The sequence below is a fragment of the Limnohabitans sp. 2KL-17 genome, from assembly GCF_003063415.1.
Taxonomy (GTDB): domain Bacteria; phylum Pseudomonadota; class Gammaproteobacteria; order Burkholderiales; family Burkholderiaceae_C; genus Limnohabitans_A.
Window position 1 is genome coordinate 1 of record NZ_NESK01000024.1, and the last position, 57,224, is coordinate 57,224.

Here is a 57,224-nt window from a genome sequence, read left to right on the forward strand (position 1 = left end):
CACCGACCTGACCACCACCGGGCCAACGCACATCTTCAACCTGGGCCACGGCATCAGCCAGTTCACGCCGCCAGAGCACGTGACAGCGCTGGTGGAGGCGGTGCACAGCCATTCGCGTGCACTGCGCCAAAAATGAGCACGCCTTCCCGCAAACTTGCAGCGTTAGCACAATAAAAACAGCGTTTCAAGCTCTTTTTTGAAAAATAAATGGCCTGGGACGCTTGACTTATGCACAAAACTGAAATCTTCGTCTTGCATGCCCAGCTTGTTGGCTAGCCATAAAATCGGTGTATTTACGATCACGCAAGCCATTGATTTCATTGAACTTTTTATCTGCCCATTGGATGTGCAATTTGTTGAAATGCTTGATTTTCAAGGCTTCCAGGGCATCGAAGCCAAGTTTTCAACAAAGTTATCCACAGATTTTCTGGGTCAACCCCAAAATCCTGAAAAATCAACGACTTACACCCCGTTCCAAGAATTCAGCTAACTTTTTGCACTGACCATTTTGCTCAAAAGTACCGAGAACAACGTGAGCACCCACCACTGGATTGACGTCGCCGTCCAGACCCCTGCCCACAGCCAGGTGGGCGGTTTGCTGAGCTACCGCAGCCCCTTTTTGGTGCGGCCGGGTCAACTGGTGCGCGTGCCTTTGGGGCGGCGCGAAGTGCTTGGTGTGGTCTGGGCCGTGCTGGATGACGCGCCAACCGGCATGCCCACATCGGCCGTGCGCGATGTTTTGGGCGTGCTGAGCGATCTGGCGCCTCTGAACGCCGACTGGCGGCAGTTGGTGCAGTTCTCGGCCCAGTATTACCAGCGATCACTGGGTGAGGTCGCCCTGTCGGCCCTGCCCCCACAATTGCGTGACCTGACCCCCGAGCAATTGGCGCGCCGTCTCAAAAAGCAGACCACCGATCGCCAAATTCAAACTGTGCCAGGCCCCGCCTTGTCAGAAGAGCAAAGCAGTGTCCTCGCCAAGATGGCTGAAGGCCTTGGCCCGTTTTTGCTGTTTGGCAGCACCGGCAGCGGCAAGACCGAGGTGTATTTGCAAGCGGTCGAGCGCATGCTGGCCAGCGACCCGCAAGCCCAGGCCCTGCTGATGGTGCCCGAGATCAACCTGACGCCTCAGCTCGAAGAACGGGTACAGGCCCGCTTCGGAACCGAGGCGGTGGTGTCCATGCACAGCGGCATGACACCGGCGCAGCGCCTGAAAGCCTGGCTGGCCGCCCACGCAGGCCAGGCCCGCATCGTGCTGGGCACCCGCATGGCCATTTTTGCGTCTATGCCGCACCTGAAACTGATCGTGGTCGACGAAGAACACGACCCCAGCTACAAACAGCAAGAAGGGGCCCGTTATTCGGCCCGCGACCTGGCGGTCTACCGGGGGCGCCTGCACCAGGCCCCGGTGCTGCTGGCTTCGGCCACGCCCTCGCTCGAAAGCTGGCACCTGAGCCGTCCGGCCGACGAGGACGGGCAGCACGGTGGGCGCTACATTCGACTGCACATGCCCTCGCGAATCGGTGCAGGTGGTGGCACTGGCCTGTTGCCCAAGGTGCGCCGGGTGGACATGAACAAGCAGCCACGCCGCACCGTGCTGTCGGCGCCGCTGGTGGCCGCCTTGCAAGAACGGGTAGAGCGGGGCGAGCAATGCATGCTGCTGCTGAACCGGCGCGGCTATGCCCCGGTGCTGCACTGCGCCGACTGCGGATGGAAGAGCGCGTGCAAGCACTGCAGTGCGTTCAGAGTTTTCCACAAAATTGACCGCACCCTGCGTTGCCACCACTGCGGCCTGACCGAGCGCGTGCCCCGGGGCTGCCCGGACTGCGGCAACGCCGACATCGCCCCGATTGGCCGCGGCACCGAACAATTGGAAGAGCACCTGGCGGAACTGCTGGCCCACGTCAAACGCCCCGATGGCTCACCGATACGCATTGCCCGGATTGATGCCGACACCACCCGCCTGAAAGGCGCACTGGAAAGCCAGCTGGCCTCGGTCCACGCGGGCGAGGTAGACATCCTGGTGGGCACCCAGATGATCGCCAAGGGGCACGACTTTCGGCGCATCACCCTGGTGGCGGCGGTCAACCCGGACACGGCGCTGTTTTCAAGCGACTTTCGGGCGCCCGAGCGGCTGTTTGCCTTGCTCATGCAGGCGGCCGGTCGCGCCGGACGAGATGCCGCCCAAAGCGCTACCAGTGAAATGTGGGTGCAAACCTTTCACCCGCAACACACCCTGTTTGAAGCGCTCAAAAAACACGACTACCCCGCCTTTGCCGCCAGCGAACTGGCCGAACGCACCGCCGCAGACCTGCCCCCCATCAGCCATCAGGCCCTGTTGCGTGCCGATGCCCGCAGCCAGGAAGCGGCTCAGGCCTTGCTGAACGCCGCACGCGAAGCGCTGGAGGTGCAACTCAGCGCGGACCCGGCCACTGCCGATCTGGTGCAGCAAGTCAGCGTGTACCCGGCCGTGCCCATGAGCATGCAACGCGTGGCCGATGTGGAACGCGCCCAAATGCTGCTGGAAAGCCCCTCTCGCATGGCGCTGCAAAAAGCGTTGTGGCATCTGCATGGCGTGCTGCACCAGCTGCGCAGCCAGCCCGAGCACAAAGGCGTGATCCGCTGGCTGGTGGATGTGGACCCGCAGGCGATTTGAACGCGCTGAACGCGCCACCTGCATGAAGCGTCATGCTGCATGCGTCAGGCGTCATGGGCCATGCGTGATGCGTAAGGCAGGTACTGGCGGGGCCAGGCCGCCCAGCACCGTCGACCTCAGGCCTTGAAAAAAGCCACCGCGCCAGAGAACGTCAAAAAAGCCACCGCCGTGGTCATCAAAATGACCCGGGCAATGCGGCCGTTGTCAGCCCCCAGGCGCTCGGCCAAAAGTGACACGTTGCTGGCACTGGGCAAGGCTGCGACCAACACCATCACCTGCAGGGCAAACGGGTCAATCCGGACGCCCCACTGAATGGCGGTCAACCCCACCAGCAAGACCAGCACCGGGTGCAGCACCAATTTAATCAATGAAATCGGCAGGTAATCGGCCATGCGCAAAGGGCCCTCAGGGCGTTCGTGGGCCAGCATTTGCGAACGGGCCAGCACCGCGCCAATAGTGAACAAGGCCACGGGCGAGGCCGCGTCGGCCAGCAAGCCCACCGTTTTGGCCACCGGTCCAATCAGCACCAGGTCCCAGAAAGAAAACGCCGCGCCCAAAGAAATGGCCCACGGCATCGGGTTGCGCAGCACCCCCGCCAAGGCCTTGCGGGCAGCCACCGCGGCACCGTGCTCCCCGGCCGCATCCATGCGCGACAAAGCCACGCACAAGGATGAGGTGAACACCAGATCGACCACGATGGTGACGATGGCCGGGCCCACCGCCTGCGGGCCGAGCAACGCCACCAGCAAGGGCACCCCCATGAAGCCGGTGTTGGGAAATGCCGCCACCAGCGCCCCCAAAGACGCATCGTTCCAACGAATGCGCCGGTTCAGGCTGATGGCGATGCTGAACCCCACGATCACCGCAGCGCAAAACAAATAGGTGAAAAACACCCCCGCATCCAGCAACTGCGCAATGGGCGTGTCCGACCCAAAGCGGAACAGCATGCACGGCAAGGCAAAAAACAGCACGAAGCCGTTCAGGCCCGGAATGGCCTCCAAAGGCAAAAACTTCAAGCGGGCCGCCAGGTAACCACACAAGACCAGGGCAAAAAACGGAAAAGTGACGCGCAGTATTTCAAGCATGGCCTGATTGTCGGGTAAACCAGTAGCCCCCAAAGACAAGGACAGTCGCAGCGCTGACACGCACTTCTGGATGTCGGTTGTTTCAACCAGTGCACAAGACATTCGGGATACACCCCAAACCATCGGCAGGTCGTCACCCCAAAAGACGAAAGGCCGCATGTAGCGGCCTTTCCATTTGGTGCATCTTTCTGCTTGTTAGCGTCCAGAGCGCATTTCCCAATCGACGAAATGTGGGTTAAATATAGCACAATGGTATTCAACAAAATCTGCAATAGATTGGAATACTGTGCAAAAAATGCGTTACCGACTGGCCCTGGACCTGGGCTCCACATCTTTGGGCTGGGCCATGGTGCGACTCAATGCCCAAAACGAAACCTGCGCCGTCATCAAAGCGGGCGTGCGCATTTTCAGCGATGGCCGCAACCCCAAAGACGGCTCTTCACTGGCCGTTAGTCGCCGGGAGGCCCGCGCGATGCGCCGCCGCCGTGACCGCCTGCTCAAGCGCAAAAACCGAATGATGACCAACTTGCTGCACCATGGCTTTTTTCCGCAAGACGAAACAGACCGCAAAGCACTGGAGACCAAAGACCCGTTTGCACTGCGTGCCAAGGGCCTGGACCAAACCTTGCTGCCCGAAGAGTTTGCACGAGCCCTTTTTCACATCAATCAACGCAGGGGCTTCAAAAGTAACCGGAAAACCGACAAAACAGAAAACGACAGCGGCGCACTCAAGAAAGCCATCGGTCAATTGCGTGAAGCCATGCAGGCTACGGGCTGTCGTACTGTTGGGGAATGGCTCAATGCCCGCCATCAAAGCGGCCTGTCGGTGCGGGCCCGTTACCGTGAAAACCGCATCACCAAAGACGACGGCAAAACCAAAATCGAGAAAAGCTACGACCTCTATATCGATCGGGCCATGATCGAAGCCGAGTTTGATGCGCTGTGGGCCAAGCAAAGCGAACTCAATCCGGCCCTGTTTCACGAAACCGCCCGCGCCGAACTGAAAGACTGCCTGCTGCACCAGCGCCCGCTCAAACCTGTCAAGCCCGGGCGCTGCACACTTTTGCCCGACGAAGAGCGCGCCCCGCTGGCCTTGCCCAGCCAGCAGCGCTTTCGCATTTACCAAGAGGTGAACAACCTGCGCTTGCTGCGCGAGGGTCTGAACGACGAGCCTCTGACCTTGTCCCAACGAGACCTGCTGATTCAAGCACTTGACGCCAACAGCAAACGCAGCTTTACCCAGATTCAAAAGCTGATCGGCTTTTCTGGAAAATTCAACCTACAAGACGAAAAGCGCACCGAGCTTAAAGGCAACAGCACCAGCGCTTTGCTGGGGAGGAAAGAGTTTTTTGGACCGCGCTGGTCCACATGGAGCGAACGACAACAAGATGCCATCGTGAAACAACTTGTATCGCAAGAATATGAAGATCGACTAATTAAGCGTCTTCAAAAATATTGTGGCGTTGACGAAGCCACGGCCGAAACCATCGCCAACGCCCCCTTGCCCGAAGGCTACGGCAGTCTGAGTGTCAAGGCCCTTGAAAAAATCCTGCCCGCCCTGCGAGCTGAGGTCATCACCTACGACAAAGCCGTGCTGGCTGCTGGCTTTGACCACCACAGCCACATCAGCCATGCCGCTACGGGCGAAATCTTGCCCGAGCTGCCCTATTACGGCCAGTACCTGCAGCGACACGTTGGCTTTGGCTCCGGCAAGCCTGAGGACACTGCCGAAAAACGCTACGGCAAGATCGCCAACCCCACCGTGCACATTGGCCTAAACCAGGTTCGCACGGTGGTCAACGCGTTGATCAAACGCTACGGCCACCCCAGCGAGGTGATTGTGGAGTTGGCACGCGATCTCAAGCAAAGCCAAGAACAACGCCAAGAGGAACAAAAACGCCAAGCCGACAACCAGCGTCGCAACGAACGCATGCGCCAAAACATTGCCGACTTGCTGAACACCAGCACGGAACGTGTCAGAGCGGCTGATCTGCAAAAAATGATCTTGTGGGAAGAACTAAGCTTCAATACGGCTGACCGCCGCTGCCCCTACAGCGGCGTACAGATCAGCGCCCAAATGCTGTTCAGTGACCAGGTCGAGATCGAGCACATCCTGCCTTTTTCACAAACGCTGGACGACAGCCTGAACAACAAAACCGTGGCAATGCGCCAAGCCAACCGCGTGAAAGGCAACCGCACCCCCGCCGACGCTGCAGCGGACTTTGCCTCTCAAGGCTGGCCCACGGAAGACCTGCTGCACCGTGCCAGCCTCATGCCCAAAGGCAAGCGCTACCGCTTTGCACAAGACGGCATGGCGCAATGGCTGCGCGAGGACAAAGGCTTTTTGGCCCGCGCATTGAATGACACCCGGCACCTGAGCCGCGTGGCACGTGAGTACCTGAGCCTGATCTGCCCTCAAGGCACACGCGTCATCCCTGGACGCATGACCGCCATGCTGCGCGCCAAGTTCGGCTTGAACGACATCTTGGGGCTGAATGGCGAGAAAAACCGCAACGACCACCGCCACCACGCGGTGGATGCCTGCGTGATCGCCGTGACCGACCAGCGCTTGTTGCAAAAATTTGCCACGGCCAGCGCAAGCACCCGCGAAAAACAACTCAACAAACTGGTTGAGACCATGCCCTTGCCCTGGGATAACTACCGCGACCATGTGCAACGTGCCGTTGACAACATTTGGGTGAGCCATAAGCCTGACCATGGGCACGAAGGGGCGATGCACAACGACACCGCTTACGGCCTGCTCGGGGGTGGTCATGTGCAAGTTCGTAAACGGGTCGAGGGCGTCCGCACCCGTGAAATATCCGCACTGAAAGTGATTGAGTTTTCCGACAGCCAGGCGCACCCACGACACGGCCTCTTGCCCAGTGGCGAACCCAGGCCCTACAAAGGCTACAAGGGCAACAGCAACTACTGCATGGAAATTGTTCGCAACGACAAGGGGAAATGGGAAGGCGAAGTCGTTTCGACTTTTGATGCCTACCAGCTGGTGCGCCAGCATGGTCTGGCTCGGTTGAGGCATCCCACATTGAGTGTCAGTGGCAGGCCGCTGGTGATGCGATTGATGATTGGAGACACTCTTGCGTTGACTACTGAAGACGACCCAAAGATGATTGCCCGAATTACGACGATCAGTGGAAATGGTCAAATTTTCATGGCGGCACACAATGAAGCCAACGTTGATTTCAGAAATCGTGACAAATCAGACCCATTCGCTTACGTTTCAAAAATGGCAGGTTCTTTACAAAAAGCCCAAGGCCGTCGCGTTGGCGTTTCACCAATCGGCGAATTGCGTGACCCAGGCGCGATGTTTTAAAACCGAGAAAACCATGACAAAACTGAAAGACTTTGAACCCGCGCGTTACATTGATAGCGAGGTGGCAGCACAAGCCTACCTTGAGTTGGCCAAACATTCTGGGGACGAAGCCTTACTGATCGCAGCGACAAATGACGTGAGCAACGCACGCAAGCGATGGCTCGATCACCGACCTGATGGTGTCAGCGTATCTGCACACAAGACTTCACCATCTCCATAAATTTATCCAAAGCTTTAGCCATGCTGGGCCGCATCGTCGAAGTCTCCAACGACAAGCGGCACTTGTCGGTTTACCGGGGTTTTATGCTGGTGCACAGCACAGGCGAAGACCGGCAAGAAGTGGGCAGGGTGCCGCTCGATGACATTGCCGCCCTGATCGCCAACGCCCACGGCCTGAGCTACACGAACAACCTGTTGGTGGCGCTGGCCGAACGGGGTGCACCCTTTGTGCTGTGTGCAGCCAACCACAACGTGGTGGGCATGCTCTGGCCCATGGATGGGCACCACCAGCAAGCCCACCGGTTCGAGGCTCAAATTGCCTGCAAAGCGCCCCTGCGCAAACAACTGTGGGCCACCATCGTCAAGGCCAAGTTGCTCAACCAAGCGGCGGTGTTGCAAGCCATGGGGGCGACGCCCGCACCCGTGCAGGCACTGGCCATGCAAGTGCGCAGCGGCGACCCCGACAACCTTGAAGCCCAAGGTGCGCGCAAATATTGGGGCTTGCTCATGGGTCCTTTGTTTCGCCGTGACCAGCAAGCCGACGGGGCCAACGCCTTGCTCAACTACGGCTACACCGTATTGCGTGCAGCCACCGCGCGTGCGGTGGTGGCCGCTGGCTTGCACCCCAGCTTGGGTTTGCACCACAGCCACGACAACAACGCCATGCGACTGGTGGACGACCTGATGGAGCCGTTTCGCCCGGTGATTGACCTGATGGTCTGGAAGATGCAGTTTCTCGGGCCTTGTGTCGTCAACGCCGACACCAAGCGCACTTTGGTGCAATGCCTTTACCAAGACCTGGCCAGCGATGCGGGCCGCACTCCGGTGTTGGTGGCGGTGCAAAAACTGGCCACATCGCTGGCGCAAGTCTTGTTGGGCGAGCGCAAAGCGCTCGACTTGCCTGTGCCGGGTGTGCCGCTGCCCAAGGCGATAGGCCCGGATGATTGACACCCCATGCTCAGCGGATACCGATTGATGTGGATGCTGGTGATGTTTGACTTGCCCGTGGTGGAGGCGTCCGAGCGTGCCGCCGCCACACGCTTCCGACTGAGTTTGCTGGACATGGGTTTTGCTCGTGCCCAATTGAGCGTTTACATGCGTTTTTGCACCAGCCATGCACAGGTGCAAACCTACTGCAAACAAGTGGAAGCGGCTCTACCCAAAGGGGGCCAAGTCAATGTCTTGCAACTGACCGACAAACAGTACGAACGGATCATCAGTTTTCAGGGCAGGCGCAAAGAGCCCGCTAAAAAAACACCCGATCAGTTCGATTTGTTTGGGTAGAAAGGCAATTTTGAAGAGACGAAAACCCAAAAAACCCTTGCAAAACAAGGGCTTATCCTGGGTCTAGTCTAGACGATTGGGAAATGCGCTCTGACCGGAACTTCGCAACCAGTACGCTGCGCATCCACAGGAGTCTAGACGATTGGGAAATGCGCTCTGACCGGAACGTGGATCGCCTCAAGCAAGAGGCCGAAGCCAGTCTAGACGATTGGGAAATGCGCTCTGACCGGAACTTGACTTTGGTGTGGGTGGTGTACATGCATAGTCTAGACGATTGGGAAATGCGCTCTGACCGGAACGGTGATGGGTTGCCAGCGACTGGAGCCACTAGTCTAGACGATTGGGAAATGCGCTCTGACCGGAACACAAACTGGAGGTCTCTGGCGATCCGGCCAAGTCTAGACGATTGGGAAATGCGCTCTGACCGGAACCGCACCAGCTCACCAGAATGTATAACGGCTAGTCTAGACGATTGGGAAATGCGCTCTGACCGGAACTCAAGCGCCGTGATGGTGTCGGAATACTTTAGTCTAGACGATTGGGAAATGCGCTCTGACCGGAACCCATGCTGGCCGCACAAGAGTCGGGTATGGAGTCTAGACGATTGGGAAATGCGCTCTGACCGGAACAGGGCTGCGCGCATGAAGATCGGCTTGCAAAGTCTAGACGATTGGGAAATGCGCTCTGACCGGAACTGCACTTTCATGGGTGCGCCGCCAATGTGTAGTCTAGACGATTGGGAAATGCGCTCTGACCGGAACATTTTGCATCTCTTTAGTTAACCACTTTGGAGTCTAGACGATTGGGAAATGCGCTCTGACCGGAACAATGGTACTCAGCTAGAACATATTGTATTGAGTCTAGACGATTGGGAAATGCGCTCTGACCGGAACTGTATTTGTAGGATTTACAGAACTGATAGCAGTCTAGACGATTGGGAAATGCGCTCTGACCGGAACTCAATCTGCTGTTCTTTGAGCTTGGCAATGAGTCTAGACGATTGGGAAATGCGCTCTGACCGGAACGTCGCCCGCCACCGGCCAGGCCTGGCGCTGAGTCTAGACGATTGGGAAATGCGCTCTGACCGGAACTTGCCGAATACAGTTAGATTCAGTACAACTAGTCTAGACGATTGGGAAATGCGCTCTGACCGGAACGGATGTTCCGTGGGCGACAATTGCGACTGAAGTCTAGACGATTGGGAAATGCGCTCTGACCGGAACTACTGGTCAAAAAGAGCAGATGAACAAGCAAGTCTAGACGATTGGGAAATGCGCTCTGACCGGAACTGCCGTAGCGGTGACCCGCTGATTGCCGAGAGTCTAGACGATTGGGAAATGCGCTCTGACCGGAACCTGAACAAGTTCGATATCCACCAAGATGTCAGTCTAGACGATTGGGAAATGCGCTCTGACCGGAACTATGAAGCTATCTTTGGAATACTGAATAAAAGTCTAGACGATTGGGAAATGCGCTCTGACTGGAGCTTGACCGAGACCAGACCGCTATGATTGCCCGCTTTGCCCTGATTCCTCGACTTCCAACGCCCCTCCATGTCTGCCGGACTGAACAACGCCCAACTCGAAGCCGTGAACTATGTGTCTGGCCCCTGCCTTGTGCTGGCCGGGGCGGGGTCGGGCAAGACGCGGGTGATCACGCACAAGATCGGGCGTCTGATCGAAGCCGGGCTGGAGCCCAAGCGCATCGCCGCCATCACCTTCACGAACAAGGCCGCTGCCGAAATGCGTGAGCGGGCCAAGCAGTTGATTGGCCGCCCCGCCAAGGATGTGTTGATCTGCACCTTTCATGCCCTGGGCGTTCGCATCATGCGCGAAGACGGTTCGTTGCTGGGCCTGAAACCCCAGTTCAGCATCATGGACGCCGACGACGTGGCCAGCATTCTGAAAGACTGCGGCGGCACCACCGATGCGGCCACGGCCAGGCAGTGGCAATGGACGATCAGCCTGTGGAAAAACATGGGCCTGAATGCCGAGCAGGCCGCAGCGCAAGCACCCGACGACAACGCCCGGGTGATCGCCCGCATCATGGCGCTTTACCAGGAGCGTTTGAGCGCCTACCAAAGCGTGGACTTTGACGACCTGATCGGTCTGCCCCTGAAGTTGCTGGCCGAATTTCCGGAAGTCCGCGAGCGCTGGCAGACCAAGATGGGCCATGTGCTGGTGGACGAATACCAGGACACCAACGCGACGCAATACGAGGTGCTGAAACACCTGGTGGGTGAACGCGCCCGCTTCACGGCGGTGGGCGACGACGACCAGTCCATTTACGGCTGGCGCGGCGCCACGCTGGACAACCTCAAGCGCTTGCCACTGGACTTTCCGCAGCTCAAGGTCATCAAGCTGGAGCAAAACTACCGCTCCACCAGCGCGATCTTGCGGGCGGCCAACAACGTGATCCAGCCCAACCCCAAATTGTTTCCAAAAACCCTGTTTTCAGAGCTGGGTGAAGGCGAGCCGGTGCGCGTGGTCAATGCCGTCAACGAAGAACACGAGGCCGAGCGCACCATCTCGCGCATCCAGTCGATCCGCAGCGGGCATTCGCTCGAATCCAAGCACCGCGAGTTCAAGGACTTCGCGGTTTTGTACCGCGCCAACCACATGGCGAGGCCCTTCGAGCAGGCCCTGCGCCGCGCCAACATCCCCTACAAGGTGTCAGGTGGGCAGAGCTTTTTTGACAAAGCCGAAATCAAGGATCTGTGCGCCTGGTTCCGTTTGTGGATCAACAACGACGATGACCCGGCTTTTTTGCGCGCGGTGACCAGCCCCAAACGCGGCATCGGCCACCAGACCCTGGGCCAGCTGGGCACCTTTGCCACCCAATACAAACTGAGCCTGTTTGAAGCCTTGTTTGCGGGCAGTCTGCCCAGCGCAGTCAATGCCCGCTCCGTGGCTGGCCTGCATGAGTTTGGCCGCTACATCAACGACCTGGAACACCGCGCTCGCCAAACCATGGGCAAAGAAGCGGCCCTGGCCTTTTTGCTGGAATGGCTGAAAGAAATCGGCTACGAGCAGCACCTGTACGACGGCGAAGACAACGAAAAAGTGGCCTCGGCCCGCTGGACCAACGTGCTGGAATTTTGCGACTGGATGGCCGGGCGCTGTGGCGGCGAAATCGAGGACGCCACCGGTGCCCAAGCCACCGAAATCAAAAGCCTGCTCGATGTGGCGCAAACCATTTCGCTGATCTCCACACTGAGCGAGCGCGAGAAAGACCAAAACGTGGTCACGCTCTCCACCCTGCACGCCTCCAAGGGGCTGGAGTGGCCGCATGTGATGCTGGTGGGCGTGAACGAGGGACTGTTGCCGTTCAAGCTGGGCGATGACGACACGCACTCGGGCAAAAGCGATGGCCCCATGAGCGAAGGCATTTTGCTGCGCCTGCAAGAAGAGCGCCGCCTGATGTACGTGGGCATCACCCGGGCCCAGCGCAGCCTGGCCGTGAGTTGGACCCAACGGCGCAAAAAAGGCCGTGACACCGTGGCCGCCCTGCCCAGCCGCTTCATTGCCGAAATGCGGCTCGATGAAAACACCACCCGTGAAGACCCACGCGAAAAGCTCAAAGCCTTGCGCGCCGAGTTTGCCCAGCGTGTTGCAGATGCCGCAGCACAGGCCAAACCATGACACGACAAACCAGCCGAACCACCTCAGGCCGCTGGCTTGGCGCCTCGATCGCCTTGCTGGCCCTCAGCGCCTGCAACCTGATGCCCACGCGCAGCGCTTGTCCGACTGCACAAAACTTGACGCCCGAGATGCTGTTCGGCCAATGGACCGTTCAAATCGCAGGCGAAATGCCTTGGGCATTGGCATTGGGTCCGCACCAGGAGCACACAGGCAGCCTGCGTGGCGAACTGACTCAAGGCAATCAGCGCCATGCGGTGGTGGCTGACCTGGACGATGGCGACTTCACGCTGGAAGAAACCCACGACGGCCAGCGCATTGCCGCGACCTGGCAAGGCAGCTTGCCCGCTGCAGGCTGTGGGCGTCAAATTCAAGGCCACAGGACACTGACAGGCCAAAACAGCCGCAGCTTCCTCATCACCCGCACACCTTGATGGCCCCGCATCTGCGGGTGTGTGACCTAACCGGGTAGATGGTGCTGGATTTCTCACGCAAAATACAAGGCTCCATATCCAGGGCATTTGATTGATGAACGCGTACACCGACCTCCAGGCACCCCCGAAGCGAAAGCTCATCGGTCTGGTGGGTGTGGTCGTTTTACATGCCTTGCTTTTTTGGGCCATCCAGGCCGGGCTGGCCCGCACAGTCATTCAAAAAATGCCGACGGTGGTGCAAGCGCTCTTGCTGGAAGAAAAGCGGCCCGAAACGCCGCCTTCGCCCCCCTTACCGCCAACGCCACCCTCACCGCCCGCACCCACGCCCCCCAAAACCACACCGCTGCCCCCAGCCTTTGTGGCGCCTGCCGATACACCGGCGCCAACTGCAGCCCCCAACGCCATCGCAGCGGTCACCGCCACGCCTTCCGCGGCAGCACCCGCAACGGCAACAGTGACCGCACCCACCGCACCACCTCGTCCGCCCGTGCGCACAGTGGCCAGCGTCAACATGGCTCAGTGTGAAAAGCCCGACTATCCCAGCGCGTCTAGGCGAATGGAAGAAGAAGGCACGGTGAGCTTGCGTTTTCTGGTGGGCGCCGATGGCAAAGTCATCCAGTCCGAGGTCGAGAAAAGCTCCGGCTACAAACGCCTGGATGAAGCGGCTCGGGCCGGCTTGTCAAAATGCCAATTTAAGCCGGCCATGGTCGATGGCAAACCAGAGCAAGCCTGGGCCAGCATCAAATTCACCTGGCGGCTGGAATGATGCCGCCTGCAACTTCCCACGGCCCAGCAACGTCACACGCCGCAGCCAATTCACATGATCCAAAGCAAAGGATGCTTACCGATGTTCACCTTTAAAAACACCCTGACTGGTGCCGCTTTGTGGGCCAGCCTTCTGATGGCGGGCCACAGCTTGGCAGCGCCCCCCCAAGAAGCAGGCGCAGCGCCAAAGGCAAGCAGCGCAGCGGCAACCCAAGTTGCAGCCCCAGTTGCAGCCACTTTGGCACCGGCCGCAAGCGCTGCGCCTGAAGACAACCCCTACGGCCTGGGCGCCTTGTGGGGGCAAGGTGATGCGGTGGCCAAAGGCACGCTGTTGATACTGGTGCTGATGAGCATGGGCAGCTGGTTCGTGATCTTCACCAAGTTCACAGAGCAATCCAGGATGCAGAAATTTGCCCAAGCCGCGCAAGCCAACTTCTGGGCATCCGGTTCTGTTCGGGAAGCCGCCGACGCGCTGGATGCAGCCAGCCCCTTTCGCTTCATGGCAGAGAAGGGCCTGGAGGGCGCCAGCAAACACGACGGATTGCTCGGCAACGTGGACTTCAACACCTGGGTCACGATGAGTATTCAGCGGGCCATGGGCACCGTGCAAAGCCGCATGCAGGATGGCTTGGCGGTGTTGGCTACCGTGGGCTCCACCGCACCTTTTGTCGGCTTGTTCGGTACTGTATGGGGCATCTACCACGCCTTGGTGAAGATCGGCATGTCGGGCCAGGCGAGCATCGACAAAGTCGCCGGCCCCGTGGGCGAGGCCTTGATCATGACCGCCATTGGCCTGGCGGTGGCCGTGCCAGCGGTGCTGGGCTACAACTGGCTGGTGCGCCGTAACAAGGCGGTGATGGAAGAAGTCAACGCCTTTGGCGCCGACCTTCATGCCGTCTTGCTGGCCTCGGCGAAAAAATAATGGCCATGAACCTCGGCCCCACGCTCGGGCCCCAGGACGAAGACGAGGTGATCGGTACCATCAACACCACCCCCCTGGTGGATGTGATGCTGGTGCTGCTGATCATCTTCCTGATCACCATTCCCGTGGTCACCACCTCCATCAAGCTGGATTTGCCCAAAGAGCAAAACGTGGTGCGCCAAGCCAAGCCTGAAACCCTGATCATCTCGGTCAACAAGGCAGGGCAAATTTACCTGTACGACACACCGGTGAAAAACACAACCGACCTGCTGGAGCGGCTGAAGAAGTTTTCGGCCATGAAGCCCCAGCCCGAGGTTCAAATCCGGGGCGATGCACAAAGCGAATTTGAATCGGTCGGGCGCGTCATGTACGCGGTGCAACGTGCCGGCATCACCCAAGTCGGCTTCATCACCGACCCGGCCCCCTGAACCTCCAAGGACACACACATGGCCATGAATTTGGGCACCGGCAGCAGCGATGAACCCGAGGTGATGATGGACATCAACACCACGCCCCTGATCGACGTGATGCTGGTGCTGATCATCATGCTGATCATCACCATACCCGCGCAGTTGCACTCGGTGAATCTGGACATGCCTGTGGCCACGAGCACGCCCCAGAAAGTCGACCCCGTGGTGGTCAAAATCGACATCGAGGCCGACGCCAGCTTGCGCTGGAACGGGCAGATCTTGCCCAACAGGCAAGCACTGGAAACCAAATTGTCGGAAGCCGCCGCCTTGCAGCCCCAACCCGAGCTGCACATCCGTTCACATGGCAAAGCCAAGTACGAGGCAGCAGCGATGGTGCTGGCCAGTGCGCAGCGCTCGGGCCTGACCAAGCTGGGCATTGTGGGCAGCGAAAGATTTGCCAACTGACTCGCTGCTCGCCCAAGAAAAAAGCCGCCACAAGAGCGGCTTTTTCATGGGGTAACCCAACGATCAGTCGGCGTATTTGCCTGCCGCATCGACAGCAGCCTTGATCTTGATCATTTCTGCCGCCACAAACTTCTTGTGCTCAGCCGGGTCGGAACGCTTGTCGGTCACCACCAAAGCGCCCAAGTCCTGATTCTTCTTCACAAACTCTGGGTCTTTCAAGGCCTTCTTCAGGGCATCGTTCAATGTTTTGGTGACCGCTGCAGGCGTGCCTTTGGGGGCGTACAAACCGTGCCAGATGGTCAGGTCAAAATTCTTCAACCCCATCTCCTGCAAGCTGGGGTAGTGCTTGAGCACGGCGTGCGTGCCCAGTGGCTTGGCGGTGGTCACCGCAAAAGCCTTGACACGGCCACCTTCAATTTGCGCCACGGTGTTGGTGGTCTGGTCACACATGACATCCACCTGGCCGCCAATCAGCGCGGTCATGGCCGGCGCCGTGCCGCCAAACGGGATGGTGGTCATCGCGTCTTTGGTCTGCAGGTTGGACTGCCACAGCAGGCCGCAAATGTGCGAAGCCGATCCCAGACCCGCATGGGCAATGTTCAACTTGCCAGCGTTGGCGCGGATGTAGTTCTCGAAGTCGCGGTAGGTGTTGGCCGGCAACTGGGGCTTGCCGATCAAGGTCATGGGCACATCGTTGACCATGCCCAAAAACTCAAAGTCTTCCAGCGGCTTGTAGGCGATCTTGCGGTAGAGCGCCGGTGTAGCGGCCATGCCGATGTGGAACAACAAGAGCGTGTGACCATCGGGGTTGGCTTTGGCCACCTTGGTGGCACCGATCGTGCCGCCAGCACCTGCGGCATTTTCGACCACAAAATTGCTGCCAGGAATCTGCTTTCGCATGGCCTCGGCCAAGTCGCGGGCCACACGGTCCGTTGGGCCACCTGCGGTGAACGGCACCACGATGGAAACAGGCTTGGAACCTGGAAAGGCCTGGGCTTGGGCGCCCACAGACACAGCAGCCAACGCGGCGAGGGCAATCCATTGCTTCATTCAAACACTCCTAAAAAATAACTTAACAGTTTAAAAGGATAACAAGTGTCATTAAATCGCGGAAAGTACTTAGCCACTTACCCTTGTTTGACCTTGGCTTTGCAATGGAATTAGCCCCTCTGGTTGCCCGCCTTACTGGTAGCTGCGGGCGTCTTCAATGACCTTGCCGTCATTGGCCAGACTGCCAGGGGCCACCAGATGGACGTCGCCACGCAATTTGGTCACATCGCGCACAGCCTCAGAGACCCTCTGCTTGAGAGCGTCGTCGGCCAAACGGTCGGTTTCCACGTGCAGCGCCATCTGGTCATTGGCCATTTCACCAGTCACCACCAAACGGGCCTTCGTGAGTTCGGGAAAGCGTTTAACGATTTCGGCCACCTGAGCCGGATGCACAAACATGCCCCGGATCTTGGTGGTCTGGTCGGCGCGACCCATCCAGCCCTTGATGCGCAAACCGGTGCGTCCCGTAGGGCAGGTGCCAGTCAATATGGCCGACAGGTCACCCGTGCCAAACCGCACCAAAGGGTAGTCGGGGTTGAGCGAGGTCACCACCAACTCACCCACTTCGCCTTCGGGCACTGGGTCGCCGGTGCCAGGGCGCACGATCTCAACGATCACGCCTTCGTCCAGCACCAAGCCTTCACGCGACGCCGTCTCGTAGGCGATCAGGCCCACATCGGCCGTGGCGTAGCACTGGTAGGCGTCCACGCCGTGCGCTGTGATCCAGTCGCGCAGGCTGGGCGGGAAAGCCTCGCCTGACACCAAGGCCTTGCGTAAGCTGGGCAAGGTCACGCCCATCTCGGCGGTTTTTTCGAGGATGATTTTCAGAAAGCTGGGCGTGCCGATGTAGCCCGCAGGCTGCAACTCGGCCATGGCGCCCACCTGTTGCTCGGTCTGACCCGTACCGCCCGCAAACACCGTGCAACCCAGCGCATGGGCACCCGTTTCCATCATCGAGCCTGCGGGGGTGAAGTGGTAACTGAAACAGTTGTGAATCAGGTCACCCGGGCGAAAGCCTGCCGCAAAAATGGCCCGCGCCATGCGCCAGTAATCGGCACGTGTGCCTTCGGGCTCATAAATGGTGCCGGGGCTGGCAAACACACGGGGCATGGTTTTGCCAAAACCAAGGGTACTGAAGCCGCCGAACACCGAACCCCCAGCGGCACGAGCCGATTTTTGGCGATCAAGCAATTCATGTTTGCGAATCACAGGCAATCGGGCCAGTGCAGCGCGGTTGTGCACGCTGGCAGCATCCACATCCTTGAGCAATTCGGCAAATGCCGGTGCGTGGGCCTTGGCATGGGCGACCTGCGCGGGCAAAACGGCCATCAAAGCGGCTTCTCGGTCTTGTGGCGTGCGTGTTTCCAACGCATCAAAGTGCTGAGGCATGGATGTCTTTCTGGGGTACTGCTGGAAGAAAGGAATAGGCCAAGGGTCAGCGCATCAAGCCAACCAGCGTTTACGGCGCTTGTAGCTCTTGACATCCTTGAAGCTCTTGCGCTCACCGCCGCCCATGCCCAGGTAAAACTCTTTCACGTCTTCGTTGGTGCGCAGGTCTTCAGCCACACCGTCCATCACCACGCGGCCCGACTCCATGATGTAGCCATAGTCGGCGAACTTCAGGGCCATGTTGGTGTTTTGTTCCGCGATCAGGAAAGTGACTTTTTCCTTCTCGTTCAGGTCCTTGACGATGTTGAAGACCTCTTCAACGATCTGCGGCGCCAAGCCCATGGAGGGCTCATCAAGCAGCACCATGTTGGGGTTGGACATCAAGGCGCGGCCAATCGCGCACATCTGCTGCTCCCCGCCCGAGGTGTAGGCCGCTTGCGATGTGCGGCGGGTCTTGAGGCGCGGGAAATAGTTGTAAACCTTTTCCAGGTTGGCCGCGATCTCACCCTTGTCGGTGCGTGTGTAGCTGCCGGTCATCAGGTTTTCTTCGATCGTCAGGTGCGCAAAGCAATGGCGACCCTCCATGACCTGCACCACGCCCCGGTTCACCAAGTCGGCAGGTGACAGGTTTTCAATGCGTTCACCGCGCAACTCAATACTGCCCTTGGTGACTTCACCGCGCTCGCCCTTGAGCAAGTTGGAGACCGCGCGCAAGGTGGTGGTTTTGCCGGCGCCATTGCCGCCCAGTAAGGCCACGATGCCACGCTCGGGCACTTGCAATGAAACGCCCTTGAGCACCAAGATGACGTGGTTATAAATGACTTCGATGCCATTGACGTTGAGAATGATTTTTTTGTCACTCATCGAATTTACCTTTTCTACTTTAGAGGTTCACCCCAGATGAAACAGCTGCACGCAAGGGTTTCATGTGGCAGCTGCCGAAGCAGCTGCAGCCCACCGCTTGCGCGGCAGACTTGGCACCGATCAGGACTGGCAATCCGCAGGGGTACGGCGTGTCAGCTTCTTCTCGGACGCATACTTGTCGGCAGAAGACTTCACCATAGGCTTGATGATTTGCTCATCGGCCTGAAGCCAATCAGAGGCCCAGACAAATTTGCTGCCATCCCATGTGTGGACACGTGCCCATGCAGAGCCCATGTGGTCAGCACAAGAGGTCGACACGGGACGCATCACACCCTTGAAACCGAGCGCATCGAGCTTGGGCTGTGTCAGGTTCAGGTTTTCATAACCCCAACGGGCCTGCTCACCGGTCATGGGCTTGCCCTTACCGTACTTCTCTTGGGCCTGGCGCACGCCCTCAACGGCCAACATGGCACCCACAACACCGCGCATGTAGAGAACCTCACCCACTTCAGCCTTGGGGCCTGTGCCCTGGCCTTTGTCATGCACTTTGGCCAGGATTTCCTTGACCACAGCCGCCTGAGGTTCTGCGCCGTGTTGCATCATCACCGCGTTGTAGCCTTTGGCCGCAGCGCCAATGTCCTTGATGTCCGGCTCAGCGCCAGACCACCAGGTGCCAAACATTTTTTCACGGGGATAACCTGTTGCAATGGCCTCCTTGATCGATGTAGCGGTCATGACACCCCAGGTTTGCAACATCACGTAGTCAGGCCGCTGCTGGCGAATTTGCAACCAGATGGCTTTTTGTTCTACCCCAGGGGCAGGAATCGGCAGCAACTGCAGTGTGAAGCCATGCATTGCAGCACGCTCTTGCACGATGGGCAGCAGTTCTTTGCCAAACGGGCTGTCGTGGTAACCCACCGCAATTTTTTTGCCCTTGAGCTTGTCCCAACCACCGGCTTCTTTGGCAATGTGTTGCAGCACGACATCGCCAGCCACCCAGTAATGTCCAATCAACGGGAAGTTCCATTTGAAGACGCCGCCATCTGCCGAATCACTGCGGCCGTAGCCTGATGTGATCATGGGAATCTTGTCGCCAGGAATTTTTTCGGTCAACGCAAAAGTGATACCGGTGGACAAGGGCTGAAATACGGTGGCGCCGCCGTGCTTGCCCTTGAGTCGCTCGTAGCACTCAACACCACGGTCTGTGGCGTAGGCCGTTTCACACTCTTCAACCAGTGTTTTGACGCCGTTGATGCCGCCACGCAAATTGACCAGCTTCATGTAGTCGGCATAGCCGTTTGCAAACGGTGTTGCATTGGGGGCAACAGGACCGGTACGCCCGGTCAAGCTGGGGAAAAACTGTACTTTCTCTTGCGCCAAAACCAGCGTGCTGGTCACTGCCGCAGAGAAACCCGCACAAGCCAGAGTGGCCAGCAAGGCTATTTTTTTGAGTTTCATGAAACTGTCTCCTTCAATCATTTGTGAAAAAATCAATGGGCCCATCATTCAAGTTTCGCGGGTGTTTGCAAACGCTGTCACCAGACGCATGCAACACACCCCCTCACTCAGTGCGGGAAGGGCCACAACCGCAACTTCTGCTTGGCAATGCTCCAGAGTTTGGCCAAACCATGAGGCTCGGCAATCAAGAACCAGACAATCAATGCGCCAAAAATCATGTACTCAGCGTGCGATACGGTCGCCGTGGAAATCTCTACACCGACCAACAAGCCCAAAGCAGGCAAAAACTGGTTCAGGAAAATTGGCAAGACCACGATGAAGGCTGCGCCAAAGAAGCTGCCCATGATGGAACCCATCCCGCCAATGATCACCATGAACAACAGCTGAAATGAACGGTCGATGGAAAAGGCAGCCGGCTCCCAAGAACCCAGGTGCACAAAGCCCCACAAACCACCCGCTACGCCAACAATGAAAGAACTGACGGCAAATGCGCTGAGTTTGGCGTACATGGGGCGAATCCCGATGACCGCAGCAGCAACGTCCATGTCTCGAATGGCCATCCACTCACGGCCAATGGCCGAGCGCACCAGGTTTTTGGCGAGCAGGCCAAAGACCACCAGAAAAGCCAATGCAAACAGGTATTTTTCAACCGGTGTGTTGATGACCCAACCCATCACCTGCAAATCAGACACCGCCACCGAGCCCGATGAACTGTTGTTGGTGAACCAGCCAATCCGGCTGAAGGCCCAATCGCAAAAAAACTGTGCCGCCAAGGTCGCGACGGCCAGGTACAAACCCTTCACCCGCAAACTGGGAACACCAAAAACAATGCCCACCAAGGTGGCAAAAAAACCGCCTGACAAAAGCGCCAATATCACCGGCATGCCTTCAATGCGCACATAGGTGTTGTAGGCCATGTAAGCCCCCACAGCCATGAAGGCTCCAGAGCCCAGTGAAATTTGCCCGCAATATCCGACCAATATATTGACCCCCAAGGCCGCCAGGGACAGGATCAAGAAGGGGATCAAAATGGCGCGGAACATGTACTCATCGGCGAACATGGGAACGCCAAAAATAGCGAATGCAATGAGGGTCAAAATAACCCAACGGTCTTGCGCGATGGCAAAGATCTGCTGATCGCTGCGATAGGATGTTTTGAACTGACCGTTTTCTCTGTAGAACATTTTGTTTCCTTAAACGCGGTCAATGATTTTTTCACCGAACAAGCCTTGCGGCCTGAACAGCAAGAACACCAGCGCCAGCATGTAGGCGAACCAGATCTCGATGCCTCCCCCCACATAGGGGCCCAGATACACCTCGGACAGTTTTTCGCCCACACCGATGATCAGACCGCCAATGATGGCGCCAGGCACCGAGGTCAGGCCACCCAAAATAATCACCGGTAAGGCACGCAAAGCCACAGTCGTCAATGAAAACTGCACCCCCAGTTTTGAGCCCCAGATAATGCCGGCCACCAAGGCCGTGATGCCCGCTACAAACCACACAATCACCCAGATACGGTTCAGGGGAATGCCGATCGACTGCGCCGCCTGGTGGTCATCGGCCACCGCACGCAAAGCGCGGCCTGTGCTGGTTTTCTGGAAAAACAGCGAAAGCACCACCACCAACAAAGCCGCAATGCAGGCCGCATAAACGTCTTCGAGGCTGATCAGCACGCCCCCAGGGAACATTGACTCAAACAAAAATACAGGCTCTTTGGGCATGCCCACATCGATTTTGTAAATGGCACTGCCAAAAATCGTTTGCCCCAACCCATCCAGAAAATATGTGATGCCCAGTGTGGCCATGAGCAAGGTCACGCCCTCCTGGTTCACCAAGTGGCGTAAAACCAGGCGTTCAATCAGCCAAGCAAGCACAAACATCACGGCAGCGGCCATTAAAAAAGCCAGCAGATTGCCGAGGAATTTGTTTTCCAATCCCAACCAACCCGGTATCCATTCCGAAAATCGGGCCATGGCCAACGCGGCAAAAAGCACCATCGCACCTTGTGCGAAATTGAACACGCCAGAGGCTTTGAAAATGAGCACAAAGCCCAAAGCCACCAGCGAATACAACATGCCCGCCATCAGGCCACCGAAAAGAGCTTCCAGAAAAAATGCCATGTCTATTTCTCCTCAATGACTCGTGCCCAGATAGGCACTGATCACTTCTTCGTTGTTGCGCACTTCTTCAGGCGTTCCGTCACCGATTTTTTTGCCGTAATCCAGCACCACCACGCGGTCCGAGATGTCCATCACCACGCCCATGTCGTGCTCAATCAACACAATGGTCGAGCCGAATTCGTCGTTCACATCCAGAATAAAGCGGCACATGTCCTGCTTTTCTTCCATGTTCATGCCGGCCATCGGTTCGTCCAGCAAGAGCACTTGCGGCTCCATGGCCAGTGCGCGGCCCAAGTCCACCCGCTTTTGCAAACCGTAGGGCAATTGGCCCACGGCCGTCTTGCGAAACGCCTGGATTTCGAGAAAGTCGATGATGTGCTCGACAAACTCGCGGTGCTCTTCCTCCTCACGCTGGGCAGGCCCAATGCGCAAGGCCTGCATGAACAGGTTGCTTTTGATGCGCAGATTGCGGCCCGTCATGATGTTGTCGATCACGCTCATGCCCTTGAACAAGGCCAGGTTCTGGAAAGTGCGGGCAATGCCCATTTCGGCGACCTGGCGGCTGTTCATGTGGTCAAAAGTCTGGCCACGGAAGCTGATCGTGCCCTCTTGGGGTTGGTAAACGCCATTGATGCAGTTGAGCATCGAACTTTTACCAGCGCCATTGGGGCCAATGATGGCGCGCACTTCGTGTTCACGCACATTGAAGGAGATGTCGGTCAGCGCCTTGACGCCGCCAAATCGCAAACTGATGTTGTTGACATCCAGAACGACGTCACCGGTTTTTTTGGTCATGCTGCTGCCTTCACAGGTGTGAATGTCTTGGCGTCTGAGATCTGCAAGGTCGCACTCACGCTGCCGGTGCGGCCATCTTCGAACTTCACCACCGTCTCGATGAACTGCTCGGTTTTTCCTTCGTACAAGCCGTCCACCAGCGGCTTGTATTTATCAGCAATAAAGCCACGGCGGACCTTGTTGGTGCGGGTCAGCTCGCCGTCATCGGCATCCAGTTCCTTGTGCAAAATCAGGAAGCGTGAAACCTGGCTGCCAGCCAGCAAAGCGTCTTCGGCCAGGTCGGCGTTGACTTTTTCCACACACTCTTTGATCAGCTGGTAGACCTCGGGCTTTTGCGCCAAGTCGGTGTAGCCCGCATATGGCAAATTGCGCCGCTCGGCCCAGTTGCCCACGGCGTCAAAATCGATGTTGATCATCACGCAGACTTTTTCGCGCTGGTCACCGTAGGCCACCACCTCCTTGATGTGCGGGAAAAACTTAAGCTTGTTCTCCACATATTTGGGGGCGAACATCGCGCCGTCGTTGACCCCGCCCTTGATGCGGCCCACGTCTTTCACGCGGTCAATGATCTTGAGGTGGCCGTGGCTGTCAATGAAACCCGCATCGCTGGTGTGGTACCAACCATCCGCAGTCAACACCTCGGCAGTGGCCTCCGGGTTTTTGTAATAGCCTTTGAGCAATCCAGGCGACTTGACCAGAATTTCGCCGTCGTCAGCGACCTTGATCTCCACGCCTTTGCAGGGCACGCCAACGGTGTCGGCACGCGCTTCGTTGTCAGGCTGCAGGCAAACAAACACCGCCGTTTCGGTGGATCCGTAAAGCTGCTTGATGTTCACACCAATGGATCGGAAAAACGTGAACAAATCGGGGCCGATGGCTTCACCTGCGGTGTAAGCCACACGCACGCGGCTGAAACCCATGTTGTTGCGCAAGGGGCCGTAGACCAACAGGTTGCCCATGGCATACAGCACGCGGTCTATCAAGCCGACGGAATGGCCGTCCATCATGGCAGGGCCGACTTTTTTGGCCACGGCCATGAAGTAATGAAATAGCTTGCGCATGAGCACACCTGCATCCTCCATGCGAATCATCACACTGGTCAGCATGCCCTCGAACACACGGGGCGGTGCAAAGTAATAGGTCGGGCCGATTTCCTTCAGGTCGATCGTGACCGTGGCCACCGACTCGGGGCAATTCACCACATAGCCACACACCAGCCACTGCGCATAGCTGAAGATGTTCTGGCCAATCCAGGCGGGTGGCATATAGGCCAGCACTTCTTCGGCGCTGGTCAGCTTGTCAAACTCTGCGCCGGCGTCAGCTCGGTCGATCAGGGAGCTGTGTGTGTGCACCACACCCTTGGGGTTGCCGGTGGTACCCGATGTGAAGAACATCGCGGCCACATCGGTGTATTGGGCTTTGTCGACTTCTTCAGAGAAAAATTGGGGATGCTGCTTGCCAAATACGGCGCCAGCAGCCATCAGTTCTTCCAGAGAACCCAGACCGTCCTCGGTGTACTTGCGCAGGCCACGTGGGTCGTCGTAATAAATATGCGTCAGCTGCGGGCACTTTTCTCGCACCTCCAGCATCTTGTCGACCTGCTCCTGGTCTTCCACGACGCAAAAGCGCACTTCGGCATTGGTGATCGGAAAGACGCACTCTGCAGCAGATGCGTCCTGGTAGAGGGGCACGGGAATGGCACCCAGCGACTGCGCTGCCAGCATGGTGGCGTAAAGCCTGGGTCGGTTGGCGCCCGCCACGATCAGGTGCTCGCCGCGTTGCAAGCCCGCCTGGTGCAGGCCACACGCCACGGATTCGACCAATTGAGACAAGGCCGCCCAACTGGTGGCTTGCCAAATGCCGTATTCTTTTTCCCGCAATGCGGGCGCCGAGGGACGCTCGGCAGCGTGCTTGAGCAATAAACGAGGGAACGTTGTTTGCATGACCGGACCTGTCTCCAAAACTTTGACCTGAAACACCACATCCACCCTGAATGTTTGTTTATTCAAAAATGAATGCTATGCCGCAGTTTGACGCCAAGTTGTCGTTTCAACGACAATTCAGGGAAGACCCCTAGCCCAACTGACCGCATCCTGACGAGCAGACCTTCGCATGACCACAGAACCCAGTGTTTACCAGCGCCGACGCGCACCGACCGCCACCGAGTTGCAGGAAATCCCCTGGCTGAACTTGTTGAAAGGGGAAGAGCGCGCGCAGGTGGTGCCTCAGCTGGTGGTCAGCGACCCCAGGGTGGGCGACTACGTGTGCCGCGTCGGACGGCCTGTGACTTATTGGTTTGGCGTCATCTCGGGCTTGCTCAAGATGAACAGCGACAGCGAAAGCGGCCAAACCATCACCTTCACGGGCGTGCCTCCGGGCGGCTGGTTTGGCGAGGGCACGGCCCTCAAACGCGAGAATTACCGCTACAACATCCAGGCACTGCGCCCCAGCGTGGTGGCGGGCTTGCCGCTGGAGACCTTTCACTGGCTGATCGACCACTCGCTGGGCTTCAACCGCTTCATCATGCAGCAGCTCAACGAGCGCCTGGGGCAGTTCATTGCAGCCCGCGAAATGGACCGCATGAGCAACCCCGAGCTGCGCCTGGCCCGCCACTTGGCCGCACTGTTCAACCCGGTGCTGTTTTCAGGTGTGGGCGAGGTCTTGCGCATCACCCAGCAAGAGCTGGCGTATCTGGTGGGCCTGTCACGCCAACGCGTGAACGAGGCCTTGCGCGTGCTCGAGACACGCCAACTCATCCGCATCGAATACGGCGGCCTGCGCATTCTGGATCTGCAAGGACTGCGCACCGCACAGTTTTGATCGCTCAAAAAATCGTCAAAAAAGGGGACAATGAGCGTCCTGCCAACCCAGCCTTTTCAAGCTTCACAACCCATGACCCAGCCACCGGCTTTCAAACGTGCCCCCCGCCCCGAAGGCAAAGGTGACACCGCTGCGCCCAGCGGCACCTCGCGACTGAACAAACGCATGGCCGAGCTGCGCATGTGCTCGCGCCGCGAAGCCGATGCCTGGATCGAACAAGGCTGGGTGCAGGTCAATGGCCAACCCGCAAGCATGGGCCAGCAGGTCACGCTGTCTGACCGCATCACCATCGACAAAGCCGCCGAACAACAGCAAGACCGACTGGTCACCATCTTGTTGCACAAGCCCATGGGCTATGTGAGCGGCCAGGCCGAAGACGGTCACCAGCCCGCCATCACCCTGATCAACCCACGCAGCCACTGGGCGGGCGACCCTTCCAAAATGCGCTTCACGCCGCCCCACTTGCGTGGCCTGGCGCCGGCCGGAAGGCTCGACATCGACTCCACGGGCCTGCTGGTGCTGACACAAGACGGCCGTGTGGCGCGTCAGTTGATCGGCGAAGACTCGGAGATGGAAAAAGAGTATCTGGTGCGCGTGGCCTACACCGGCCACGAGAACACAGCCGCCGCATCTGCCGCATCGGCTACCTACGGTGGCCACGCCAACCAGCTGACCGCCATTGGTGACTTCGACCGCGTGAGCGCGAATGTGCAAGCCGTCTTTCCCAAGGCGCTGCTCGAGCGCTTGCGCCACGGCCTGAGCCTGGACGACAAACCCCTCAAGCCCGCCAAGGTCGACTGGCAAAACCCAGAACAACTGCGCTTTGTGCTTACCGAAGGCAAAAAGCGCCAAATCCGTCGCATGTGCGAGCAAGTGGGCCTGAAAGTCGTGGGCCTCAAACGCATCCGCATGGGTGGTGTGCAGTTGGGGCAAATGCCTGCGGGGACCTGGCGTTATCTGGGGCCAAACGAATCCTTCTGACTTTTTGATGCTCAGATCCGAATCGAAGGCGCTACACAACGCTTGATACAACGCAGCCCGAACACCGAACGCATACGCTGCACATGCGGCAAATCGGCCAATTCACGCCGACGTAGTCGCTCATAGTCGCTGCTGTCGTTCACATCCACTTGCAACAGATAGTCGTAATCGGCAGCTACCGTGTGGCATTCCTGAACTTCAGGCAAAGCCGCAACCGCGCGTTCAAACGCCGCCATGGCCGCTTCAGTTTGTCGGTCCAAACTGATTTCAATGTAGACCGTCTGCTGGCCGCCCACCAAGCTTCTGTTGAGTCGGACCGTGTAGCCCTCAATGATCTGACTGCTTTCAAGTCGCTGCACCCGCCGCAGGCAAGCTGCAGGAGATAGACCGACTTCAATGGCAAGTTTGGCATTGCTCATTCGACCATCGGTCTCTAACAAGGTGAGCAACTTGCGATCGATCTTGTCCATTTTTAGTTCAGCCATTTTGATCAATATGTAAATTTAGTTTGTAATTTTCTCACATTAAAGCAACTATATTCAGTCTAACAAGGGTTACCACGTGGCAAATACGCAATCCTATTGACGCTCCATGGTGGGATGATATGTGTTCTTTTTAATTCAAATCTAAAGGGTTACCCATGTCACTACCAAAACCAAAGCTAAAAATAGGACGACCGAGCGCCGCTTGGGGACTGCCTGCCTTCATGGCACTGGCATCAGGGTCCGCCACAGCGCAAAGCCTGGACAAAGCCATCGACAGCTTTTTTTCGTCCGCCTTTGGTTGGTTTGTCAATCTCATTTTTTACTCGGTCCCCGTGGGAGGCACCAGCTTTCCCGTGATTGCCGGCTGGCTGCTGGTGGCAGCATTGATATTTACCCTTTACTTTGGTTTTCCACAGTTCACCCGTTTCAAGTTGGCGATCGATCTGGTGCGTGGCCGTTACACCGACCCTCACAGCCGGGAGCCCGGTGAAACCAGCCACTTTCAGGCCCTGGCCACGGCCTTGTCGGGGACTGTAGGCCTTGGCAACATTGCGGGCGTGGGCGCAGCACTGGCCATTGGCGGGCCGGGCGCCACTTTCTGGATGATTGTGGTGGGCCTGCTAGGTATGGCTTCCAAATTCACCGAATGCACACTGGGCGTCAAGTACCGCACCATTTTGCCCAGCGGCGCGGTGTCGGGCGGTCCCATGTATTACCTGCGCGACGGCCTGGCCGAACGCGGTCTTCCCAATTTGGGCAAAGTACTGGCGGTGATGTTTTCGGTGTTGGTGATTTTGGGTGCCTTGGGCGGCGGCAACATGTTCCAAAGCAACCAAGCCAACGCGATGATTGTGCAGACGTTCAATCTGCCTGGGGGATATGGCTGGGTCGTAGGTCTGACATTTGCGGTGTTTGTGTTCGCCGTCATCATTGGAGGCATGCCTTCGATTGCATCGGTGACTGAGAAGCTGGTTCCGTGGATGGCCTATTTGTACATCGGCATGTCAATGACCGTCATCATTCTCAACATCGATCAATTTCCAGCAGCAATGTCTGCCATCTTTCATGGGGCCTTTAGCGCTGAAGGGGTGGCGGGTGGCTTTCTTGGCGCATTGATTCAAGGCTTGAAGCGCGCGACGTTTTCAAATGAAGCCGGTGTGGGTTCGGCCGCCATTGCGCACAGCACAGTCAAGACCAAAGAGCCGGTCACTGAAGGGCTGGTGTCCTTGCTGGAGCCTTTCATCGACACCGTCATCATCTGCACCATGACGGCGCTGGTCATCACCATCGCGGGCCTGAACACCGGACCATTCCCCACCCCAGGCGGCCTTTCAGGGGTCAACCTCACTGCCGCATCGTTCCAGGCCACTTTTGACTGGTTCCGTTACCCATTGACCATCGCCGTGGTGATGTTTGCTGTCTCCACCATGATCAGCTGGGCGTATTACGGCCTGAAGGGCTGGACCTACCTGTTCGGCGAAGGCAAAACCATCGAGTTGGTCTACAAGCTCATGTTCTGCTTTTTTGTGGTGGTCGGTGCGTCCATCAGCTTTGGTGCAGTGATCGACTTTTCAGACGCGGCCATTTTTGCCATGTCCATCGTCAACATCATTGGCCTGTATTTGCTGGCACCGGTGGTGAAGCTTGAATACCAAAAATTCATGGCCAAAGTCCAGTCTGGTGCGTTCAAGCGCTACCGCTAACGCGTCCCTGGTGGACTGAAGCAACAAAGCCCCAATGGCAAGCCACTGCCATTGGGGCTTTTCAATTGCTCTTGAAATACGGTCAAATGCCATCATTTGAACTTCGTATCGCTTTTAGCGACACCCATCTCCGATTAACCATTTAAATGACATGAGCAAAAAAACACATGCCTTTCAGGCCGAAGTCGCACAACTGCTGCACCTGGTCACGCACTCGCTGTACTCCAACCAGGAAATTTTCCTGCGCGAGCTGATCTCCAACGCTTCGGACGCTTGTGACAAGCTGCGTTTTGAAGCGCTGAACAACGCCGGGCTGTACGAAGACGCCCCTGACTTGCAGGTGAAATTGTCATTCGACAAAACGGCCAAAACCCTGACCATCACCGACAACGGCATCGGCATGACTTCGCAAGAAGCCATCGACCACCTGGGCACGATCGCCAAGAGTGGCACCAAGGACTTCGTCAGCAAGCTGAGCGGTGACCAAAAATCGGATGCGCAACTCATTGGCCAGTTCGGTGTGGGCTTTTATTCGGGCTTCATCGTGGCCGACAAAATCACCGTCGAGACGCGCCGCGCTGGCGCTGAAGCAGCCGAAGGCGTGCGCTGGGTCAGCGGCGGCACAGGCGACTTCGAGGTCGAAACCATTGCCCGCGCCGAACGCGGCACCAGCGTGATCTTGCACCTGCGCGACGAAGCCCTGGAATATGCCAACAGCTGGAAGTTGAAAGAGATCGTTGGCAAATACGCCGACCACATCAGCCTGCCCATCCTGATGGAAAAGGAAGAATGGCAAGACGGCGAGTTGATCGACCCGAACAACGAAGAAGGCGGCCGCCAACCCGGCGCCATGGTCAAAAACGGTGAGTGGGAAACCATCAACAAGGCCAGCGCCTTGTGGACTCGCCCCAAGAAAGACATCAGCGATGAGCAGTACATCGACTTCTACAAACACATCAGCCGCGACTTTGAAGCCCCGCTGACCTGGACCCACAACCGCGTGGAGGGCAGCACCGAGTACACGCAACTGCTGTACATCCCCAGCAAGGCGCCGCAAGACCTGTGGAACCGCGACAAGAAAGCCGGCATCAAGCTGTATGTGAAACGTGTTTTCATCATGGACGATGCAGAGGCTCTGATGCCCAGCTACCTGCGCTTTGTGAAAGGCGTGGTGGACTCTGCCGATCTGCCCCTGAACGTGAGCCGCGAACTGCTGCAAGAAAGCCGCGATGTCAAAGCCATCCGCGAAGGCTGCACCAAGCGGGTGTTGTCCATGCTGGAAGACCTGGCGAAACACGACAAGGCGCCCGAGGCCGCTACCGAAGGGGCTTCCGCTTCTGAAGTCACCGACGTTCCGAGTGACGAAGACAAAGCCAAGCTGGGCCAGTACGCCAAGTTTTACGCCGAGTTCGGTGCGGTGCTCAAGGAAGGTTTGGGTGAAGATTTTGGCAACCGCGAGCGCTTGTCCAAATTGCTGCGCTTTGCATCGTCGAGCAACGACAGCGTGTCTGTGAGTTTTGCGGACTACAAAGCCCGCATGAAGGAAGGCCAGGACGCCATTTACTACATCACCGCCGACACCCTGGCCGCCGCCAAGAACAGCCCGCAACTTGAAGTGTTCAAGAAAAAGGGCATCGAAGTCTTGCTGATGACCGACCGCGTGGACGAGTGGGCCTTGAACTTTGTGCACGATTTCGACGGCACCCCCCTGCAAAGCGTGGCCAAAGGTGCGTTTGACCTGGGCAAGCTGCAAGACGAAGAAGAAAAGAAAGCCGCCGAAGACGCAGCCGAAACCTTCAAACCCGTGCTGACCAAACTGAAAGAAGCCCTGAAAGACAAGGCCGAAGACGTGCGCGTGACCAGCCGTCTGGTGGACAGCCCGGCCTGCCTGGTCGTGACCGACGACGGCATGAGCATGCAACTGGCCCGCATGCTCAAGCAAGCCGGGCAGCAAGCGCCTGAAGTCAAGCCCGTGCTGGAGGTCAACCCTGAGCATGCGCTGGTCAAAAAACTCGACGGCTCGGTGCATTTCCACGACCTGGCCCACATCCTGTTTGACCAGGCCTTGCTGGCCGAAGGTGGCTTGCCCGCCGACCCGGCGGCTTATGTGAAACGGGTGAATGCGCTGCTGAGCTGATGCATGGGCATCAGCCCCGGCAGCTCGCCGGGGCTTAAACGCTGAGCGGCGCTTCCTGCATCTGCTCGACTTGCTCTTGCAGCATCAGCACTTGGCCGCGCCAATAGTCGGGCGTGCCGAACCACGGAAAGTTGATCGGGAAAATCGGGTCTTCCCAGCGCCTGGCCAGCCAGGCGCTGTAGTGGATCAGGCGCAAGGTGCGCAAGGGCTCGATCAGGTTCAGCTCGGCACGGTCAAAGTCACGCACCTGCTCATAACCATCGAGCATGGCCGACAACTGTTGGGTGCGCTGGGGACGGTCGCCCGAGAGCAGCATCCAAAGGTCTTGCACAGCCGGGCCCATACGGGCATCGTCCAGATCGACGAAATGCGGCCCGCCACCGGGCAACTCGGCAGGCGTCCACAAAATGTTGCCGGGGTGGCAGTCACCGTGCAGCCGCAACTGACGACAGCCCGAGGCGTTGGCAAACGCCGCTTCAACCATGGCCACAGCGGGCACCAAGGCATCGCGCCATTCGCGCTCGACTTCCAGCGGAATCATCTGGTGGGTTTGCAGCCATTGGGCAGGCTCCAAGGCAAAGGTCTGCACATCCAGCGTGGGGCGGTGTGCAAAGGGCTTGGCAGCGCCCACGGTGTGGATGCGGGCCAGAAAACGGCCAATCCATTCCAGCACCTCGAAATCGTCAAGCTCTGGCGGGCGGCCACCGCGCAAAGGGCTGACTGAAAAGTCAAAACCCTCTGTCTGGTGCAAGGTGTGCCCATTCAGCACCAGAGGTGCAACCACCGGCACTTCGGCGGCCACAAGTTCGGCGGCAAAGTCGTGTTCTTCCTGGATTTGCGCACGGCTCCAACGGCCAGGGCGGTAAAACTTGAGCACCACCGCCGATGCGCCTTGCACAGGCTCGTCCAGGTGGGCGCGGTAAACGCGGTTTTCGTAAGAGCTGAGCGCCAGCAAGCGGCCATCGGGCCAGAGGCCCAAATCGGTCAATGCGTCCATCACCCGGTCCGGGGTGAGTTCAGCGTAAGGGTGCAAGGCGTTCGGTTCAGTCATGCGCCGATTGTGGCGCACGCACCGATGGCTGCCGCTCGACTTGCCCCAGCAGTTGAGGCATAGATTCAGCGCCCAGTGAAACGGGCTGTGCGCTTTTCCACAAAAGAGCGCACCCCCTCGGCCGCATCGTCACTGCGCGACAAGCGCTGCTGCACGCCCATGAAATCGTGCATGGCGACCACAGGGCCATGCTCAAGCCCTTTGAGCACATTGAGCCGCGTGGCCACCACCGCCAAAGGCGCTTGCGCCGCGATCAGCTCGGCGATGCGCATGGCCTCGCCCAGCAACCCGGCCACAGGCACCACCTTTTGCACAAAGTTGAGGCGCAGGGCCTCGTCGCTGCCGAACACATCGGCGGTGAGCAAATGCAAGAGCGCGTTGCCCATGCCGGCCCGCTCGGCCATGCGCAGCGTGGCACCGCCCGTGGCCATGATGCCGCGTTGTACTTCCAGCTGGGAAAACCGGCAGTCATCGGCCGCCACCACGATGTCGGCTGCCAGCATCAGCTCGATGCCCAGTGTGTAAGTGATACCCTGCACCGCCGCCACCATGGGTTTGGTGCGGCGTCGGTAACCGTCCATGCCCAAGTTCAGCGGATCCACCAGACCCAATGGCACAGCCTTTTCGCCGCGCTGCATGAGTGGCGCGATGGTGGGCAGGTCCAGACCCGCCGTGAAGTGGTCTCCCGCTGCACACAACACGCCCACGCGCAAGTCGGGGTCGTCATCGAGCCGGGTGTAGGCCTCACCCAACTCCTGAAACATCTTGGGCGTGAAGCCGTTGCGTTTGGCGGGGCGGTTGATGCAAATTTGAAGGACTGCACCGTGCACGGTGCAGTCGATCTGGCCTTCAAAGTGGGTCGGTGTGCTCATGCCTTGCATGGTAGGTCGAAGGCCGCCCATGCAAGGTTCACCGAGGTGACAGCTCAGTACTTGTAAACGCCTTGCCCGGTCTTGCGGCCCAGGCGGCCTGCAGCCACCATTTCTTTCAGCAAGGGGCTGGGGCGGTATTTGCTGTCGCCGAACTCCTGCAAAAAGACCTCCATCACGGCCAGGCATACGTCCAGGCCAATCATGTCAGCCAGCGCCAGCGGGCCAATCGGCTGGTTGCAGCCAAGCTTCATGCCGGCGTCGATCGCCTCGGCTTCGGCCAGGCCTTCACCCAGCACAAAGAACGCCTCGTTGATCATGGGCACCAGAATCCGGTTGACGACAAAGCCTGGCGCGTTTTTCACCGTAATCGGTGTCTTGCCCAAGGCCAGCGCCATCTCATGCACGGCATCGTGCGTGGCGTCGCTGGTCTGCAGGCCACGGATGATTTCCACCAGCGCCATCATGGGCACGGGGTTGAAAAAGTGCATGCCGATGAAGCGGTCTGCACGTTGCGTGGCAGCAGCCAGCTGGGTGATGGAGATCGACGAGGTGTTGGAGGCGACGATCACATTCGGGGCCAGCATGCCGTCGAGCTGCTGCAGGATCTTGACTTTGAGCGCCTGGTTTTCGGTCGCGGCCTCGATCACCAACTGGGCGCCCTTGAGGTCGTCGTAGCTGCTCGATCCCTTGATGCGGGCCATCGCAACGGCCTTGTCGACTTCGCTGATTTTTTCCTTCTTGACCAGCCGGTCCAGACTGGCCGATACAGTGGCCACGCCTTTGGCCACGGCCGCATCAGAAATATCAACCATCACGACCTGCATGCCCGACACCGCGCACGCCTGTGCGATGCCATTGCCCATGGTGCCTGCGCCGATGATGCCTACGGTTTGAATGCTCATTGCTGTAATTCCTTGAAAACGAGGGGTATAAATCGGTCTGGCACGCATCTTACCGGTGCCGCAACACAACATCCTGAGTTTTCCATCCTTCTAAAAGGGTGAGCAGGCCAACCACCATGAACATCCTTTTCGTCCATCAGAACTTCCCCGGGCAATTCAAGCACTTGGCACCTGCCCTGGCCCGGCAGGGGCACCGCGTGGTGGCATTGCACATCAACCCAAGCCCCAGTGTGCCGGGCGTAGAACTGGTGCGCTACCACGTCTCGGGGCGATCTGGGCAAGGCATCCAACGCTGGCTGGCTGATCTGGAGGTCAAAATCATCAGGGGCGAAGCCGCTTGGCAAGCCGCCTTGAGGCTTCGCGAACAAAGTTTTATGCCCGATGTCATCGTGGCCCACCCCGGCTGGGGTGAAAGCCTGTTTTTGCAACAGGTCTGGCCTGAGGCGCAGCTGGGCATCTATTGCGAATTTTTCTACCATCTGCAAGGAGTCGACACAGGTTTCGACCAGGAATTCAGCGCATCCGAGGGGGACAAGGCTTGCAGGCTGCAACTGAAGAACGCCAATTACGAACTGCACTTTCCGCGCGCCCAAGCGGGCATTTCCCCCACGCATTGGCAAGCTTCATTGTTTCCCCAGCCCTTTGCCTCGCGTATCACGGTCATCCACGATGGCATCCGCACCGATCAGGTCAGGCCGGATCCGGAGGCACGCATTCATGTACAGACTTCGCAGGGGATGTTGCAGCTTGGCCGTGACGATGAAGTCATCACCTTCATCAACCGGAACCTGGAGCCTTACAGGGGCTACCACCAGTTCATGCGGGCACTGCCCGCTGTCATGAAAGCTCGCCCCAAAGCCCGCATTGTCGTGATCGGCGACCATGAAGTCGGCTATGGCGCTGCACCGCCCCCAGGCGCCGATGGGCACACCCCAACCTGGCGCGATGTTTTTCTGCACGAAGTGAAGGACCAACTTGACCTGTCTCGCTTGCACTTTGTGGGCAAGGTGCCCTATGCCGACTTCTTGCGCGTGCTGCAAGTTTCCACCGTGCACGTGTACCTGACCTACCCCTTTGTGCTGAGCTGGAGCCTGCTTGAAGCCATGAGCGCAGGCTGCGCCATTGTGGCCAGTGATACCGCCCCGGTACACGAAGCCATCCGCCATGGCGAGACGGGCCAGCTGGTGGATTTTTTCAACCCTTCAGCTCTGGCTCAGGCGGTGATTGGCTTGTGCGACAACCCGGCCGAACGGGCACGACTAGGGGCGCAGGCTCGGGCGTTTGCGGTGGAGAACTACGATCTGGAAAAGCACTGTTTGCCCCAACAGATCGAGTGGGTCCACACTCTCTCCCGTCAGACCTGATCAGCTGCGAAACCGCTTTCGCGTCAACGCCAGCGCGATCCAGAACGACACCACGGCGAAAAGCGCCAGCACCAGCACGTGGCGCACAGGCTGGTCGGGCCAACGGTCCAAGAACAGCGGGCGCACCAAATCAACGGCCACCGACAGGGGCAACCAGTCGGCGATCACACGCACAAAGCCGGGCAGCTGCTCACGTGGAAAGAAAATGCCCGACAGGAACATCATCGGCGTGAGGAACAGCGTGAAGTAGTAGGTGAAAAAGTCGTAGCCTTTGGCCAGTGCGTTGAAGATCAGCGCCATGCAACTGAAAGTGATGCCCACGCCCAGCAGCACGGGCCAGGCGACCAGCAGCTTCCAGCTGTGGCTGATGTCCAAGACCAACATGACCACAAGGATGGCCGTCACGGTAAACAGTGCCTTGAAGGCGGCCCACAACATTTCAGCCAGCACCACATCGTCCAGCCGCACCGGGGCGTTCATGATGCCGTCCCAGGTTTTTTGCACGTGCATGCGTGAAAACGCCGAATACAGGGCCTCGAAGGTGGCCGCATTCATGGCACTCATGCAGATGCTGCCGCTGGCCAAAAACAGGATGTAGGGCACTTTTTCGCCCCCCAGCTCGATCTGCCCGACCAGTGAACCCAAGCCGTAGCCAAAGGCCACCAGCCACATGAGCGGCTCGGCGATGTTGCCCACCAGGCTGGGGATGGCCAGCTTTTTCCAGACCAGCCAGTTGCGCTGAAACACAGGCCACCAGCGCATCGACAAACGGGGCGCTGCCCAAATGTTGTTTTGAATCTGACTCATGGCTCAGGCCTCCTCTCGGATCTGGCGTCCGGTCAATTTCAAGAAAAGGTCTTCCAGATTGGACGGCCGGTGCAGGGTACGCAGCGTGGGCCAGGCCTCCAGCGCATGCATCAGGGCCCGACTGTCCTGGGTGTAAAAGAAAACGGTCTCGCCACTGACCTCGACCCGACCTGCAAGGGCCTTCAAGCCAGCCTCTTGCGCCAGCGCCACTGCCCCTTGGCCAAAGACCTCAACCACTTCGGGCTCCAGGTGCTCGGCGATCAAGTCGCGTGGCTTTCCTTCGGCAATCTTGCGTCCTTGGTCCAGCACCAACAGCCGAGAACACAGGCGCTCGGCCTCGTCCATGAAATGGGTGGTCAGCAAGATGGATATGCCCTCTTGCAGCAGCACTTGCAGACGCTCCCACATCAGATGGCGCGCTTGCGGGTCCAGGCCTGTGGTGGGCTCGTCCAGCATCAGCAGTTGGGGGTGGTTGATGAGCGCACGGGCCAGGCTCAGGCGCCGCTTCATGCCGCCCGACAACTCGCCAGGCTTGGATTTGGCCTTGTGGCTGAGCGCCCCGAATTCCAGCAGCTTGGGGATGCGTGCCCGAATGGTGGCATCGGGCAGGCCAAAGTAGCGGCCAAAGACAAGCAGGTTTTCTTCGGCTGTGAAGTCAGGGTCGAGCGTGTCCATTTGCGCCACCACGCCCAAGCGGGCCTTGATGTCCAGGGCATCACGGGGCATTTGCAAGCCCTCGAAATAACGGATCTCGCCCCCATCGGGTTGTGTCAGGCCCAGGCACATGCGCAGCGAGGTGGTTTTGCCCGCGCCGTTGGGGCCAATCACACCCAGGCATTCACCGGGATCAATATGGAAAGACAGGTCGTTGACCACGGTGGCATCGCCATAGCGTTTGACCAGGTGCGCAACCGAAAGCAAAGGGGTATTCATGGATGAATTGTGCCTGTGACACGGCCTACTTTCGGTGGCAGGGGCTGCCTTCGACTGGAAAATGCCCGGTGTATTGCACGCCCGATAAAATCAGGCCTTCTCCTGACCCGCACTTGCGGCATTGCCCATGTCCAGTTCCTTTTCTGACCGACTCGCGGTCTTGCCTCAGTACCTGATGCCCAAACAAGCCCTGACTGCCTTTGCGGGCTGGGTGGCTGGCAGCCAATGGGGCTCGGCAACCACAGGCATCATCGACTGGTTCGTGCAGCGCTACCACGTGAACATGGCCGAAGCCGCCAACCCTGACACGGCCAGCTACAAAAGCTTCAACGAATTTTTTACCCGTTCATTGCGGGCTGATGCCCGCCCTTTGGCAGAAACAGCGTTTGTCAGCCCGGTCGATGGCGCTATCAGCCAGTGCGGCCCGATTGAAGGCGATCAGGTGTTCCAGGCCAAGGGCCACAGTTACAGCACGCGGGCCTTGGTGGGTGGCGACGCGGCACTGGCGGCGCAGTTTCAACATGGTGGATTTGCCACGCTTTACTTGAGCCCACGTGACTACCACCGCATTCACATGCCTTGCGCAGGCCGTTTGACGCGCATGATCCATGTGCCTGGCGAGTTGTTTTCGGTCAACCCGACCACTGCACGTGGCGTACCCGGCCTGTTTGCCCGCAACGAGCGGGTGGTCTGCGTGTTTGAAGGCGAGCACGGCCCCTTTGTGATGGTGCTGGTGGGCGCCACCATTGTGGGCAGCATGGCCACCGTCTGGCATGGCGTGGTCAACCCGCCGCGTCCGGGCACCCTGCGCGAATGGTCCTATCAAATGGACAGCATTTCGCTGGAAAAAGGCGAAGAAATGGGCCGCTTCCTGCTGGGCTCCACGGTGGTGATGCTGTTTCCCAAAGGCGCCGTGCAGTTTGAAAATGACTGGGCACCAAGCCGCCCCATTTGCATGGGTGAGGCAATGGGAACGCGGCCCTAAATTTCGATCTTCGAGCCCAGCTCCACCACGGCATTGGTGGGCAAGTTCAAAAATTCAGCCGCCGCACTGGCGTTGTGGTGCATCTGGGCAAAGAGCTTTTCGCGCCAGGTGGCCATGCCGCCACCAATCGTCGGGATCACGATGTCGCGCGACAGGAAATAGCTGGTCATCATGGGATCGAGCTGGTAGCCCTCGCCCTGAATGGTGGCCAAGGCCGCTGGCAGATCAGGGTTGTCCTTGAAACCATAGTTGACGATGACTTGCCAGCAGTCGTGGCCCAGCGGGGTCACTTCAAGCCGCTGGGCGGCGTCCATGCGTGGAATTTCGTGGCTGCGCACGGTGACAAACAGGTTGTGCAGGTGCAGCACCTTGTTGTGCTTGAGGTTGTGCAACAAGGCGTTGGGCACCGTGCCGGCCTCGGAAGTCAGGAAGACGGCAGTGCCCTCCACCCGGATGGGCGGGGCAATGAAGACCGCGTCCAAAAAATCTGCCAGCTTCAGTGCATCCGATCGCAGCGAATCATTGAGCAAACGGCGGCCATCGTGCCAGGTCAGCATCAGGGTGAACACCGCCGCACCAATGAGCAGCGGAAACCAGCCGCCGTCAAAGAGCTTGAACATGTTGGATGCCCAGAAAGCCAGGTCGACCACAAAGAAGAACCCGGTTGCACCAATGCACAAAGCCAAGGGCAGCTTCCAGGCGTATCGGATCACAAAGAACGTGAGCACGGTGGTGATCAGCATGTCGGTGCAGACCGCAATGCCGTAAGCCGCCGCCAGATTGCTCGATGACTTGAACATGACCACCGCCAGCACAATGGCGACAAACAGTCCCCAGTTCACAAACGGCATGTAGATCTGACCTGTGTCGGTCTCGCTGGTGTGCTGCACCTGAAGGCGTGGCAGATAGCCCAACTGGATCACCTGCTTGGTCACGCTGAATGCGCCCGTGATCAGGGCCTGCGAAGCGATCACCGTGGCCATGGTGGCCAATACCACCAAAGGCACCAAAGCCCAATCGGGCGCCATCATGTAAAAAGGGTTTTTCACGGCCTCGGGATTGGCCAGCAACAGTGCCCCTTGCCCAAAATAGTTCAGGGTCAGACAGGGCATGACCACGCTGAACCAGGCCAGGCGAATCGGCTTCTTGCCAAAGTGGCCCATGTCGGCATAAAGCGCTTCACCGCCCGTGACGCAAAGCACCACGGCGCCCAAAATAATGAATGTCGTGCCCGGCTCGTTCCAAATAAAGCTCAAGGCGTAATGCGGGCTGATGGCGAACAGGATTTCCGGGTGCTGCACGATGTGCGAGATCCCCATCACCGCAATGGTGAAAAACCAGACCAGGGTGACGGGGCCAAAGAATTTGCCAATCCCTGCCGTGCCTCGTTTTTGCACCCAAAACAGCAGAAACAAAATGACCAGCGTGAGCGGTATCACCCCTTTTTTGAAATTGGGTGAAATGATCTCCAGACCTTCCACGGCCGACAGCACGGAAATCGCCGGGGTGATGACGCCATCGCCATAAAACAGGCACGTGCCAAAGATGCCCACCAGCAGCAAGACTTTGCGCAACTGCGGCTTGTCCTTCACCGATTGAGAAGCCAGCGCCAGCATGGCCACCAGCCCCCCCTCCCCGTGGTTGTCGGCTCGGAGCACCAAAACCACGTACTTGACCGACACGATGGTGGTCAGGGTCCAGAAAAATATAGAAAGGATGCCGTAAACGTTTTGATGCGTGAAAGGGACATGACCGGAGCCAAAAACCTCTTTCATTGCGTACAGCACACTGGTGCCGATATCGCCATAAACCACGCCAATGGCGCCCAGGGTCAAGGCGGCGAGTGAAGAACGGTTGGAGGACACAGGCAAGGACCTGACGGGAATCAGGCCGGATGAAACAGAAGTTGGCTATTTTGCGCTCTGTTCCAGCCCCGTGTCACCGTCCTTTTGCCGGTTTTGTTGCAGCGCAGCAACTTTAATCGTAGACCTCGGCCTCAGGGTCAGTGGCTTCCAGCTCATAACTGGCGGCCAACATGGCCAAACGACCAATCACCCCGTACATGTAAAAGCGGTTGGGCACACTGGCACCCGGTTTGACACCTGGCTGAGGCAAATGGGGGGTGTCCGCAAAGGCCAAGGGCACAAAACTGGCCCCTGGCGCGTTCAGGTTCTCATCCACACCACGCTCTGCATGGACACGGTAAAAGCCGCCCACCACATACCGGTCCATCATGTAGACCACAGGTTCAGCCACGGCATCGTTGATGCGCTCATTGGTCAAAACGCCCTCTTGGATGATCACATCGTTGACGGTCTGACCGTCCTTGATGACGTTCATCTTGTTGCGGGTCTTGCGGTTCAGTGCGTCCAGGTCGGACACATCGCGCACCGTCATGATGCCCATGCCGTAGGTGCCGTTGTCGGCCTTGACGACGACAAATGGCTTTTCGTTGATGCCGTATTCCTTGTATTTGCGCTTGATCTTGGTCAACAACGCATCCACATTGCTGCGCAAGCACTCCATGCCGGTCCCTTCGGCAAAGTTCACATCACCGCATTGGCTGAACATCGGATTGATCAGCCAGGGGTCAATGCCCAGGAGCTTGCCAAAACGCTTGGCAACTTCTTCATAGCTTTGAAAGTGTTTGGTCTTGCGACGAACACTCCAGCCCGCATGCAGTGGGGGCAACAAGAACTGCTCGTGCAGTTCTTCCAGAATGCCCGGCGCACCTGCCGACAGGTCGTTGTTGAGCAAGATGGTGCAAGGGTCGAAGTCTTTCAGGCCGACACGGTGCTTGCTGCGCACCACGGGCTCCAGGGTGATGCTTTCGCCATTGGGCAAATCAATGGTGGTGACGTCCTTGATCTCCGGGTTGATCGAACCCAAGCGCACATTCAGTCCCGCCATGTGGAAAATGCGCTGCAACTGCAGCACGTTGGCCAAATAGAAGGTGTTGCGGGTGTGGTTTTCGGGAATGATCAGCAGGTTTTTGGCCTCAGGACAGATCTTCTCGATGGCAGCCTGTGCCGCCTGCACCGCCAAAGGCAGCATTTCAGGTGTCAGGTTGTTCCAGCCCCCAGGGTACAGGTTGGTGTCCACCGGGGCCAGCTTGAAGCCCGCGTTGCGGATATCAACCGATGTGTAGAAAGGGGGCGTGTGCTCCATCCACTCCAGGCGGAACCAGCGCTCAATCGCAGGCATGGAGTCGAGGATGCGCTGCTCCAGCTCATTGATGGGGCCGGTCAGGGCAGTGACAAGATGGGGAACCATGGGCGACCTTTAAGGGGCTGAAGGGGCAATAACGAAGAAGTCATATGGGGACTGTCTGCGCCTTTGCAAGCACAGACCGGACAATAGCGAAGGACATGTGGGCGGCGCCTCAGAAGGCAAGGCGGTCAACTGCGCACTTCGCCTTCACCCAGCACCACGTATTTGAGGGAAGTCAGCCCCTCAATGCCCACCGGGCCACGGGCATGGAATTTATCAGTCGAAATGCCGATTTCGGCGCCCAGTCCGTATTCAAAACCATCGGCAAATCGGGTGCTCGCGTTCACCATCACACTGGACGAGTCCACCTCGCGCAAGAAACGCTGGGCGTGCATGTGGTCACGGGTCAGGATGGCTTCGGTGTGGTGGCTGCCGTAATGGTTGATGTGGGCGATCGCCTCATCTAACCCCTCAACCACCTTGATGCTGATGATCGGGGCCAGGTATTCCTCGAACCAGTCCTGGTCGGTGGCGTCTTTCAGGTTGGCCCCTGTGACTTGGCTCAGGATGGCCTTGGCTTTGGGGCAGCAACGCATCTCCACGCCCTTGGCCGCGTAAATGGCGCCGATTTTGGGCAGGAATTCGGCCGCCACACCGCGCGCGACCAGCAGACTTTCGCTGGCATTGCAGGGGCTGTATTTATGAGTTTTGGCGTTGTCCGCCACCTTCACGGCCATGTCGATGTCACAGGGATCGTCCACATAGGTGTGGCAGTTGCCGTCCAGGTGCTTGATGACGGGCACCTTGGCCTCGGCGCTGATGCGCTCGATCAGGCCCTTGCCGCCACGCGGAATGACCACATCCACATATTGCGGCATGGTGATGAGCTGCCCCACTGCGGCTCGGTCTGTGGTCTGCACCAATTGCACAGCATCGGTGGGCAAGCCACTGTCGGCCAGCGCCCGCTGAACCATCTGCGTCAAAGCCTTGTTCGACTCAATGGCTTCAGAGCCCCCGCGCAAGATACAGGCGTTGCCGCTCTTGATCGACAGGCTGGCTGCCTCGATGGTCACGTTGGGACGGCTCTCGAAAATCATGCCGAACACGCCAATGGGCACCCGCATCTGACCGACCCGTATGCCGCTTTGGACTTGTTTCATGCCCGTGATCTCGCCAATCACATCGGGCATGGCGGCCAATTGCTCGCAGCCCTGGGCGCAGGTCTCCAGCACCTGGGGTGTGAGTTTCAGGCGGTCCACCATGGGTTCGGCCAGACCGGCGGCGCGGGCACGCTCCAGGTCTTTCGTGTTGTCCAGCTGCAAAGCGTCGGCGTTCTCACGCAGCAAGGTCGCCAGATGGCGCAGCGCCTTGTTTTTGGTGGCGGCCGATGCCTTGGCCATCAGGGCGGAGGCTTTTTTGGCCTGCTGCCCAAGGGTCAGGACGTGTTCGACAGTGTTCAATTCAGTCATGTGGGCATTTTCGCAGATGTGCGATGCCCTTCAGCGCACGATGCAAAACCGCGACAACCGCACAGCCAAACGCTGCAAGGCCTGCCAGCCATCCGTGGGCCAGTCAGGCACTTTGAGGCCTTTGACGATGCCGTCCACCTGGTGCGCCGCTTGCAGCAAGCCATTCAGACGGGCTTCGGTCATGCGGGGCAACACGCGCTCAAACAGGCGTTCTCGCGGCCCCCACACGCGCTGCTCACGCAGGGCCATGGGCATGGGTTTGCCGCTGGCAATGGCATCTTTCACACGTTTCAAGGCGCGGATGTCTTCGGCCAGCGTGTAATGCACCAGCACCGCGGCCTCGCCTTCGGCCTGCAGGCCGTCCAGCATGCGCTGCACACGGGCCACCTGGCCCGACAGCACAGCCTCAGACAGCTTGAACACGTCGTAACGGGCCACATTGACCACGGCAGATTCGACCTGCGCCTGGCTGAGTTCGCCGGGTGGGTGAAGCAAACCGAGCTTTTGAATTTCCTGGTGCGCAGCCAGCAGGTTGCCCTCGACACGGTCGGCAAAAAACTGCAAGGTGCGCTGACCTTCTTCGCCGGCCACCACACGCTGGCCTTGCTGCTGCAGGCGCTGTGCGATCCACTGGGGCAAGGCATTCCTGTCCACCGGATCGACCTGGATCGACACGCCACCGTTTTCCAAGGCGCCAAACCAGGCCCCTTTTCGGGTGGCAGCGTCCAGACGCGGCAATAAAAACAAGGTCAGCGTGCTGTCGTTGCCTTGGGCAGACGCGGCCAATTGCTGAATGGCGGTGCTGCCCTCTTTGCCTGGCTTGCCCGAGGGCACACGCACTTCCACAATTTGCCTGTCGGCAAACAAGCTGAGTGAGCCGGCCGCGGCCTGCACTTCGCTCCAGTCAAAATGCGCACCCGAGACGGTGTGCACGCTGCGTTCGGTATAGCCCTGTGCCCGAGCACTGGCTCGAATCGCATCGGCCGCCTCTTGGATCAACAAAGCCTCATCGCCATGCAAAACATACAGGCTGCGCAAGCCCTTTTGGAGGTGTGCTGGCAACTGAGAAAGGGCTAATTGCATGAGCGCTCAAGAAAAAAGCATCAAGGCTTGGCTGCCGGTTTAGGCAAGGTGTCGGGCGCTGCAGGCTGTATCGCTGCAGCAGGCGCAGTCGTCTGCGGAGGTGGGACCACGCTGAGCGGCTTGACCGCAGACAAGCGTCGCATGATCTGCTGCACGATGTCGGTCTGCATGTCGCGGTACAAAATAGCTTGTTCGATTTCCTTGGACAGCGCAGCGGTCTCCGTGAAGCTCAAATCGCGCTGTTGAAACAACTCTACCGGCTCGATCAACTCCATGCCTTGCGGGGTACGCAGGCGAAACCGCACACGCAGGCGCAACTGCAACTCCCGCACCTGACCTGTCGCGCTCACGCCCACCGCGACCTGTTGACGCTCTTCGCTGAGGATATCGAGGATCGCATCGGCCTTGAGCATCAACTTCGCCTCGGTCCACAGGTCAATGCGGCCCGTGCCCAGCAAATTACGCCGCAGCTCCACACCCAAAGGCGATGTGGTGGAAAAATTGGCGTAAAGGGTTTTGAAAGCAAAGTCATTGGTTTGTCGCAGCTGGAACCCGCAGCCCGCCAGCCAGGCGGGCAACATGCCCACACCCAGCGAGGTCAAAAAAAGTCGGCGAGATGGCTCCATCGGGGCCGCGCTCTCAAACGACCACGTTGACCAAACGGCCGGGCACCACGATGACCTTTTTCGGCGAAGCCCCTGCGGCCTGCTTGATAAAAGCTTCACTGGCCAAGGCCATCTGCTCGATCTGCGCTTTGTCGGCCGTGGCTGGCACCAGGATGGCGCCACGCAATTTGCCATTGATCTGCAGCATCAGTTCGATCTGGTCACGCACCAGCGCAGACTCGTCCACTTCAGGCCAGGGTGCATCGAGCAACTCCCCCACGGCCTTGGCAAATCCGAGTTCTTTCCACACTTCATCGGTAATGTGAGGGCAAGCGGGGTAGAGCATTCGCATCAACAACGAAACGCCTTCGCACAAGGCAGCGGTGTCGCCATCGCTGAAATGACCGTCAGCCGGCTTGAAATCCTCCAGGGCATTGAGCAACTTCATGCAACCCGACACCACGGTGTTGTATTGCATGCGCTCGTAGTCGTACCCCACTTGCTTGAGCACCAGGTGCACCTCGCGGCGCAAGGCCTTGGCCGAGTCACTCAGGCTGGCCTGGCTCAGGTCCTTGGCGGTGGCCGAGCGCAGCAGTTCGTGGTGCTTGAAGGCAAAGTTCCAAACCCGGCGCAAGAAGCGGTAGCTGCCCTCCACGGCCGAGTCGTTCCACTCCAGCGTCACCTCGGGGGGCGCGGTGAACATGGTGTAGAGGCGGGCGGTATCGGCGCCGTATTTTTCGATCAGGTCTTGCGGGTCGACACCATTGTTCTTGGACTTGGACATGGTGCCCACGCCCTCGTAGTCGATGGCGGTGCCCACGGGCAACTTGCCGTCGCTGCTGTCTGCTTCGTTTTTGAGTTTGGCGCCGATGACCTTGCCGGTGTCGTCGAGCACGTGCTCGACATCGTGCGGCCAGAAATAATCCTTGCCCCCCTTGGTGGTGCGACGGGAGTAAATGTGGTTCAGCACCATGCCCTGCGTGAGCAGTTTGCTGAAAGGCTCATCGACCTTGACCAGACCCAGATCGCGCATGACTTTGGTCCAGAAACGGGCGTACAACAGGTGCAGGATGGCGTGCTCGATGCCGCCGATGTACTGGTCCATCGGCATCCAGTAATCGGCACCTTCTGCGACCATGGCCTCTTGGTTCTTGGGGTCGCAATAACGCATGTAATACCAAGACGAGTCCACAAAGGTGTCCATGGTGTCTGTCTCGCGGCGGGCAGGTTGGCCGCACACAGGGCAGGTGACACCCGCATGGAAGCCTTCATGCTTGATCAGCGGATTGCCCGAGCCATCGGGGATGCAGTCTTGCGGCAAGACCACAGGCAGGTCTTTTTCGGGCACGGGCACGGCGCCGTGCTCGGCACAATGAATGATCGGAATCGGCGTGCCCCAATAGCGTTGACGGCTCACACCCCAATCGCGCAAACGCCAGGTGGTCTTTTTCTCGCCAAGGCCTTTGGCCGCGAGCAGCTCAGCAACTTTGTTACCCGCTGCTTTTTGGTTCAGGCCATCCAGTTCGCCGGAGTTGACGTTCACGCAGTTTTGCTTGTCGCCATACCACTCTTGCCACACGGTGGCATCAAACGCCTGCCCCTTGACGGACACCACCTGCCGGATCGGCAGCGCGTATTTCAAAGCGAACGCAAAGTCGCGCTCATCGTGCGCGGGCACGCCCATCACAGCACCATCGCCGTAACTCATCAACACATAGTTGCCCACCCACACCTCGATCTGCGCGCCCGTGAGCGGGTGCGTGACAAACAGACCCGTGGCCATGCCTTTTTTCTCTTGCGTGGCCAATTCGGCCTCGGTGGTGCCGCCCGATTGGCACTCTTCGAGGAAAGCAGCCAGCGCAGGGTTGCTGGCGGCGGCGTGCGCGCTGAGCGGGTGCTCGGCAGCCACTGCGCAAAACGTCACGCCCATGATGGTGTCTGCACGGGTGGTGAAGACATACATCTTGCCGTCACCGATCAGTGCGCCATCTGCGCCCTGGATCGAATGCGCAAACGCAAAGCGCACGCCTTCGGACTTGCCGATCCAGTTTTCCTGCATCAGGCGCACCTTGTCAGGCCAGCCGTTCAGCGTGGCCTTGTCGTTGCCGATCTGAACATGGTCGAGCAACTCTTGCGCGTACGCAGTGATGTTCAGGTAATAACCAGGAATTTCGCGTTTTTCAACCGGTGCGCCCGTGCGCCAGCCTTTGCCGTCAATCACCTGTTCGTTGGCCAGCACGGTCTGGTCCACCGGGTCCCAGTTCACGACCTGGGTCTTGCGGTAGGCAGTCCCCTTTTCGAGCATCTTGAGGAACAACCACTGGTTCCACTTGTAATACGTCGGGTCGCAGGTGGCGACTTCACGCGACCAGTCGATGGCCAAACCCATCGCCTGCATCTGCTTTTTCATGTAGGCAATGTTTTCGTAAGTCCACTTCGCAGGCGGGACGCCGTTTTTCAGGGCGGCATTTTCTGCAGGCAGGCCAAAAGCATCCCACCCCATGGGCATCAGGACATTGAAGCCCTTCATGCGCAGGCTGCGGGTCAGCATGTCGTTGATGGTGTAGTTGCGCACGTGGCCCATGTGCAGCTTGCCGCTGGGGTAGGGCAACATGGAGCAGGCGTAGAACTTCTTTTTGTTGGCGTCTTCGGTCACGCGGTAGGCATCACGGCCCGTCCAGCGTGCCTGCGCTGCGGGTTCGACTTCGAGGTGGTTGTACTTGTCTTGCATAGGGCTAAATTGTAGGGGTTAGGGTGAGATGGCCCGCCCGCTGACACGCACAACAGCGTCAGGGCTTGCGGGCTTGGGTCTGCGCCACAAAACCGATGCGCGACAGCCCGGCTTTTTGGGCCAGCCCCATGGCCTCTACCACCCGGCCGTAGGGTACAGACTGGTCTGCACGCAATTCCAGTTCGGTGTTCGGGTTGCGCTGGGCAGCGGCAGACAAGCGCTGGCGCAGTGCCTCCGGAGAAATGGGCTGGTCGTTCAGGTACAAGGCGCCTTGGGCGTCCACCACCAAGGACACGGCCTGAGGGGCTGCGCCAGCTTCCCCCCCTTCGCTTTGGGGCAAGTCCAGCCGTATCGCGCTGGTCATGAAAGGGGCCGTCAGGATAAAAATGACCAACAGCACCAGCATCACGTCCACCATGGGGGTGACATTGATCTCGCTCATGGGCGCATCCGGTTTCGAGGATTCCATGCGACCAAAGGCCATGACTCAGTCCCGCGAATCGGCCAGGAGGCCACGCAGATCATGGGCAAAGCCCTCGAGATCGGCCTCAATCTGATTGACTTTGCGACCCAGAATGTTGTAGCCCAGCACCGCCGGAATGGCCACCGCGAGGCCGGCAGCGGTCATGATCAGGGCCTCGCCCACGGGACCTGCCACCTTGTCGATGGTCAACTGCCCGGCTTCGGCCATGCCTGTCAATGCGTTGAAAATGCCCCAAACCGTGCCCAAAAGACCCAAAAAAGGCGAGATGGACCCGGCGGTTGCCAACCACACCTGGCCCCATTGCAAGCGCTGAACCACAGCTTGCAGTGCATCGCGCAACACCCGAGTCAATTGTTGGTGGCGGTCTCCGGCACAAGCCAGTGAGCCCCCCACCGGAAGCAAGGTGGCTTCGAGCAAAGGTGCCATGCAGGCATCGCGGTCAAACTGGGCCACGCGTTGCTGGGCTTCATGCAAAGCCGGCGCCTGCCAAAAAGCGGCAATGCTGCGACGCACATCCACACCGGCTCGGGCCAGCAAACGCCATTTCCAGACCATCACCACCCAACTGCCGACCGACAATGCCAGCAGAGCCAGCGCCAGCAGTCGGCTGACGAGGTCGCTGTGCAGCAAAAATTCGTTGAGACTCATGAAGGCAATGGGCTGCGAGAACTCAGCGCAAGCTCAACACGTCAAACATGTCAAACAGGCCGTGCTGCTGTGTGGCCAGATAGCGCGCGGCACGGAGGCTGCCTTGTGCATAGGTGGATCGGCTGGAGGATTTATGGGTCACTTCGATGCGTTCGCCAATGCCAGCGAAAAGCACAGTGTGGTCGCCCACGATGTCACCGCCCCGGATGGTGGCAAATCCGATACTTGATGGATCGCGCTCGCCTGTATGGCCGTAACGCTCGTACACCGCGCAATCTTTCAGGTCTCTGCCCATGGCCTCAGCGATCACTTCGCCCATTTTGAGCGCGGTGCCCGATGGTGCATCCACCTTGTGGCGATGGTGAGCTTCAATGATCTCGATGTCGTAGCCGGTCGACATGGCTTGCGCAGCCATTTGCAGCAGCTTGAGGGTGACGTTGACGCCCACACTCATGTTGGGGGCCATCACGATGGCGATGTCCTTGGCAATTTCAGTGATTTCCACTTTTTGCGCATCGGTGAAACCGGTCGTGCCAATCACGGCCTTGACGCCCAGTTCACGGCAAACCTTGAGGTGGGCCAGGGTGCCTTCAGGGCGTGTGAAATCAATCAGGCAAGCGGCGTTTTTCAAGCCTGCATGCAGGTCGGACGTCACCAAAATACCGCTGGCTTTGCCCAAAGGGGCTGCAGCATCGTGACCTTGCGCTGGGCTGGCAGCCATGTCCAAAGCACCGGCAAGGCGGCAATCTTGCGAGCCCATGATGGCCTCGATGAGCATGTGCCCCATGCGGCCAGAAGCCCCTGCAACAGTGATCGGCAAATCGGTCAATTGGGTCATGTGATTTCTAGAATGAAAAATGATCACGCCCTCGGGCATCCGGCCCGAGCTGGGCACCCATTAACGGGGTGTTGGCTCCAAAGGGGGATAAGTGGCGGGGAGCGCTGCAGCGCGTCCGGCATCGCTTGGTGCTTTTTTCACAGGAAACTTGTTCAAGTCTTCTTCACTCGCCTGCAGGCTGGGAACGCTGGCAGCCTTGCGTTGAACAACCAAGCGTTCAATAAACTCGGACTCGCTGGGCAATTCGCCGCCTTCTATCGAAGTGAGCACATCGCCCTTGAAGTAGACGGTGAGTTGAAAGCTTTGGGCTGGCACACCTTGGCGGCGGATGCTGAAGGCATAGTCCCAGCGGTCAGCGTGAAACAGGCTGGTCACCAGGGGCGTGCCCAGAATGTCACGCACCTGCGCACGGGCCATGCCCGGACTGAGCGCCAGACGCTGCTCCTTGGAGACAAAGTTGCCTTGCACCACCTCCGGCACATAAGGCTTGAAGGTGTCACCGCCAAAGCTGCCCAAGCTGCCACAGCCGGCCAAACTGGAACACACAAGGAGCATGGCCAGGCGGGCGCCTGTCACAGGGAAAGTCAGGGTTGCTGTCATGGTTGAGGGCGGGCCGATATGATCAACTCATTGTAGCGGCAGCTTAATGCCCGGCCCGGTTTCGCACACCCAAACACCTTTGACCATGACCCAAATCCACGAATTGAAAAGCAATGGGCTGAAAGCCACGCTACCCCGCTTGACTATTCTGGAAGTGTTTCAAAGCGGTGCCCAACGCCACATGACCGCTGAAGATGTGTTCCGTCAACTTCTGCTCGAACACAAGGACATTGGCCTGGCCACGGTGTATCGGGTCCTGACCCAGTTTGAACAAGCCGGAATTTTGAGCCGCAACCACTTTGAAAGCGGCAAAGCGGTCTACGAACTCAATGAAGGCCAGCACCATGACCACATGGTTTGCCTGGACTGCGGTCGGGTCGAGGAGTTTTATGACCCGGAAATCGAGTCAAGACAGCAAGCTGTGGCCGAGGCCAAGGGGTTTGTGATCGCCGATCACGCCTTGAGTCTCTATGCCCATTGCACACAAAGCCCTTGCCCTCACCGCCCGCGCTGAGCCGACAAGAGGCGCTTATTCCATGGCGCGGCGCTGCCGGTCGATGAAATCCTGGTAGGTGTCAATGCCACGCATCTGCAAAATGGTGTTGCGCACAGCTGCCTCCACCAACACGGCAATGTTGCGTCCCGCCACCACTTGAATCACCACTTTGCGCACCGGAATGCCAAGTATGTCTTGCACCAGTGGCTCAGACGGCAAGCGCTCGTAATCACGCTCCAGGGTTTCGCGTCGCACCAGGTGAACAATCAGCTTCAGTCGCATTTTGCGACGCACAGCGGTTTCGCCAAAAATGGCCCGGATATCCAGCAAGCCGATACCTCGGACTTCAAGCAAGTTTTGCAGCAAGTCGGGGCAGCGCGCCTCAATGGTGGTCTGGTTGATGCGGTACAGATCGACGGCATCGTCGGCCACCAGGCCGTTACCGCGAGAAATCAACTCCAGGCCCAATTCGCTCTTGCCCAGGCCCGATTCGCCCGTGATCAGCACGCCCATGCCCAAAATATCCATGAACACACCGTGCATGGTGATGCGGTCGGCAAAGTGCTTGGACAAATAGGCCCGCAGCACATCAATTACAAAGGCCGATGACTGGTCCGTGGAAAACATCGGAATCTGAGCGCGCTCACACATCGACAACAAGGCATCCGGCGCGACCTGGCCATCGGCCAAAATCAGGACAGGTGGCTCCAGAGTGACAATCCGCGAAATTCTGCGCGCGCAGTCTTCGGGGGTTGCGTTGGTCAGATAGGCGACTTCACGTGGGCCCAATATCTGGACCCGGTAGGGGTGAATGTAATTGAGGTAGCCGACCAAATCCGCACCAGAGCGGGCCTCGCGGACGGCCACTTCGTCAAACCGTCTCTCCGAAGCGCCCAGGCCGGCAACCCATTGCCACTTCAGCTTGCTGCGATGGTCCTCAAACAGGACGTCAGCGCTGATCACGGAGGGTTTCATGGCAAATGCTCAGGCTTGCGCCAACTCAGGCGGTTTGAGCCGACTGCCACTGGGCGATCAACTGGTGCAAGTCCTCCTGGACCGAGCTGGCCTTGATCTTTTCCCGAAGGGCGGTATCACTGAGTAACTCGGCAATTTCGGACAAAATTTCCAGGTGTTTTTGGGTGGCTGCTTCGGGGACCAGCAAGAAAATCAGCAGACTGACGGGTTGCTCATCGGGCGCGTCAAATCCGATCGGTTGGGCCAACTGGAAAACAGCCGCCATGGGAGCTTTCAGGCCCTTGATACGCCCGTGCGGGATGGCCACGCCGTGTCCCAAGCCGGTCGATCCCAGTCGCTCACGGGCGAACAGGCTGTCGGTGACCAAAGCACGGGATAACCCATGCAGGTTCTCAAAGAGAAGTCCGGCTTCTTCGAAAGCGCGTTTCTTGCTGGTGGCTTCCACCCCGACAAGAACTTGGGCAACAGGCAATATGGATGAAAGACGATTCATGTTCGAGCCGGATTATGCACCTTGCGCGGTCTCAAAAGTCATCCATCACCCCTGTCCAGGGCCATGGGCACTTGTTGAGACCCATGATGAACAAAGCGCCACCATTGAAAAGGGCCACTTCCCGTGGCCCCATCTTGAACAAAAACAAGCCCGATCACATCATGCGCTTGGCTGCAGTGTGGTGATGATCAGTGATGCGGTTTTTGTGCTTGACCACTTGGCGGTCCAGTTTGTCCACCAAATCATCTACAGCGGCGTAGAGGTCTTCATGGGCGCTTTCTGCAAAGAGGTCATTGCCCTTGACATGGATGTTGCATTCAGCGCGTTGGCGCTTTTCTTTTTCTTTCTGCTTTTCGACGGACAACAGCACTTTGACATCGACCACTTGGTCAAAATGCCGCGTGATGCGGTCAAGCTTTCCTGTGACGTACTGACGCAAGGCCGGGGTCACCTCGAGATGGTGCCCGCTGATGGTTAAATTCATAGTCGTCGCCTCCATGGAATCAGGGTAAAAAAAGCCCCGCCGAAGCAGGGCTCCGAAACCACCCGCTCGGGTGATTCAGCTTCACTATGCGCGCCATGCCATGGAAAAGCAAGGCACCCCAAGGTAAACCCCGAAAGGCCATGTCATTTGTCCGCAGACAGGCTTTTCAGTGCTATGGTTCTGGTTGATAGTTCACGCCAACTCTTCCAGCTGAACAAGCCGCCAGCGGCACCCATCAGACTGAGGCGGCAGGTGCGCCATGCAGGCGCAAACGCCCCGCCAGCCAGGCGCTCAGTACGCTGGCCACGGTGCCCAACAACCCCGCTATCCAGTAAAAAGTCAGCTGACCCTGGTCGTCACGCCCGATGATGAGGCCCGCCACCAAGGCCGCCAGGCCCATGGAGGCGGATTGCACGGCCGAGTTGAGCGTCATGAAGATGCCGCGCAAACGCGGCTCTACGGCAGAGGAAATCATGGCCATGCCGGGAATCATGCGCCCACTCATGACGGTAAAAAACAAGGTCGATATGGCCAATAAGCCCCAAAGCGGAAGCCCTTGTGACAGCGTGGTGGCCATCAATGGCAACACCACCGCCAAAGCCAGGCGCTGGAACACCCGGACTTTGCCCACCCGGTCCGTTAAACGGCCAAAATACCTTGCACTGAGCAATGTGGCCACGCCCCCGCACAGGTAGATCCAGGGTACTTCGCTGGTCTGCATACCGGCATTGGACTGCAGATAGATGGTGATGTAGGGAATCACCGTGAAAGCGGCAAACATCATCAATCCAGAAACCCCGAAGGCTTTGAGATGATTGGCATCGGCCAGCACCTGCCCGATGCCTCGCCACACGCCAGTCCGGTCGGGATGGTGCAGGTGTGCATCCAGGCGGGGCAAGGTTTGCCAGGCACCCAGCGACAGCAGACCCACCAGCAAGGCGATGCCGAAAAAGGGCGCGTGCCAGCTCAGGTGCGCCGCTAAGAACAGGCCCAGTGGCACCCCGGCCACCGTGGACACGGAAAACGAGGTCATCACCACACTCATGGCCCGGCCCCGGCGCTCAAAAGGGATGACATCGGCCACGATGGTTTGGGACAAAGCCGACAAAACACCCCCGAACACGCCGGCGGCCACACGGGCCAGCATCAGCGAGAGGTAATCGGGCGCCAGGCCGCATGCCAGCGTCGCCAGACCAAACAAGGTGTACATCACCAGCAGCAGGCGTTTTCGGCTGAAGCGGTCGATGTAGGTCGCCGCCATGAGGCCGGACAGACCAGCCGACAAGGTGTAGGCCGAGACCAACAGGCCAAACTGTGCGTTGCTGATGCCAAACAAGGCGGTGAACTGAGGCCCCAGCGGCATCATGATCATGAAATCCAGGATGTGGGTGAACTGGATGCCGGCCAGCGTGAAGAGCAGCCAGCGCTCTCGCCGCGGGGTCAAGTGAGGGGTCATGGAACAATGCAATGAAGTTGACTGAATCTAACACCCCGACAACAAACCTTCGCCAGCCATGCACATTGACAGCTTGACGCCTCAGGCTCCGCCCTCTGGCCACCCGCCCGTGAATGGCCTGGTGCTCATGGGTGGCGGCGCCCGCACGGCCTACCAAGCAGGTGCCTTGCAAGCCATTGGGGCGCTGCTGAGGCAAAAAAGCCATTCCCGGCACTTTCCATTTCAAGTGTTGACCGGCACATCGGCCGGGGCCTTGAACGCCACCTTTTTGGCCAGCAAGGCCATGGGCGGTTTGAACGGTCTGGACGATTTGGCCAACTTCTGGTCGGCCATCCGCACCGAAGCGATTTACCACCTGCCCTCAACACCTCTGGCCAAATTCAGCCGCTGGGCCACCGCCCTGGGTTTGGTGCTGTCTGCACGCCAACAGGCTGCCGCCATGGACAGCCTGGCCTTGGTCAACACCTTGCACAAAGCGATCGCTCTGGACAAGATTGATGCGGCCCTGCGAAGCGGCGTGTTACACGCCCTGGCCGTCACAGCATCCAGCTATTCGAGCGGGATCCACTGGACTTTTTGCCAAACCCGCGATGGCCTGCCTATCCCCTGGAGTCGCCCCGGCAGACGTGCCGAACAGCAACCCATCACCATAGAGCACCTGATGGCGTCGAGCGCCATTCCGTTCATTTTTCCGTCTACTCCACTCTGGGTTGATGGTGGCATGGAGTATTTCGGCGATGGCTCGATGCGGCAGATTTCTCCCCTGTCATCTGCCGTGCACCTGGGTGCTGACCGGATTTTGGCGATTGGCGTGGGACAACCCCAGCGCGCGAACCTGGCCGGACAGCGCAACGGCAACGGGCGCCCCTCACTGGGAACGATCGCTGGCCACGCCATGGCCAGCGTATTTCATGACACACTGGAGGCCGATGTGGCGCAAATTGCCCGCATCAACCTGTCCTTGAATGTTTTGCCTGACAGCGTCCGCGCAGAATTGCCTTTTCGTGCGGTCGAGGTCCTCAGCCTGCAGCCCAGCGCCTCGCTCGACGCACTGGCACAAGACCATGTGCACACACTCCCCAGGCCCATCGTCAGGGTGCTTGAAGGCCTTGGGGCCTTGCAAGGCAGCGGGGCTGCTCTGGCCAGTTATCTGCTCTTTGAGCCTGGTTTCATCGAAGCGCTGATGTCACTGGGACAAGCCGATGTGAAGGCCCGATCCGAAGAGATTCTGGCATTTTTCGAGCCCCACAGCGTGGATCCGGTGCGATAATCCGCCGATTCATACTGGAGACACACTGCCGTGGAAACTACCCCGAGTCGGTAGCTTTCGAACACGTTGAGCACCCCCCGCCCATGGTTCGAAAGCTGCAGCAAACCCTTCGCCGCCCTTTGAACTTTTGGCACTTGGCCACTTTTCGGATTCGCCATGCTCAACATCTTTACCCTCGTCAACGGCCGCCTCTTCCAGGAAGAGATCGAGTCCCTGGAAGAACTCTCCCGTTTTCAACCCATCTGGGTGGACCTGGAGTCCCCCACGCTGGACGAAAAACGCTGGATCAAACAGTACTTTGGCCTGTCCATCCCGGAAGACGCGATGGACGAGGACATCGAGGAGTCGGCCCGCTTCTACGAAGAAGACAACGGCGAGCTGCACATCCGGTCTGACTTCTTGATTGCCGACGAAGACGAGCCACGCACCGTGCGCTGCGCCTTCATTTTGAACCAGCACAATGCCGATCTGAAAAGTCAGGGTGTGCTGTTTTCAATCCACGACGAAGACGTACCGGTGTTCCGTTTGTTGCGCATGCGCGCACGCCGCGCACCGGGCCTGATTGAAGACGCCAAGGAAGTGCTGCTCAAACTGTTTGACGCCGATGCAGAGTACTCGGCTGACACGCTCGAGGGCATCTACGACAAACTCGAAACAGCGGGCAAAAAGGTGTTGTCGGGCGATGTCACCGACGCCTTGGCAGGTGAAGTGCTGGGCGCGATTGCCCGGCAAGAAGACTTGAATGGCCGGATCCGCCGCAACGTGATGGACACCCGCCGTGCCGTGAGCTTCATGATGCGCTCCAAAATGCTCAACGCGGAGCAATTCGAAGAGGCCCGCCAAATCCTGCGTGACATCGACTCGCTCGACTCGCACACGGCTTTTTTGTTCGACAAGATCAACTTCTTGATGGATGCCACCGTCGGTTTCATCAACATCAACCAGAACAAGATCATCAAGATCTTCTCAGTGGCCAGCGTGGCCTTGCTGCCACCCACACTGATCGCCAGCCTGTATGGCATGAACTTCCAGTACATGCCTGAGTTGTCGCAGAAATGGGGCTACCCCTATGCGCTGGCTCTCATGGTGGCCAGCGCGGTGGTCCCCATGTGGTATTTCCGCCGGCGTGGCTGGCTCAAGTGATGCCCAGTCAGTCGGGCTGACGGTCTGCCAGCCACTGCGACAAAATGGCCAAGCTATAACGGCTGGCCACCTCGCGAATGAACCGATTGAAATCAGTGTGCGCCATGTCATCGGCTCGGTCTGAAATCGTGCGCACCGCCGCAAAAGGCACCTGGTAGTCATGGCACACCTGGGCCACTGCAGCGCCCTCCATCTCGACTGCCAAAGCCTCGGGCAAGACAAGACGCAGCGCTTGGCTTTCTGCGTTGGTCGAAACAAACCGGTCGCCACTGATCACCAACCCCTGATGCACACGAGGCGCGCTCACTTGAAATTGGGTCAGGGTTTCACGGCTCAAATGCAGCTCGGCAGCATGCAGCACCTGCGCGCTGGCTTTGGCCAACTGAGCTGACAGGCCGGCATGGGCATCAAAGCAGGCACGGCCATACAGCGGCACTTCGTGCCGTGCAAACAGTGGTGAAGCGTCCATGTCGTGCTGTACAAAACCAGAGGCCACCACCACATCCCCCACGCGCACACCCGACCCCAAGCCGCCAGCCACGCCGGTAAAGACCATGGTGTCGACCTGAAAGCGTTCTAGCAGCACCGTGGCCGTGGTCGCAGCAGCCACTTTGCCAATCCGCGACAAAACGGCCACCACCGAATGCCCTTGCCAGTGGCCCACCCAAAAATCACGCCCGGCAGCCACCACGCGCTGCTCATCGGGCATCTCAGCCAATACAGCAGCCAGTTCTTCATGCATGGCACTCATGATGCCGATCACCGCCATGGTTTCCCCCTTGGCTCAAAGCGTCAAAAGAAAAGCGGCTGCAAGAGCCGCTTTGAAAAGTACCGGCAGGCACTGCGCCAGCCTGTTGGTTCAGACTTTGTTGCGCAATTCACGGCGCAAAATTTTACCCACCGGGGTTTTGGGCAGTTCGGTGCGGAACTCGATCACCCGCGGCTGCTTGTAAGCGGTCATGTTTTCCCGGCAATAAGCCATGATCTGAGCCTCGGTCAGGGCCGGGTCTTTCTTGACCACCACCAGTTTGACCGTCTCGCCGGCTTTCTCGTCAGGCACGCCGATCGCAGCGCACTCCAGCACGCCTGGACACTCAGAGGCCACCTCTTCCACCTCATTGGGGTAGACGTTGAAACCGCTGACCAGAATCATGTCTTTCTTGCGATCAACGATCTTGAAATAGCCACGCGCGTCCACCGTGCCCACATCACCGGACTTGAAGTACCCATCTGCTGTCATGACCTTGGCCGTTTCATCGGGACGCTGCCAGTAGCCCGCCATGACCTGCGGCCCCTTGATGGCAATCTCGC

Annotated in this window: 52 protein-coding genes, 1 pseudogene and 1 CRISPR repeat array (1 of these 54 running past the window's edge); of the genes and pseudogenes, 22 read left to right on the forward strand and 31 right to left on the reverse strand. The window is 58.6% G+C overall.

The features are described 5' to 3' along the window. The 3 genes from B9Z45_RS12635 to priA form a co-directional block, all read left to right on the forward strand. A partial coding sequence (locus B9Z45_RS12635) for a uroporphyrinogen decarboxylase family protein (protein ID WP_304481800.1) occupies positions 1 to 136 on the forward strand: 136 nt, incomplete at its 5' end. 120 nt (positions 137 to 256) lie between these two features. Beyond that, positions 257 to 490, forward strand: coding sequence for a hypothetical protein (locus B9Z45_RS12640; protein WP_108407584.1), 234 nt, complete (start codon positions 257 to 259; stop codon positions 488 to 490). Positions 491 to 532: 42 nt separating this feature from the next. Next, a complete protein-coding gene (priA, locus tag B9Z45_RS12645; protein ID WP_108407630.1) occupies positions 533 to 2,653 on the forward strand; it encodes a primosomal protein N' in 2,121 nt (706 codons plus the stop codon). Positions 2,654 to 2,769: 116 nt separating this feature from the next. Here priA and B9Z45_RS12650 read toward each other — a convergent pair whose 3' ends face one another. Further along, complete coding sequence (locus B9Z45_RS12650) at positions 2,770 to 3,738, reverse strand: AEC family transporter (protein WP_108407631.1); 969 nt, start codon at positions 3,736 to 3,738, stop codon at positions 2,770 to 2,772. 295 nt (positions 3,739 to 4,033) lie between these two features. Between B9Z45_RS12650 and cas9 the strand changes: the two genes are divergently transcribed. The 10 genes from cas9 (at position 4,034) to B9Z45_RS12700 (ending at position 15,209) form a co-directional block, all read left to right on the forward strand. Continuing rightward, positions 4,034 to 7,072 carry a type II CRISPR RNA-guided endonuclease Cas9 gene (cas9, locus tag B9Z45_RS12655; protein WP_233252192.1) on the forward strand — a complete coding sequence of 1,013 codons (3,039 nt, stop codon included), beginning with the start codon at positions 4,034 to 4,036 and terminating at the stop codon, positions 7,070 to 7,072. A gap of 13 nt (positions 7,073 to 7,085) precedes the next feature. Next, entirely contained in the window at positions 7,086 to 7,292 is a 207-nt protein-coding gene (locus B9Z45_RS12660; RefSeq protein ID WP_108407586.1) for a hypothetical protein, read from the forward strand. 20 nt (positions 7,293 to 7,312) lie between these two features. After that, positions 7,313 to 8,239 carry a type II CRISPR-associated endonuclease Cas1 gene (gene cas1, locus B9Z45_RS12665; protein ID WP_108407587.1) on the forward strand — a complete coding sequence of 309 codons (927 nt, stop codon included), beginning with the start codon at positions 7,313 to 7,315 and terminating at the stop codon, positions 8,237 to 8,239. Between the two features lie 6 nt (positions 8,240 to 8,245). Further along, complete coding sequence (cas2, locus tag B9Z45_RS12670; RefSeq protein ID WP_199221902.1) at positions 8,246 to 8,575, forward strand: CRISPR-associated endonuclease Cas2; 330 nt, start codon at positions 8,246 to 8,248, stop codon at positions 8,573 to 8,575. 65 nt (positions 8,576 to 8,640) lie between these two features. Next, positions 8,641 to 10,062: direct repeats of the CRISPR family, unit length 36 nt; unit sequence AGTCTAGACGATTGGGAAATGCGCTCTGACCGGAAC. 66 nt (positions 10,063 to 10,128) lie between these two features. After that, positions 10,129 to 12,216, forward strand: coding sequence for an ATP-dependent helicase (locus tag B9Z45_RS12675; protein ID WP_108407589.1), 2,088 nt, complete (start codon positions 10,129 to 10,131; stop codon positions 12,214 to 12,216). After that, a complete protein-coding gene (locus B9Z45_RS12680) occupies positions 12,213 to 12,647 on the forward strand; it encodes a hypothetical protein (RefSeq protein WP_108407590.1) in 435 nt (144 codons plus the stop codon). Before B9Z45_RS12675 ends, B9Z45_RS12680 begins: the two co-directional genes overlap by 4 nt. A gap of 94 nt (positions 12,648 to 12,741) precedes the next feature. Beyond that, complete coding sequence (locus tag B9Z45_RS12685; protein WP_108407591.1) at positions 12,742 to 13,413, forward strand: energy transducer TonB; 672 nt, start codon at positions 12,742 to 12,744, stop codon at positions 13,411 to 13,413. A gap of 81 nt (positions 13,414 to 13,494) precedes the next feature. Beyond that, positions 13,495 to 14,334: a MotA/TolQ/ExbB proton channel family protein gene (locus B9Z45_RS12690; protein WP_108407592.1), complete on the forward strand. Its 840-nt coding sequence runs from the start codon at positions 13,495 to 13,497 to the stop codon at positions 14,332 to 14,334. Continuing rightward, positions 14,334 to 14,762 (forward strand): biopolymer transporter ExbD, encoded by a 429-nt coding sequence (locus tag B9Z45_RS12695; RefSeq protein WP_108407593.1) that lies wholly within the window; start codon positions 14,334 to 14,336, stop codon positions 14,760 to 14,762. The genes B9Z45_RS12690 and B9Z45_RS12695 overlap by 1 nt, the downstream gene beginning before the upstream one ends. An 18-nt stretch (positions 14,763 to 14,780) precedes the next feature. Beyond that, positions 14,781 to 15,209: a biopolymer transporter ExbD gene (locus B9Z45_RS12700; protein ID WP_199221903.1), complete on the forward strand. Its 429-nt coding sequence runs from the start codon at positions 14,781 to 14,783 to the stop codon at positions 15,207 to 15,209. Positions 15,210 to 15,272: 63 nt separating this feature from the next. Here B9Z45_RS12700 and B9Z45_RS12705 read toward each other — a convergent pair whose 3' ends face one another. From B9Z45_RS12705 to B9Z45_RS12740, 8 genes are all read right to left on the reverse strand, one after another. Further along, entirely contained in the window at positions 15,273 to 16,259 is a 987-nt protein-coding gene (locus tag B9Z45_RS12705; protein WP_108407594.1) for a tripartite tricarboxylate transporter substrate-binding protein, read from the reverse strand. A 132-nt stretch (positions 16,260 to 16,391) separates the two neighbouring features. Further along, a complete protein-coding gene (locus tag B9Z45_RS12710; protein WP_108407595.1) occupies positions 16,392 to 17,648 on the reverse strand; it encodes a phenylacetate--CoA ligase family protein in 1,257 nt (418 codons plus the stop codon). 54 nt (positions 17,649 to 17,702) lie between these two features. Further along, on the reverse strand, positions 17,703 to 18,512 hold the full coding sequence (locus tag B9Z45_RS12715; RefSeq protein ID WP_108407596.1) for an ABC transporter ATP-binding protein: 810 nt from the start codon (positions 18,510 to 18,512) through the stop codon (positions 17,703 to 17,705). A 120-nt stretch (positions 18,513 to 18,632) separates the two neighbouring features. Then, positions 18,633 to 19,970: an ABC transporter substrate-binding protein gene (locus tag B9Z45_RS12720; protein WP_108407633.1), complete on the reverse strand. Its 1,338-nt coding sequence runs from the start codon at positions 19,968 to 19,970 to the stop codon at positions 18,633 to 18,635. Between the two features lie 107 nt (positions 19,971 to 20,077). Then, positions 20,078 to 21,154, reverse strand: coding sequence for a branched-chain amino acid ABC transporter permease (locus B9Z45_RS12725; RefSeq protein ID WP_108407597.1), 1,077 nt, complete (start codon positions 21,152 to 21,154; stop codon positions 20,078 to 20,080). Positions 21,155 to 21,163: 9 nt separating this feature from the next. Next, entirely contained in the window at positions 21,164 to 22,093 is a 930-nt protein-coding gene (locus tag B9Z45_RS12730; protein WP_108407598.1) for a branched-chain amino acid ABC transporter permease, read from the reverse strand. 12 nt (positions 22,094 to 22,105) lie between these two features. Next, the gene (locus B9Z45_RS12735) at positions 22,106 to 22,888 is read right to left on the reverse strand and encodes an ABC transporter ATP-binding protein (RefSeq protein ID WP_108407599.1); all 783 of its coding nucleotides are present in this window, start codon (positions 22,886 to 22,888) and stop codon (positions 22,106 to 22,108) included. Continuing rightward, positions 22,885 to 24,831, reverse strand: coding sequence for a long-chain fatty acid--CoA ligase (locus B9Z45_RS12740; protein WP_108407634.1), 1,947 nt, complete (start codon positions 24,829 to 24,831; stop codon positions 22,885 to 22,887). Before B9Z45_RS12740 ends, B9Z45_RS12735 begins: the two co-directional genes overlap by 4 nt. A 169-nt stretch (positions 24,832 to 25,000) precedes the next feature. On the opposite strand from B9Z45_RS12740, the gene B9Z45_RS12745 reads away from it, so the two are divergent. After that, on the forward strand, positions 25,001 to 25,708 hold the full coding sequence (locus B9Z45_RS12745) for a Crp/Fnr family transcriptional regulator (RefSeq protein ID WP_108407600.1): 708 nt from the start codon (positions 25,001 to 25,003) through the stop codon (positions 25,706 to 25,708). A 72-nt stretch (positions 25,709 to 25,780) separates the two neighbouring features. Next, positions 25,781 to 26,689 (forward strand): pseudouridine synthase, encoded by a 909-nt coding sequence (locus B9Z45_RS12750; protein ID WP_108407635.1) that lies wholly within the window; start codon positions 25,781 to 25,783, stop codon positions 26,687 to 26,689. An 11-nt stretch (positions 26,690 to 26,700) separates the two neighbouring features. Here the strand turns inward: B9Z45_RS12750 and B9Z45_RS12755 are convergent, their stop codons facing one another. Then, entirely contained in the window at positions 26,701 to 27,174 is a 474-nt protein-coding gene (locus B9Z45_RS12755) for an Lrp/AsnC family transcriptional regulator (RefSeq protein WP_108407636.1), read from the reverse strand. 221 nt (positions 27,175 to 27,395) lie between these two features. On the opposite strand from B9Z45_RS12755, the gene B9Z45_RS12760 reads away from it, so the two are divergent. Both B9Z45_RS12760 and htpG read left to right on the forward strand, forming a co-directional pair. Next, positions 27,396 to 28,877, forward strand: coding sequence for a sodium:alanine symporter family protein (locus tag B9Z45_RS12760; RefSeq protein ID WP_108407601.1), 1,482 nt, complete (start codon positions 27,396 to 27,398; stop codon positions 28,875 to 28,877). A 151-nt stretch (positions 28,878 to 29,028) separates the two neighbouring features. Further along, complete coding sequence (gene htpG, locus B9Z45_RS12765; protein ID WP_108407602.1) at positions 29,029 to 31,014, forward strand: molecular chaperone HtpG; 1,986 nt, start codon at positions 29,029 to 29,031, stop codon at positions 31,012 to 31,014. Positions 31,015 to 31,048: 34 nt separating this feature from the next. On the opposite strand, the gene B9Z45_RS12770 is transcribed toward htpG, so the two are convergent. From B9Z45_RS12770 to B9Z45_RS12780, 3 genes are all read right to left on the reverse strand, one after another. Further along, positions 31,049 to 32,065, reverse strand: a complete 1,017-nt coding sequence (locus B9Z45_RS12770; RefSeq protein ID WP_108407637.1) for a serine/threonine protein kinase — start codon at positions 32,063 to 32,065, stop codon at positions 31,049 to 31,051. 65 nt (positions 32,066 to 32,130) lie between these two features. Further along, complete coding sequence (locus tag B9Z45_RS12775; RefSeq protein ID WP_233252193.1) at positions 32,131 to 32,937, reverse strand: crotonase/enoyl-CoA hydratase family protein; 807 nt, start codon at positions 32,935 to 32,937, stop codon at positions 32,131 to 32,133. Positions 32,938 to 32,990: 53 nt separating this feature from the next. After that, entirely contained in the window at positions 32,991 to 33,887 is an 897-nt protein-coding gene (locus B9Z45_RS12780) for a 3-hydroxybutyryl-CoA dehydrogenase (protein ID WP_108407638.1), read from the reverse strand. A 68-nt stretch (positions 33,888 to 33,955) separates the two neighbouring features. On the opposite strand from B9Z45_RS12780, the gene B9Z45_RS12785 reads away from it, so the two are divergent. After that, positions 33,956 to 35,203, forward strand: a complete 1,248-nt coding sequence (locus B9Z45_RS12785; RefSeq protein ID WP_108407604.1) for a glycosyltransferase — start codon at positions 33,956 to 33,958, stop codon at positions 35,201 to 35,203. On the opposite strand, the gene B9Z45_RS12790 is transcribed toward B9Z45_RS12785, so the two are convergent. After that, positions 35,204 to 36,010 (reverse strand): ABC transporter permease, encoded by an 807-nt coding sequence (locus B9Z45_RS12790; RefSeq protein WP_108407605.1) that lies wholly within the window; start codon positions 36,008 to 36,010, stop codon positions 35,204 to 35,206. Positions 36,011 to 36,013: 3 nt separating this feature from the next. Beyond that, the gene (locus B9Z45_RS12795; RefSeq protein WP_108407606.1) at positions 36,014 to 36,943 is read right to left on the reverse strand and encodes an ATP-binding cassette domain-containing protein; all 930 of its coding nucleotides are present in this window, start codon (positions 36,941 to 36,943) and stop codon (positions 36,014 to 36,016) included. A 127-nt stretch (positions 36,944 to 37,070) separates the two neighbouring features. On the opposite strand from B9Z45_RS12795, the gene asd reads away from it, so the two are divergent. Then, positions 37,071 to 37,928, forward strand: a complete 858-nt coding sequence (gene asd, locus B9Z45_RS12800; protein WP_108407607.1) for an archaetidylserine decarboxylase — start codon at positions 37,071 to 37,073, stop codon at positions 37,926 to 37,928. Here the strand turns inward: asd and B9Z45_RS12805 are convergent. From B9Z45_RS12805 to B9Z45_RS12850, 10 genes are all read right to left on the reverse strand, one after another. Then, positions 37,925 to 39,793, reverse strand: a complete 1,869-nt coding sequence (locus tag B9Z45_RS12805; protein WP_199221904.1) for a potassium transporter Kup — start codon at positions 39,791 to 39,793, stop codon at positions 37,925 to 37,927. The genes asd and B9Z45_RS12805 overlap by 4 nt on opposite strands. Before the next feature lie 112 nt (positions 39,794 to 39,905). Then, positions 39,906 to 41,201: a glutamate--cysteine ligase gene (gshA, locus tag B9Z45_RS12810; protein WP_108407608.1), complete on the reverse strand. Its 1,296-nt coding sequence runs from the start codon at positions 41,199 to 41,201 to the stop codon at positions 39,906 to 39,908. Between the two features lie 125 nt (positions 41,202 to 41,326). Further along, complete coding sequence (locus B9Z45_RS12815; protein ID WP_108407609.1) at positions 41,327 to 42,607, reverse strand: glutamate-5-semialdehyde dehydrogenase; 1,281 nt, start codon at positions 42,605 to 42,607, stop codon at positions 41,327 to 41,329. Between the two features lie 30 nt (positions 42,608 to 42,637). After that, entirely contained in the window at positions 42,638 to 43,690 is a 1,053-nt protein-coding gene (gene holA, locus B9Z45_RS12820) for a DNA polymerase III subunit delta (RefSeq protein ID WP_108407610.1), read from the reverse strand. Between the two features lie 20 nt (positions 43,691 to 43,710). Beyond that, positions 43,711 to 44,316 (reverse strand): LPS assembly lipoprotein LptE, encoded by a 606-nt coding sequence (gene lptE, locus B9Z45_RS12825; RefSeq protein ID WP_108407611.1) that lies wholly within the window; start codon positions 44,314 to 44,316, stop codon positions 43,711 to 43,713. Positions 44,317 to 44,329: 13 nt separating this feature from the next. Continuing rightward, complete coding sequence (gene leuS / locus B9Z45_RS12830; RefSeq protein ID WP_108407612.1) at positions 44,330 to 47,026, reverse strand: leucine--tRNA ligase; 2,697 nt, start codon at positions 47,024 to 47,026, stop codon at positions 44,330 to 44,332. A gap of 58 nt (positions 47,027 to 47,084) precedes the next feature. Next, positions 47,085 to 47,510 (reverse strand): biopolymer transporter ExbD, encoded by a 426-nt coding sequence (locus tag B9Z45_RS12835; RefSeq protein ID WP_108407613.1) that lies wholly within the window; start codon positions 47,508 to 47,510, stop codon positions 47,085 to 47,087. 3 nt (positions 47,511 to 47,513) lie between these two features. Continuing rightward, entirely contained in the window at positions 47,514 to 48,158 is a 645-nt protein-coding gene (locus B9Z45_RS12840) for a MotA/TolQ/ExbB proton channel family protein (RefSeq protein WP_108407614.1), read from the reverse strand. Between the two features lie 22 nt (positions 48,159 to 48,180). Continuing rightward, a complete protein-coding gene (dapB, locus tag B9Z45_RS12845) occupies positions 48,181 to 48,996 on the reverse strand; it encodes a 4-hydroxy-tetrahydrodipicolinate reductase (RefSeq protein WP_108407615.1) in 816 nt (271 codons plus the stop codon). Between the two features lie 60 nt (positions 48,997 to 49,056). After that, positions 49,057 to 49,596 (reverse strand): outer membrane protein assembly factor BamE, encoded by a 540-nt coding sequence (locus B9Z45_RS12850; RefSeq protein WP_108407616.1) that lies wholly within the window; start codon positions 49,594 to 49,596, stop codon positions 49,057 to 49,059. A gap of 85 nt (positions 49,597 to 49,681) precedes the next feature. Here B9Z45_RS12850 and fur point away from each other — a divergent pair, with 85 nt between their 5' ends. Beyond that, positions 49,682 to 50,110: a ferric iron uptake transcriptional regulator gene (gene fur, locus B9Z45_RS12855; RefSeq protein WP_108407640.1), complete on the forward strand. Its 429-nt coding sequence runs from the start codon at positions 49,682 to 49,684 to the stop codon at positions 50,108 to 50,110. Positions 50,111 to 50,125: 15 nt separating this feature from the next. Here the strand turns inward: fur and hprK are convergent, their stop codons facing one another. From hprK to B9Z45_RS12875, 4 genes are all read right to left on the reverse strand, one after another. Next, positions 50,126 to 51,067 carry an HPr(Ser) kinase/phosphatase gene (hprK, locus tag B9Z45_RS12860; protein WP_108407617.1) on the reverse strand — a complete coding sequence of 314 codons (942 nt, stop codon included), beginning with the start codon at positions 51,065 to 51,067 and terminating at the stop codon, positions 50,126 to 50,128. Positions 51,068 to 51,092: 25 nt separating this feature from the next. Continuing rightward, positions 51,093 to 51,560: a PTS sugar transporter subunit IIA gene (locus B9Z45_RS12865; RefSeq protein WP_108407618.1), complete on the reverse strand. Its 468-nt coding sequence runs from the start codon at positions 51,558 to 51,560 to the stop codon at positions 51,093 to 51,095. Positions 51,561 to 51,714: 154 nt separating this feature from the next. Then, the gene (gene hpf / locus B9Z45_RS12870; RefSeq protein ID WP_108407619.1) at positions 51,715 to 52,044 is read right to left on the reverse strand and encodes a ribosome hibernation-promoting factor, HPF/YfiA family; all 330 of its coding nucleotides are present in this window, start codon (positions 52,042 to 52,044) and stop codon (positions 51,715 to 51,717) included. 235 nt (positions 52,045 to 52,279) lie between these two features. After that, on the reverse strand, positions 52,280 to 53,500 hold the full coding sequence (locus B9Z45_RS12875; protein ID WP_108407620.1) for an MFS transporter: 1,221 nt from the start codon (positions 53,498 to 53,500) through the stop codon (positions 52,280 to 52,282). A 58-nt stretch (positions 53,501 to 53,558) separates the two neighbouring features. Here B9Z45_RS12875 and B9Z45_RS12880 point away from each other — a divergent pair, with 58 nt between their 5' ends. Both B9Z45_RS12880 and corA read left to right on the forward strand, forming a co-directional pair. Further along, positions 53,559 to 54,770, forward strand: coding sequence for a patatin-like phospholipase family protein (locus B9Z45_RS12880; protein WP_108407621.1), 1,212 nt, complete (start codon positions 53,559 to 53,561; stop codon positions 54,768 to 54,770). Positions 54,771 to 54,926: 156 nt separating this feature from the next. Continuing rightward, positions 54,927 to 55,913 carry a magnesium/cobalt transporter CorA gene (gene corA / locus B9Z45_RS12885; protein WP_108407622.1) on the forward strand — a complete coding sequence of 329 codons (987 nt, stop codon included), beginning with the start codon at positions 54,927 to 54,929 and terminating at the stop codon, positions 55,911 to 55,913. 7 nt (positions 55,914 to 55,920) lie between these two features. Here corA and B9Z45_RS12890 read toward each other — a convergent pair whose 3' ends face one another. Together B9Z45_RS12890 and B9Z45_RS12895 are read right to left on the reverse strand one after the other, a co-directional pair. Beyond that, a complete protein-coding gene (locus B9Z45_RS12890; RefSeq protein WP_108407623.1) occupies positions 55,921 to 56,682 on the reverse strand; it encodes a 5'-methylthioadenosine/adenosylhomocysteine nucleosidase in 762 nt (253 codons plus the stop codon). 90 nt (positions 56,683 to 56,772) lie between these two features. Next, positions 56,773 to 57,224 (reverse strand): annotated as a pseudogene (locus B9Z45_RS12895) (long-chain-fatty-acid--CoA ligase) (it continues 1,231 nt past the right edge of the window).

Coding starts and splice junctions, on each gene's coding strand:
- B9Z45_RS12640 (WP_108407584.1), top strand. CDS start 257: ATGCCCAGCTTGTTGGCTAGCCATAAAATCGGTGTATTTACGATCACG.
- B9Z45_RS12650 (WP_108407631.1), bottom strand. CDS start 3,738: ATGCTTGAAATACTGCGCGTCACTTTTCCGTTTTTTGCCCTGGTCTTG.
- cas9 (WP_233252192.1), top strand. CDS start 4,034: ATGCGTTACCGACTGGCCCTGGACCTGGGCTCCACATCTTTGGGCTGG.
- B9Z45_RS12660 (WP_108407586.1), top strand. CDS start 7,086: ATGACAAAACTGAAAGACTTTGAACCCGCGCGTTACATTGATAGCGAG.
- cas1 (WP_108407587.1), top strand. CDS start 7,313: ATGCTGGGCCGCATCGTCGAAGTCTCCAACGACAAGCGGCACTTGTCG.
- cas2 (WP_199221902.1), top strand. CDS start 8,246: ATGCTCAGCGGATACCGATTGATGTGGATGCTGGTGATGTTTGACTTG.
- B9Z45_RS12675 (WP_108407589.1), top strand. CDS start 10,129: ATGTCTGCCGGACTGAACAACGCCCAACTCGAAGCCGTGAACTATGTG.
- B9Z45_RS12680 (WP_108407590.1), top strand. CDS start 12,213: ATGACACGACAAACCAGCCGAACCACCTCAGGCCGCTGGCTTGGCGCC.
- B9Z45_RS12685 (WP_108407591.1), top strand. CDS start 12,742: ATGAACGCGTACACCGACCTCCAGGCACCCCCGAAGCGAAAGCTCATC.
- B9Z45_RS12690 (WP_108407592.1), top strand. CDS start 13,495: ATGTTCACCTTTAAAAACACCCTGACTGGTGCCGCTTTGTGGGCCAGC.
- B9Z45_RS12695 (WP_108407593.1), top strand. CDS start 14,334: ATGGCCATGAACCTCGGCCCCACGCTCGGGCCCCAGGACGAAGACGAG.
- B9Z45_RS12700 (WP_199221903.1), top strand. CDS start 14,781: ATGGCCATGAATTTGGGCACCGGCAGCAGCGATGAACCCGAGGTGATG.
- B9Z45_RS12705 (WP_108407594.1), bottom strand. CDS start 16,259: ATGAAGCAATGGATTGCCCTCGCCGCGTTGGCTGCTGTGTCTGTGGGC.
- B9Z45_RS12710 (WP_108407595.1), bottom strand. CDS start 17,648: ATGCCTCAGCACTTTGATGCGTTGGAAACACGCACGCCACAAGACCGA.
- B9Z45_RS12715 (WP_108407596.1), bottom strand. CDS start 18,512: ATGAGTGACAAAAAAATCATTCTCAACGTCAATGGCATCGAAGTCATT.
- B9Z45_RS12720 (WP_108407633.1), bottom strand. CDS start 19,970: ATGAAACTCAAAAAAATAGCCTTGCTGGCCACTCTGGCTTGTGCGGGT.
- B9Z45_RS12725 (WP_108407597.1), bottom strand. CDS start 21,154: ATGTTCTACAGAGAAAACGGTCAGTTCAAAACATCCTATCGCAGCGAT.
- B9Z45_RS12730 (WP_108407598.1), bottom strand. CDS start 22,093: ATGGCATTTTTTCTGGAAGCTCTTTTCGGTGGCCTGATGGCGGGCATG.
- B9Z45_RS12735 (WP_108407599.1), bottom strand. CDS start 22,888: ATGACCAAAAAAACCGGTGACGTCGTTCTGGATGTCAACAACATCAGT.
- B9Z45_RS12740 (WP_108407634.1), bottom strand. CDS start 24,831: ATGCAAACAACGTTCCCTCGTTTATTGCTCAAGCACGCTGCCGAGCGT.
- B9Z45_RS12745 (WP_108407600.1), top strand. CDS start 25,001: ATGACCACAGAACCCAGTGTTTACCAGCGCCGACGCGCACCGACCGCC.
- B9Z45_RS12750 (WP_108407635.1), top strand. CDS start 25,781: ATGACCCAGCCACCGGCTTTCAAACGTGCCCCCCGCCCCGAAGGCAAA.
- B9Z45_RS12755 (WP_108407636.1), bottom strand. CDS start 27,174: ATGGCTGAACTAAAAATGGACAAGATCGATCGCAAGTTGCTCACCTTG.
- B9Z45_RS12760 (WP_108407601.1), top strand. CDS start 27,396: ATGGCACTGGCATCAGGGTCCGCCACAGCGCAAAGCCTGGACAAAGCC.
- htpG (WP_108407602.1), top strand. CDS start 29,029: ATGAGCAAAAAAACACATGCCTTTCAGGCCGAAGTCGCACAACTGCTG.
- B9Z45_RS12770 (WP_108407637.1), bottom strand. CDS start 32,065: ATGACTGAACCGAACGCCTTGCACCCTTACGCTGAACTCACCCCGGAC.
- B9Z45_RS12775 (WP_233252193.1), bottom strand. CDS start 32,937: ATGAGCACACCGACCCACTTTGAAGGCCAGATCGACTGCACCGTGCAC.
- B9Z45_RS12780 (WP_108407638.1), bottom strand. CDS start 33,887: ATGCGTGCCAGACCGATTTATACCCCTCGTTTTCAAGGAATTACAGCA.
- B9Z45_RS12785 (WP_108407604.1), top strand. CDS start 33,956: ATGAACATCCTTTTCGTCCATCAGAACTTCCCCGGGCAATTCAAGCAC.
- B9Z45_RS12790 (WP_108407605.1), bottom strand. CDS start 36,010: ATGAGTCAGATTCAAAACAACATTTGGGCAGCGCCCCGTTTGTCGATG.
- B9Z45_RS12795 (WP_108407606.1), bottom strand. CDS start 36,943: ATGAATACCCCTTTGCTTTCGGTTGCGCACCTGGTCAAACGCTATGGC.
- asd (WP_108407607.1), top strand. CDS start 37,071: ATGTCCAGTTCCTTTTCTGACCGACTCGCGGTCTTGCCTCAGTACCTG.
- gshA (WP_108407608.1), bottom strand. CDS start 41,201: ATGGTTCCCCATCTTGTCACTGCCCTGACCGGCCCCATCAATGAGCTG.
- B9Z45_RS12815 (WP_108407609.1), bottom strand. CDS start 42,607: ATGACTGAATTGAACACTGTCGAACACGTCCTGACCCTTGGGCAGCAG.
- holA (WP_108407610.1), bottom strand. CDS start 43,690: ATGCAATTAGCCCTTTCTCAGTTGCCAGCACACCTCCAAAAGGGCTTG.
- lptE (WP_108407611.1), bottom strand. CDS start 44,316: ATGGAGCCATCTCGCCGACTTTTTTTGACCTCGCTGGGTGTGGGCATG.
- leuS (WP_108407612.1), bottom strand. CDS start 47,026: ATGCAAGACAAGTACAACCACCTCGAAGTCGAACCCGCAGCGCAGGCA.
- B9Z45_RS12835 (WP_108407613.1), bottom strand. CDS start 47,510: ATGGCCTTTGGTCGCATGGAATCCTCGAAACCGGATGCGCCCATGAGC.
- B9Z45_RS12840 (WP_108407614.1), bottom strand. CDS start 48,158: ATGAGTCTCAACGAATTTTTGCTGCACAGCGACCTCGTCAGCCGACTG.
- dapB (WP_108407615.1), bottom strand. CDS start 48,996: ATGACCCAATTGACCGATTTGCCGATCACTGTTGCAGGGGCTTCTGGC.
- B9Z45_RS12850 (WP_108407616.1), bottom strand. CDS start 49,596: ATGACAGCAACCCTGACTTTCCCTGTGACAGGCGCCCGCCTGGCCATG.
- fur (WP_108407640.1), top strand. CDS start 49,682: ATGACCCAAATCCACGAATTGAAAAGCAATGGGCTGAAAGCCACGCTA.
- hprK (WP_108407617.1), bottom strand. CDS start 51,067: ATGAAACCCTCCGTGATCAGCGCTGACGTCCTGTTTGAGGACCATCGC.
- B9Z45_RS12865 (WP_108407618.1), bottom strand. CDS start 51,560: ATGAATCGTCTTTCATCCATATTGCCTGTTGCCCAAGTTCTTGTCGGG.
- hpf (WP_108407619.1), bottom strand. CDS start 52,044: ATGAATTTAACCATCAGCGGGCACCATCTCGAGGTGACCCCGGCCTTG.
- B9Z45_RS12875 (WP_108407620.1), bottom strand. CDS start 53,500: ATGACCCCTCACTTGACCCCGCGGCGAGAGCGCTGGCTGCTCTTCACG.
- B9Z45_RS12880 (WP_108407621.1), top strand. CDS start 53,559: ATGCACATTGACAGCTTGACGCCTCAGGCTCCGCCCTCTGGCCACCCG.
- corA (WP_108407622.1), top strand. CDS start 54,927: ATGCTCAACATCTTTACCCTCGTCAACGGCCGCCTCTTCCAGGAAGAG.
- B9Z45_RS12890 (WP_108407623.1), bottom strand. CDS start 56,682: ATGGCGGTGATCGGCATCATGAGTGCCATGCATGAAGAACTGGCTGCT.